General features: G+C 71.2%; 43 protein-coding genes and 1 pseudogene. 19 read left to right on the top strand and 25 right to left on the bottom strand.

The genetic code is table 11. The features are described 5' to 3' along the window. Positions 1–167: 167 nt before the first annotated feature. Positions 168–1,832 (top strand): threonine/serine exporter family protein, encoded by a 1,665-nt coding sequence (locus ABT245_RS22160; RefSeq protein ID WP_351736094.1) that lies wholly within the window; start codon positions 168–170, stop codon positions 1,830–1,832. 49 nt (positions 1,833–1,881) lie between these two features. Here ABT245_RS22160 and ABT245_RS22155 read toward each other — a convergent pair whose 3' ends face one another. Both ABT245_RS22155 and ABT245_RS22150 read right to left on the bottom strand, forming a co-directional pair. After that, entirely contained in the window at positions 1,882–2,832 is a 951-nt protein-coding gene (locus ABT245_RS22155; RefSeq protein ID WP_351736092.1) for a VTT domain-containing protein, read from the bottom strand. A 172-nt stretch (positions 2,833–3,004) separates the two neighbouring features. Beyond that, positions 3,005–3,756 (bottom strand): annotated as a pseudogene (locus ABT245_RS22150) (MerR family transcriptional regulator); the annotation flags it as partial. Positions 3,757–3,866: 110 nt separating this feature from the next. Here ABT245_RS22150 and ABT245_RS22145 point away from each other — a divergent pair. Together ABT245_RS22145 and gad are read left to right on the top strand one after the other, a co-directional pair. After that, positions 3,867–5,150, top strand: coding sequence for an ion channel protein (locus ABT245_RS22145; protein WP_351736090.1), 1,284 nt, complete (start codon positions 3,867–3,869; stop codon positions 5,148–5,150). A gap of 38 nt (positions 5,151–5,188) precedes the next feature. Next, a complete protein-coding gene (gene gad, locus ABT245_RS22140; protein ID WP_351736088.1) occupies positions 5,189–6,601 on the top strand; it encodes a glutamate decarboxylase in 1,413 nt (470 codons plus the stop codon). Positions 6,602–6,804: 203 nt separating this feature from the next. Here the strand turns inward: gad and ABT245_RS22135 are convergent, their stop codons facing one another. From ABT245_RS22135 to ABT245_RS22115, 5 genes are all read right to left on the bottom strand, one after another. Continuing rightward, on the bottom strand, positions 6,805–7,557 hold the full coding sequence (locus tag ABT245_RS22135; protein WP_351736086.1) for an ABC transporter permease: 753 nt from the start codon (positions 7,555–7,557) through the stop codon (positions 6,805–6,807). Beyond that, positions 7,554–8,519, bottom strand: a complete 966-nt coding sequence (locus ABT245_RS22130; protein ID WP_351736084.1) for an ATP-binding cassette domain-containing protein — start codon at positions 8,517–8,519, stop codon at positions 7,554–7,556. Before ABT245_RS22130 ends, ABT245_RS22135 begins: the two co-directional genes overlap by 4 nt. 73 nt (positions 8,520–8,592) lie before the next feature. Then, entirely contained in the window at positions 8,593–9,234 is a 642-nt protein-coding gene (locus ABT245_RS22125; protein ID WP_351736082.1) for a PadR family transcriptional regulator, read from the bottom strand. 650 nt (positions 9,235–9,884) lie between these two features. Continuing rightward, a complete protein-coding gene (locus ABT245_RS22120; protein ID WP_351736080.1) occupies positions 9,885–11,345 on the bottom strand; it encodes an aldehyde dehydrogenase family protein in 1,461 nt (486 codons plus the stop codon). Positions 11,346–11,536: 191 nt separating this feature from the next. Then, a complete protein-coding gene (locus ABT245_RS22115; protein ID WP_502982164.1) occupies positions 11,537–12,373 on the bottom strand; it encodes a Sco1979 family transcriptional regulator in 837 nt (278 codons plus the stop codon). Between the two features lie 353 nt (positions 12,374–12,726). Between ABT245_RS22115 and ABT245_RS22110 the strand changes: the two genes are divergently transcribed. Further along, the gene (locus tag ABT245_RS22110) at positions 12,727–13,197 is read left to right on the top strand and encodes an ATP-binding protein (protein WP_351736078.1); all 471 of its coding nucleotides are present in this window, start codon (positions 12,727–12,729) and stop codon (positions 13,195–13,197) included. 108 nt (positions 13,198–13,305) lie between these two features. Here the strand turns inward: ABT245_RS22110 and ABT245_RS22105 are convergent, their stop codons facing one another. The 8 genes from ABT245_RS22105 to rpmG form a co-directional block, all read right to left on the bottom strand. After that, positions 13,306–13,524 (bottom strand): DUF397 domain-containing protein, encoded by a 219-nt coding sequence (locus tag ABT245_RS22105; RefSeq protein WP_388719932.1) that lies wholly within the window; start codon positions 13,522–13,524, stop codon positions 13,306–13,308. 197 nt (positions 13,525–13,721) lie between these two features. Beyond that, complete coding sequence (locus ABT245_RS22100; RefSeq protein WP_351736074.1) at positions 13,722–14,198, bottom strand: SRPBCC family protein; 477 nt, start codon at positions 14,196–14,198, stop codon at positions 13,722–13,724. Next, positions 14,195–14,548 (bottom strand): ArsR/SmtB family transcription factor, encoded by a 354-nt coding sequence (locus tag ABT245_RS22095; protein WP_351736072.1) that lies wholly within the window; start codon positions 14,546–14,548, stop codon positions 14,195–14,197. The genes ABT245_RS22100 and ABT245_RS22095 overlap by 4 nt, the downstream gene beginning before the upstream one ends. Further along, complete coding sequence (locus ABT245_RS22090) at positions 14,545–14,934, bottom strand: VOC family protein (protein ID WP_351736070.1); 390 nt, start codon at positions 14,932–14,934, stop codon at positions 14,545–14,547. Before ABT245_RS22090 ends, ABT245_RS22095 begins: the two co-directional genes overlap by 4 nt. Positions 14,935–15,028: 94 nt before the next feature. Further along, complete coding sequence (gene rpsR / locus ABT245_RS22085) at positions 15,029–15,262, bottom strand: 30S ribosomal protein S18 (protein WP_351736068.1); 234 nt, start codon at positions 15,260–15,262, stop codon at positions 15,029–15,031. A gap of 5 nt (positions 15,263–15,267) precedes the next feature. Then, positions 15,268–16,539, bottom strand: coding sequence for a CobW family GTP-binding protein (locus tag ABT245_RS22080; RefSeq protein ID WP_351736066.1), 1,272 nt, complete (start codon positions 16,537–16,539; stop codon positions 15,268–15,270). Next, complete coding sequence (locus ABT245_RS22075; RefSeq protein WP_351736064.1) at positions 16,536–16,790, bottom strand: type B 50S ribosomal protein L31; 255 nt, start codon at positions 16,788–16,790, stop codon at positions 16,536–16,538. The genes ABT245_RS22080 and ABT245_RS22075 overlap by 4 nt, the downstream gene beginning before the upstream one ends. A 9-nt stretch (positions 16,791–16,799) precedes the next feature. After that, the gene (gene rpmG, locus ABT245_RS22070) at positions 16,800–16,964 is read right to left on the bottom strand and encodes a 50S ribosomal protein L33 (RefSeq protein WP_351736062.1); all 165 of its coding nucleotides are present in this window, start codon (positions 16,962–16,964) and stop codon (positions 16,800–16,802) included. Positions 16,965–17,026: 62 nt separating this feature from the next. Between rpmG and rpmB the strand changes: the two genes are divergently transcribed. The 4 genes from rpmB to ABT245_RS22050 all read left to right on the top strand — a co-directional run bounded on the left by rpmB (position 17,027) and on the right by ABT245_RS22050 (position 19,306). Next, positions 17,027–17,263 carry a 50S ribosomal protein L28 gene (gene rpmB / locus ABT245_RS22065; RefSeq protein WP_351736060.1) on the top strand — a complete coding sequence of 79 codons (237 nt, stop codon included), beginning with the start codon at positions 17,027–17,029 and terminating at the stop codon, positions 17,261–17,263. Positions 17,264–17,281: 18 nt separating this feature from the next. Then, entirely contained in the window at positions 17,282–17,587 is a 306-nt protein-coding gene (rpsN, locus tag ABT245_RS22060; protein ID WP_351736058.1) for a 30S ribosomal protein S14, read from the top strand. Between the two features lie 56 nt (positions 17,588–17,643). Next, positions 17,644–18,144 carry a hypothetical protein gene (locus ABT245_RS22055; protein WP_351736056.1) on the top strand — a complete coding sequence of 167 codons (501 nt, stop codon included), beginning with the start codon at positions 17,644–17,646 and terminating at the stop codon, positions 18,142–18,144. 646 nt (positions 18,145–18,790) lie between these two features. Continuing rightward, on the top strand, positions 18,791–19,306 hold the full coding sequence (locus ABT245_RS22050) for a DUF4232 domain-containing protein (RefSeq protein WP_351736054.1): 516 nt from the start codon (positions 18,791–18,793) through the stop codon (positions 19,304–19,306). A 189-nt stretch (positions 19,307–19,495) separates the two neighbouring features. Here the strand turns inward: ABT245_RS22050 and ABT245_RS22045 are convergent, their stop codons facing one another. Then, positions 19,496–20,635 (bottom strand): DUF2786 domain-containing protein, encoded by a 1,140-nt coding sequence (locus ABT245_RS22045; RefSeq protein ID WP_351736052.1) that lies wholly within the window; start codon positions 20,633–20,635, stop codon positions 19,496–19,498. A gap of 371 nt (positions 20,636–21,006) precedes the next feature. On the opposite strand from ABT245_RS22045, the gene ABT245_RS22040 reads away from it, so the two are divergent. Both ABT245_RS22040 and ABT245_RS22035 read left to right on the top strand, forming a co-directional pair. Continuing rightward, on the top strand, positions 21,007–21,753 hold the full coding sequence (locus ABT245_RS22040) for a Clp protease N-terminal domain-containing protein (RefSeq protein ID WP_351736050.1): 747 nt from the start codon (positions 21,007–21,009) through the stop codon (positions 21,751–21,753). Positions 21,754–21,927: 174 nt separating this feature from the next. Continuing rightward, on the top strand, positions 21,928–23,610 hold the full coding sequence (locus tag ABT245_RS22035) for a bifunctional 3'-5' exonuclease/DNA polymerase (protein ID WP_351736048.1): 1,683 nt from the start codon (positions 21,928–21,930) through the stop codon (positions 23,608–23,610). A 468-nt stretch (positions 23,611–24,078) separates the two neighbouring features. Here the strand turns inward: ABT245_RS22035 and ABT245_RS22030 are convergent, their stop codons facing one another. Then, on the bottom strand, positions 24,079–24,972 hold the full coding sequence (locus tag ABT245_RS22030) for a glycosyltransferase family 2 protein (protein WP_351736046.1): 894 nt from the start codon (positions 24,970–24,972) through the stop codon (positions 24,079–24,081). A 175-nt stretch (positions 24,973–25,147) separates the two neighbouring features. Continuing rightward, complete coding sequence (locus ABT245_RS22025) at positions 25,148–26,776, bottom strand: serine/threonine protein kinase (RefSeq protein ID WP_351736044.1); 1,629 nt, start codon at positions 26,774–26,776, stop codon at positions 25,148–25,150. A 171-nt stretch (positions 26,777–26,947) separates the two neighbouring features. Here ABT245_RS22025 and ABT245_RS22020 point away from each other — a divergent pair, with 171 nt between their 5' ends. Continuing rightward, positions 26,948–27,742, top strand: coding sequence for an FHA domain-containing protein (locus ABT245_RS22020; protein WP_351736042.1), 795 nt, complete (start codon positions 26,948–26,950; stop codon positions 27,740–27,742). Positions 27,743–27,796: 54 nt separating this feature from the next. Here ABT245_RS22020 and ABT245_RS22015 read toward each other — a convergent pair whose 3' ends face one another. From ABT245_RS22015 to ABT245_RS22005, 3 genes are all read right to left on the bottom strand, one after another. Continuing rightward, on the bottom strand, positions 27,797–28,030 hold the full coding sequence (locus ABT245_RS22015) for a hypothetical protein (protein WP_351736040.1): 234 nt from the start codon (positions 28,028–28,030) through the stop codon (positions 27,797–27,799). Positions 28,031–28,071: 41 nt separating this feature from the next. Beyond that, positions 28,072–30,489: a hypothetical protein gene (locus ABT245_RS22010; RefSeq protein ID WP_351736038.1), complete on the bottom strand. Its 2,418-nt coding sequence runs from the start codon at positions 30,487–30,489 to the stop codon at positions 28,072–28,074. 79 nt (positions 30,490–30,568) lie between these two features. Further along, complete coding sequence (locus tag ABT245_RS22005) at positions 30,569–31,303, bottom strand: Crp/Fnr family transcriptional regulator (protein WP_351736036.1); 735 nt, start codon at positions 31,301–31,303, stop codon at positions 30,569–30,571. Between the two features lie 171 nt (positions 31,304–31,474). Here ABT245_RS22005 and ABT245_RS22000 point away from each other — a divergent pair, with 171 nt between their 5' ends. The 6 genes from ABT245_RS22000 to ABT245_RS21975 all read left to right on the top strand — a co-directional run bounded on the left by ABT245_RS22000 (position 31,475) and on the right by ABT245_RS21975 (position 36,509). Continuing rightward, complete coding sequence (locus tag ABT245_RS22000) at positions 31,475–32,248, top strand: hypothetical protein (protein WP_351736034.1); 774 nt, start codon at positions 31,475–31,477, stop codon at positions 32,246–32,248. 9 nt (positions 32,249–32,257) lie between these two features. Next, the gene (locus tag ABT245_RS21995; protein WP_351736032.1) at positions 32,258–32,674 is read left to right on the top strand and encodes a hypothetical protein; all 417 of its coding nucleotides are present in this window, start codon (positions 32,258–32,260) and stop codon (positions 32,672–32,674) included. After that, the gene (locus ABT245_RS21990; RefSeq protein WP_351736030.1) at positions 32,671–33,873 is read left to right on the top strand and encodes a protein phosphatase 2C domain-containing protein; all 1,203 of its coding nucleotides are present in this window, start codon (positions 32,671–32,673) and stop codon (positions 33,871–33,873) included. Before ABT245_RS21995 ends, ABT245_RS21990 begins: the two co-directional genes overlap by 4 nt. Next, entirely contained in the window at positions 33,870–35,078 is a 1,209-nt protein-coding gene (locus tag ABT245_RS21985) for a hypothetical protein (RefSeq protein WP_351736028.1), read from the top strand. Before ABT245_RS21990 ends, ABT245_RS21985 begins: the two co-directional genes overlap by 4 nt. A 14-nt stretch (positions 35,079–35,092) precedes the next feature. Further along, positions 35,093–35,743, top strand: a complete 651-nt coding sequence (locus ABT245_RS21980) for a vWA domain-containing protein (RefSeq protein WP_351736026.1) — start codon at positions 35,093–35,095, stop codon at positions 35,741–35,743. 511 nt (positions 35,744–36,254) lie between these two features. Continuing rightward, positions 36,255–36,509, top strand: a complete 255-nt coding sequence (locus ABT245_RS21975) for a hypothetical protein (RefSeq protein WP_351736024.1) — start codon at positions 36,255–36,257, stop codon at positions 36,507–36,509. Between the two features lie 316 nt (positions 36,510–36,825). On the opposite strand, the gene ABT245_RS21970 is transcribed toward ABT245_RS21975, so the two are convergent. The 4 genes from ABT245_RS21970 to ABT245_RS21955 all read right to left on the bottom strand — a co-directional run bounded on the left by ABT245_RS21970 (position 36,826) and on the right by ABT245_RS21955 (position 40,609). After that, the gene (locus tag ABT245_RS21970) at positions 36,826–37,017 is read right to left on the bottom strand and encodes a hypothetical protein (protein ID WP_351736022.1); all 192 of its coding nucleotides are present in this window, start codon (positions 37,015–37,017) and stop codon (positions 36,826–36,828) included. Between the two features lie 1,009 nt (positions 37,018–38,026). Further along, positions 38,027–38,683, bottom strand: coding sequence for a nucleotidyl transferase AbiEii/AbiGii toxin family protein (locus ABT245_RS21965; protein WP_351736020.1), 657 nt, complete (start codon positions 38,681–38,683; stop codon positions 38,027–38,029). Positions 38,684–38,694: 11 nt separating this feature from the next. Beyond that, positions 38,695–39,018 carry a hypothetical protein gene (locus ABT245_RS21960; RefSeq protein ID WP_351736018.1) on the bottom strand — a complete coding sequence of 108 codons (324 nt, stop codon included), beginning with the start codon at positions 39,016–39,018 and terminating at the stop codon, positions 38,695–38,697. Between the two features lie 256 nt (positions 39,019–39,274). Beyond that, complete coding sequence (locus tag ABT245_RS21955) at positions 39,275–40,609, bottom strand: hypothetical protein (RefSeq protein ID WP_351736016.1); 1,335 nt, start codon at positions 40,607–40,609, stop codon at positions 39,275–39,277. 239 nt (positions 40,610–40,848) lie between these two features. On the opposite strand from ABT245_RS21955, the gene ABT245_RS21950 reads away from it, so the two are divergent. Next, complete coding sequence (locus ABT245_RS21950) at positions 40,849–42,591, top strand: DEAD/DEAH box helicase (protein WP_351736014.1); 1,743 nt, start codon at positions 40,849–40,851, stop codon at positions 42,589–42,591. Then, positions 42,588–44,702 (top strand): hypothetical protein, encoded by a 2,115-nt coding sequence (locus tag ABT245_RS21945; RefSeq protein WP_351736012.1) that lies wholly within the window; start codon positions 42,588–42,590, stop codon positions 44,700–44,702. The genes ABT245_RS21950 and ABT245_RS21945 overlap by 4 nt, the downstream gene beginning before the upstream one ends. The last annotated feature ends 584 nt before the right edge of the window (positions 44,703–45,286 follow it).

The raw sequence follows: 45,286 nt of genomic DNA, 5'->3' as shown, positions 1-45,286 counted from the left end.
CGCCGGGGCGGGCGCTTACCCGGGCGACCCCCCCCCGCCCATGGTCCGGGGCCGCACCCCGCCCCCGCCCCCCCCGCCCCGGCCCCCCCCCCCCGCCGCCCCCCCCGTCCGTGTGTCCATGCGCATACTGAGGCTGAGGGAAGGTGTCGTTCAGGGAGCGCTGAGGAGTGACGGAGGCCGAGGACCGCAAGCCTCGCTCGGACGAGGCGAGGACCACGTACGACCCCGAGATCACGTCCGAGTTCGCCGTTCCCCAGGGCCTCGTGGTCCCCAGGACCGGTGCCGAGTCGGAGACGACGTCCGAGTTCGCCGTACCCGAGGGCCTGGACTCGCCACAGCCTGCGGATGCCGAGCCGGAGGGGTCGGCGTTCAGCCTGCCCAGCACGTACAGCGCCCAGCACGCCCCGGCGCTGTTCACGCCGCCGACCGGGGTCCCGGCGGTCAGCATGACCAAGGACGCGCCCTGGCAGGACCGGATGCGCGCGATGCTGCGGATGCCGGTGGCCGAGCGGCCGGCGCCGGAGCCGGTGCCGAAGGCGGAGGAGGACGGCCCGGCCGTCCCGCGCGTCCTCGATCTGACCCTGCGCATCGGCGAGCTGCTGCTGGCGGGCGGGGAGAACGCCGAGGACGTGGAGGCCGCGATGTTCGCGGTCTGCCGTTCCTACGGGCTCGACCGGTGCGAGCCCAACGTCACCTTCACCCTGCTGTCGATCTCCCACCAGCCGTCGCTGGTGGACGACCCGGTGACGGCCTCACGGACGGTACGCAGGCGGGGCACCGACTACACGCGGCTGTCGGCGGTCTTCCAGCTCGTGGACGATCTCTCCGACCCGGAGACGCATGTCTCCCTGGAGGAGGCCTATCGGCGGCTCGCGGAGATCCGCCGCAACCGGCACCCCTACCCGGGCTGGGCGCTGACCGCGGCGAGCGGGCTGCTGGCCGGTGCCGCCTCGGTCCTGGTCGGCGGCGATCTGATCGTGTTCTTCGCCGCCGCCGTCGGCGCGATGCTCGGCGACCGGCTCGCCTGGCTGTGCGCGGGGCGCGGACTGCCGGAGTTCTACCAGTTCACGGCGGCCGCGATGCCGCCGGCCGCGATCGGGGTGGCGCTCACCCTGGCCCATGTCGACGTACGGGCGGCGGCCGTGATCACCGGTGGGCTGTTCGCGCTGCTGCCCGGGCGGGCGCTGGTGGCGGGCGTCCAGGACGGTCTGACGGGCTTCTACATCACCGCGGCCGCGCGACTGCTGGAGGTCATGTACTTCTACGTCGGCATCGTCATCGGCGTGCTGGTCGTCCTGTACTTCGGGGTCAAGGTGGGCGGCGGCCAGCTCAACCCGGAGGCCGCGGTGAACATCGAGAAGCGGCCGCTGCTGCAGATCGCGGCGGCGATGCTGCTGTCGCTGACCTTCGCCGTGCTGCTCCAGCAGGAGCGCTCCACGGTGCTGGCCGTCACCCTCAACGGGGGCGTCGCATGGTCGGTGTACGGCGCGATGTACAGTGCCGGCAACCTCTCGCCGGTCGCCTCCACGGCGGTGGCGGCGGGTCTGGTGGGCCTGTTCGGGCAGTTGCTGTCGCGCTACCGGTTCGCGTCCGCGCTGCCGTACACGACGGCGGCGATCGGTCCGCTGCTGCCGGGTTCGGCCACCTACTTCGGTCTGCTGTCCATCGCGCAGAACGAGGTCGACAAGGGGCTGGTGTCGCTGGCGAAGGCCGCGTCCCTGGCCATGGCCATCGCGATCGGGGTCAACCTCGGCGCGGAGATCTCGCGGCTGTTCCTTCGGGTGGGCTCCGCCGGGAAGCGGCGGGCGGCCAAGCGGACCAGGGGCTTTTGAGCGGCCGTTCGTACGGTCGGCGGCTCGGGGCCACTGGTCGTCGCGTCGGTCAGGGACGGGAGTTGCCCTGGCGGGAGTCGTACGGGTACTGCTGCCGGCCGTAGCCACCACCGTCGCCGTAGTTCTGATCGCCGTAACCCTGGTTCCCGTAGCCCCGGTTGTCGTAGCCCCGGTTGTCGTAGCCCCGGCCGTCCTGGCCCTGGTTCCAGTTGCCGTACGGGTCCTGGGGCTGCTGGGGCTGCTGGGGCTGCTGCGCCTGCTGCTGGGGCTGCGGCTCGTAGGCGGGCTCGATGCGGCGCAGCTGGGTCGTGGCGTCGTCCGTGGCCGGGGGCTGCTGCTGGAAGGGCTGCTGCGGGGTGGACTCGGCGGGCGGGTTGGCCTTGTTCTTGGAGCGGGCCCGCAGAAACTCGATGATGATCGGCACGACCGAGATCAGAACGATCAGGATGAGGATCATCTCGATGTGCTGATTCACGAAGTCGATGTTGCCCAGCCAGGAACCGAGCAGCGTGACGCCCGCGCCCCACAGGACACCGCCGATGACGTTGAAGACGAGGAACGAGCGGTACTTCATGCCGCTGACGCCGGCGATGATCGGCGTGAACGTACGCACGATGGGCACGAAGCGGGCCAGGACCAGGGACTTCGGGCCGTACTTCTCGAAGAACTCGTGTGCCTTGGTGACGTTCTCCTGCTTGAAGAGGCGGGAGTCCGGGCGGTTGAAGAGGCTCGGGCCGACCTTCTTGCCGAACATGTAGCCCGCCTGGTCGCCGAGGATCGCGGCGACGCAGATCAGGGCGATGGCCCCCCACAGCGGGAAGTCCAGCTGACCGGAGGTGATCAGCAGTCCGGCCGTGAACAGCAGCGAGTCACCCGGCAGGAAGAAGCCGATGAGCAGACCGGACTCGGCGAAGACGATGAGGAGCAGGCCCCAGATGCTGTAGGTGTCCAGCAGGTAATTGGGGTCCAGCCAGCTCGGTCCGAGGGCAATCGTCGTCACGGTTCCGGGCTCCTGAGGGGTGAGGGCGGCGGGGGCGTCCTGATGCGGCCGCACAAAGCTATCAACGCCAGGCGACCGCCCCGGGTTCCACCGGCGGCTCCAAGCCTCGCCGCCGGTACGAACGGACGAACAGGGGTGCCTCGCCGCCCCCGGCGCCCTGTGCGGTCCAGGCCGTGTGACGGGCGGCGTTGGCCAGGATCGCTTCCTTCAGGTGCTCGGCCAGGCCAGGCCGCGTCGCGTCGTAGAAGGCCTTGAAGCGCTCGTCGGCGACGTACATCTCGCCGAGGCAGCGGTGCATGTCGTGCGGGCAGGCGTAGAACCACCGGGAGATGTGCCGCCGGTGCTCCTCGGCCATGTCCATGGCCGGCTCGCCCGCCGGGGGCGCGCCCGCGTCCACCAGCGCCCCGTACCGCTCGCTCCAGTCGTCGGCCTCGGCCTGCAGCCGCTCCCAGTCCTCCTTGCTGTGGCGGGCGGCGCGGCGCTGCGACTCGGCGTACGCGTGCGTGCCGCCCCAGCGCGCCTCCGCCTCCTCGGCGTACTGCTCGGGATCCTTGTCCCCGAAGACCTCGAACCGCTCCTGCGGAGTGAGGTTGATGCCCATTCTGCGTGCCTCCATGGCGTGCTCCACGGCCTCGGCCATCCGCCGCAACGTCTCGATCCGGGCGGTCAGCAGTTCATGCCGGCGGCGCAGGTGCGCGGGTCCGCGTCCGGGTCGTCGAGCAGGACCGCGACCTCGTCGAGCGGAAAGCCGAGTTCCCGGTAGAACAGGATCCGCTGCAGCCGGTCGAGATCGGCGTCGCTGTACCGCCGGTGGCCCGCCCGGCTGCGCCCGCCCGGCACGAGCAGCCCGATCTCGTCGTAGTGATGCAGGGTGCGCACCGTGACCCCGGCGAACCCGGCGACCTGTCCCACGGAGTAGCTCACTTCCGCTCCTTCACTCGGTACGCGCTCCACGGTCGCCCCTCACGTGACGTGAGGTGCAAGCCCATTCCTCTCGGGATGTTCACCCACTTATGTCCGTTTATCGTGAGCCCGTGGCCCAGGACACGGCGCGGCAGGCGCCCACCGCTCCGGCGACCCCGGCGCGCGCCCTGCTGCCCTTGGTCCTGCCCGCCGTCGTGGTGGGTGTGCTGGCCAGTCTGCTCTTCGTCGGGGTGAGCGTGGCGGCCGAGAAGCTCCAGGGCGTGCTCTGGGCGGACCTGCCCGACACGCTGGGGATCGGCCGTCACTCCGTGGCGTGGATCTTCATCATGCTCACCGCGACCGGGATCGCCGTCGGCCTCGTGGTGTGGAAGGTGCCGGGGCACGCCGGGCCCGATCCGGCCACCCTGGGCCTGGACGCGCCCACGCTGCCGCCCGTGGTGCTGCCGGGCCTGCTGCTGGCGACCGCGCTGATGCTCGCGGGCGGTCCGAGCCTCGGCCCGGAGAACCCGATCATCGCCGCGAACGTGGGGCTGGCGCTGTGGCTGGGCACCCGGCTGGCGCCGGGGCTGCCGGGCGGCCTGTGGCCGGTGCTCGCGGAGTCGGCGACGATCGGCGCGCTGTTCGGTACGCCGGTGGCGGCGGCCCTGGTGATCTCGGAGGCGCTGGCCGGGCGGCCGATCAGGGGGCGGCTGTGGGACAACGTCTTCGCACCGCTCACGGCGGGCGCGGCGGGCGCCCTGACGACCACCCTGGTCGCCCACCCGACCTTCGATCTGCGGCTGCCGCCGATCGGCCGCCCGGCCTGGGCCGACGTGCTCGCGGCGCTCGTCGTCGCGGCGGCGGGCGCGCTGCTCGGCCTGTGCGCCGTCTGCGGCTTCCCGCATGTCCACGGGGCCTTCCGACGGCTGCGGCACCCGATGCTGATGCTGCCGGCGGGCGGGGTCGTCCTGGGGGCGCTGGGCGCGCTGGGCGGCCAGCTGACGCTGTTCAAGGGGCTGGACGAGGTCGGTGAGCTGGCGCGCCATCCCGAGGGCTGGACGGCCGGGCAGTTCGCCGGGATGGCGGTGGTGAAGCTGGCCGCGCTGCTGGTCGCCGCGTCCTGCGGGTTCCGGGGCGGCCGGATCTTCCCGGCCGTCTTCGTGGGCGCCGCCCTCGGCCTGTGCGCCCACGCCCTGGTGCCCGCCGTCGAGCCGGCGGTGGGCGTGGCCGCGGGTGTGCTGGGCATGCTCCTGGCGATCACCCGGCAGGCTTGGGTGAGTCTGTTCACCGCCGCGGTACTCGTGGCGTCGCCCGCGGCCCTCGCGCTGCTCTGCATCGCCTCACTGCCGGCCTGGCTGCTGGTGACCGGGCGACCGCAGATGCAGTTGCGCGCGGACGGTACGGCGATGCGCTGACCGGCCGGCCACCCTCGATCCTCCAGGAAGGCACCTTGATGGCACTGCACGAAGGCCCGCAGAAACACGAACACCGGCGGCTGTCCGTCAATCCGTTCTTCGGGGAGGCCAATCCGGTCGGCGGCATGGCCGAGGCTCCGCCCACCCACCGGCTGCCGAGCGCACCGCTCGCACCGTCGACCGCGTACCAACTGGTGCACGACGAGCTGATGCTGGACGGCAACTCCCGGCTCAACCTGGCCACCTTCGTCACCACCTGGATGGAGCCGCAGGCCGGTGTCCTGATGGCCGAGTGCCAGGACAAGAACATGATCGACAAGGACGAGTACCCGCGCACGGCCGAACTGGAGCGGCGCTGTGTGGCGATGCTCGCGGACCTGTGGAACGCGCCGGACCCGTCGGCCGCGGTGGGCTGCTCGACGACCGGCTCCAGCGAGGCGTGCATGCTGGCCGGGATGGCGCTCAAGCGGCGGTGGATGCACCGCAACCCCGACCGCTACCCGTCCAGCGGGGTCCGTCCCAACCTCGTCATGGGCGTGAACGTCCAGGTCTGCTGGGAGAAGTTCTGCAACTTCTGGGAGGTCGAGGCCCGCCAGGTGCCGATGGAGGGCGACCGCTACCACCTGGACCCGCAGGCGGCGGCCGGGCTGTGCGACGAGAACACCATCGGGGTCGTCGGCATCCTCGGCTCCACCTTCGACGGTTCCTACGAGCCGATCGCCGACCTGTGCGCGGCCCTGGACGACCTCCAGGACCGCACCGGCCTGGATGTGCCGGTGCACGTGGACGGCGCGTCCGGCGGCATGGTCGCGCCGTTCCTCGACGAGGACCTGGCGTGGGACTTCCGCCTGCCGCGGGTGGCGTCGATCAACGCCTCCGGGCACAAGTACGGCCTGGTCTACCCCGGCGTCGGCTGGGCACTGTGGCGGGACAAGGAGGCGCTGCCCGAGGAACTGGTCTTCCGGGTCAACTACCTGGGCGGCGACATGCCGACCTTCGCGCTGAACTTCTCCCGGCCCGGCGCACAGGTGGTCGCGCAGTACTACACCTTCCTGCGGCTGGGCCGCGAGGGCTACCGGGCCGTGCAGCAGTCCACCCGGGACGTGGCGCGCGCCCTCGCCGAACGGATCGAGACGCTCGGCGACTTCCGGCTGCTGACCCGGGGCGACCAGCTGCCGGTGTTCGCCTTCACCACCGCACCGGACGTGACCTCGTTCGACGTCTTCGATGTCTCCCGGCGGCTGCGCGAGAGCGGCTGGCTGGTCCCCGCGTACACCTTCCCGCCGCACCGCGAGGACCTGTCCGTACTGCGGATCGTGTGCCGCAACGGCTTCTCCGCCGACCTCGCCGACCTGTTCGTCGAAGACCTGACCCGCCTCCTGCCAGAGCTGCGCCGCCAGCCGCACCCCCAGACCCGGGACAAACAGTCGGCCACCGGCTTCCACCACTAGCGCGAGCCCCGAAGGAGCCCGGGGCGGAGTCACCATCCGGCTCCACCGCTCGGGCGCGCCCAGGGCCGTGCCCCAAAGGAGCGCGGGGAACGGCGCGACCAGCCACAACGCAACGCACCCGTAGCCAACCGACAACCGACCACACACCAAGCCCCGAACCCCAACGGCGCCGCACACGAAACCCGGCCGAACCAGCGGAGCAACTAGCGGCGGAACTTGCGGACCGCCAGCGGGAAGAACACCGCGAGCAGTGCGACCGGCCAGATCACCGCGGCCCAGACCTGCCCGCCCGCGGCGCCCTGTCCGCCGAGCAACTCCCGTACGGCGGTGGCGGTGTGGGACAGCGGGTTCCACTGGACGGCGGTGCCCAGCCAGCCGGGCATGGCGTCGGGCGTGGCGAAGGCGTTGGACAGGAAGCCGACCGGCCAGACGAGGATCTGCACGGCCTGGACCAGCTCCGGCCGGCCGGCGACCAGGGCGAGGTAAATGCCGATCCACAGCATGGCGAAGCGGAAGAGCAGCAGCAGGCCGAAGGCCGCGAGAAAGGCCCCGGCCGCGCCGTGCGGCCGCCAGCCCACCGCGCCGGCCACCGCGGCCATCAGCACCAGCCCGGCCGCCGACTGGAGCATGTCGGCGGCCGAACGGCCCACCAGCACCGACCCGTTGGCCATGGGCATGGCGCGGAAGCGGTCGATGACGCCCTTGTTGAGGTCCTGGGTGACGGCGAGCATCGTGCCCTCAAGGCCGAAGGCCATGGTGAGCGCGAGCATGCCGGGCACCAGGTAGTCGACGTAGTCGCCGCGCACGCCCCGGCCGCCGCCGACCAGGTAGCCGAACATCAGCAGCAGCATCACGGGGAAGAGCAGCGCGACGAGCAACGACCCGGGCTGCCGCGCCCAGTGGGCGAGTTCGCGGCGGGTCATGGTCCAGGAGTCGGTCAGGGCGTGGCTGCTCACACGGTCTCCTTGGTCCGGTCGGTACGGTCCTCGCGCCCCGTCAGGTGCAGGAACACCTCGTCCAGGGTCGGCCGGCGCAGGGCGATGTCCGCCGCCTCGACACCGGAGCCCTCCAGGGCCCGTACGACCGCGGAGAGCGCCGCCATCCGGTCGGTGACCGGGGCGCTGAGCAGCCGGCGGTCGGTGTCGACGGTGACGTCCGCGGGGCGCAGCGGCAACAGGGCGAGCGCGGCGCCCAGTTGGCCGGCGTCGCGCAGCACGATGTCGATGCGGTCGCCGCCGGTGAGCGCCTTCAGTTCGTCGGCGGTGCCGTCGGCGACGACCCGGCCGTGGTCGACGACCGAGATGCGGTCGGCGAGTTGGTCGGCCTCCTCCAGGTACTGGGTGGTGAGCAGGACCGTCGTACCGCCGCCGACCAGGGAGCGGACCGAGGTCCACACCTCGGTGCGGCCCCGCGGGTCGAGCCCGGTGGTCGGCTCGTCCAGGAACAGCACGTCCGGCTCCGTGATCAGGGAGGCGGCCAGGTCGAGACGGCGGCGCATGCCACCGCTGTAGGCGCGGACCGGCCGGCGGCCGGTGTCGGCGAGGCCGAAGCGCTCCAGGAGTTCGCCGGCCCGCACGCGCGCGTGGCGGGCGCCCAGGTGATGGAGACGGCCGAACATCTCCAGGTTCTGCCGGCCGCTCAGCTCCTCGTCCAGGGCCGTGTGCTGGCCCAGCAGCCCGATCCGGCGGCGCACCGCGGGGGCCCGGGTCAGCACGTCGTGCCCGGCCACCTCGATCCGGCCGCTGTCCGGCCTGAGCAGGGTGGACAGGATCCGGACCAGGGTCGTCTTGCCCGCGCCGTTGGGTCCGAGCACCCCGTGCACCGTGCCGCGGGCGACCGTGAGGTCGAGCCCGTCCAGCGCGGGTCTGCCGCCGTATGTCTTGCGTGCCGCGTCGACGCTGATCGCCGCTTCGGTCACTGCCACTCCCTCGTTAGTCAAACTTGACTACTAGGGCGAAGCTAACTGCTCCCACTCGATTGGTCAAACTTGATTAGCGGTCGTCCTCGGGATGCGGCTCACCCGTCGCGTACGGGTTCCGCTCGCCGTCCGCGAGCACCCCGACGAACTGGGCGCCCTCCCCCGCGAACGTGTACGCACCCGCCTCGATGCGCTCGATCAGTCCCCGCGTCCACTCGGCCTCACCGTCGGCCGTGTGGAGCCAGAGGTTCATGATCTCGCCGATGTGCCCGTACTGCCCCGGACCTTCCTCGGGCACATAGTTCTCGGTGACGGCGGAGCGCCACTCCTCGATCCGCCGGATCCGCTCCTTCAGCAGCGCCACCGCCTCGGTCCGCGGCAGGTCGACGATGAAGCCGATGGCGGCCGACTTGACGTCCATCCGCTGGTCGTACGAGGTCAGCGCCTCGCGCACCAGCCGGAAGTACTCCTCGGTGCCCGCCTCGGTGATCTCGTACTCCGTGCGCGGCGGGCCTCCGGCGGTGGACGGCGCGATCTCGTGCGCGCGCAGCAGGCCCTGCTTGGCCATCTGCTTCAGGGCGTGGTAGATCGAGCCGGGCTTGGCGTTGGACCACTCGTGCGCGCCCCAGTACTCCAGGTCGTTGCGCACCTGATACCCGTGGGCCCGCCCGTGCTGACGGACGGCGCCCAGCACGAGAAGACGGATCGCTGACATGCGACCCAGGTTATGACCCCCAGATCACCCACCCCACCCAAGACCCCACCACCGACCGCCGAGAGCCCCACCCGCCGACGCCGCGATGCATGGGACCGCCCCGGGGAAGCCATGCCCCGCCCCCCGCCGGGCACAAGAAAGCGAATACCTCCAGCGAAATCGCCCTCTCCGCAAGGACCAGAACCAGCCAGACCACCCACCTGCGGGGCCCCGCGGCACGAGCCCGTCAAGCCCCCATGAGCCTGCCCGCGACATCGCCCGGCCACGGATACCGACCCGTGGGGCCGCCCGAAGGCGGAAGCCACAGCGCCGGAGTCACGAGCCATCTGAGCGCGGGCCTGCAACTGTTCCACCCGCCCCACGCACCGAAACCGCTCCCGCCTGCGGGCATCGTCCACCCACCGATGCCGCCCGCCCCTAAGAGGCACCCGCTCGCACACACCGGCAGCCGCCGAAGTCCTCCGCCGCCCGCAGAAGCCGCCGACCGAGCCAAGCGAAGCCGTCGCCCGCGGCTGCCGCCAGACCGTACGAGCCGTCCGCCCGCGGCTGCCGGCGAACCGTGCGGGCCGTTCACCCGGAGGAGCCGACGTCCGTGGCCACCGTCGCGGCCGCCACCCGCCGGTGCCCTCGGCCACCGAAGTCCGGGGCCGTCAGAACGGGAACGAGGTCCGGCCGTGTTGTACCGAGATCCACTTCAGGGTCGTGAACGCGGTCAGCGTCGTCTCGCCGTTCAGGCGGCCGATTCCGGAGTGCTTCTCGCCGCCGAAGGGCACCAGCGGCTCGTCGTGGACCGTGCCGTCGTTGACGTGGAACATCCCCGTCTCGACCCGCTTGGCGAACGCCACGCCCCGCTCGATGTCGGCCGTGTGCACCGCGCCGCTCAGCCCGTACGGGGTGTCGTTGACGATGCGGACCGCCTCCTCCTCGCCGTCGAACGGCACGAGCAGGGCGACGGGGCCGAAAATCTCCTTGCGCAGCAGCGGGGAGCGGATCGGTACGTCCGTCAGGACGGAGGGCTCGACCAGGTTGTCGGTCGTGCTGCCGCGCACCAGGACGGTGGCGCCCTCGGCCTCGGCCTGTTCGATGGCGGCCGAGATGGCGTTCGCCTGGAGGGAGTTGATGACCGGCCCGATGACCGTCTGCGGGTCGCTCGGGTCGCCCGTCTTCAGCGTCCTGACCTTGGCCACGAACTTCTCGGTGAACTCGTCCGCGACCGCACGGTCCACCAGGACCCGGTTGGCGGCCATGCAGACCTGGCCCTGGTCGACGTACCGGCTGAAGACGGCCGCGTCGACCGCGTAGTCGAGGTCGGCGTCGTCGAGGACCACCAGGGCGCTGTTGCCGGCGAGTTCCAGCACCGTCCGCTTGAGCTGGCCGGCGCAGACGGTGGCGATGTGCCGGCCCACCTTGTCGGAGCCGGTGAAGGAGATCACCTTGGGGACCGGATGCTCGATGAAGGCGTCACCGATCTCGGCGATGTCGGTGAGCACCACGTTCAGCAGCCCGGCCGGCAGTCCCGCGTCCTCGAAGAGCCGGGCGAGCAGCGTGCCGCCGCACACCGGGGTGTCCTGGTGGGGTTTGAGGACGACGGCGTTGCCCAGGGCGAGGGCCGAGGCGACCGGCTTGATCGACAGCAGGAAGGGGAAGTTGAAGGGGCTGATGACGCCGATCACGCCGACCGGGACACGGTAGACCCGGTTCTCCTTGCCGTCGCTCGGGGACGGCAGGAGCCTGCCCTCGCAGCGCAGCGCCAGCTGGGCCGCCTCGCGCAGGAACTCCTTGGCGAGGTGGATCTCGAACCGGGCCTTCAGGAGCGTGCCGCCGAGTTCGGCGACGATCATGTCGGTGATCTGCTGTTCCCGCTCCTCGACCAGGCGCAGGACCCGTTCGAACAGGAGGCGGCGGGTGTAGGGGTTGGTCTCGGCCCACGCGCACTGGGCACGGGCCGCGGCCCGGTAGGCCAGATCGACCTCGTCGACGGTGGCTATGGTGATCGAGGCCAGCTTCTCGCCGTCGTACGGGTTGAAGTCGATGATGTCCCAGGAACCGGTGCCCGAACGCCACTCACCGTCGATGTACTGCTGGGCCAGGTCGGTGAAGCAGGACGACATGTTGTGATCCCTCGATCCCCTTGCTGCCGAAGCAGCCAGCCAGACACCCGATCAACTTCACGGCTGATCACGCTCACGGTCTCATCACGCTGATCAGGCGTCATCGTACTTGTGTTGACGGTGAGTTGGGGTGTCACCTGGGGATACGAATGTCCGTGGGATCGGATCCGCCCCGCCGGGCAGGGGCGCGATCAGGACAGCTGGAGCAGCCCGCGCAGCAGATCACGGCTCTCGTCCGGCCCCGGGCTGTCCTGCTGCAACTCCTTGAGCGCGTGCTCGTACTGGGCGACGTCCTCGCGTTTGTCCAGATACAGCGCGCTGGTGAGCTGCTCCAGATAGACCACATCGGACAGATCGGACTCGGGGAAGCTGAGGATGGTGAAGGCGCCGCTCTCTCCGGAGTGCCCGCCGAAGCCGAACGGCATGATCTGCAGCCGTACGTTGGGCTGCTGGGAGATCTCGATCAGGTGCTGGAGCTGGCCGCGCATCACCTCCCGGTCGCCGTAGGGACGGCGCAGGGCGGCCTCGTCCAGGACGATATGGAACTCGGGCGCGTTCTCGGCGACGAGGTACTTCTGCCGTTCCAGGCGCAGCGTGACGCGCCGTTCCACGTCGGCGACGCTCGCGCCCTTCATGCCGCGCCGCACGACCGCACGGGCGTACTCCTCGGTCTGCAGCAGACCGTGCACGAACTGCACCTCGTACACCCTGATGAGGGAGGCGGCGCCCTCCAGGCCCACATAGGTGGGGAACCAACTCGGCAGTACATCGGAGTAGCTGTGCCACCAGCCGGCCACGTTCGCCTCCCGGGCGAGCGAGAGCAGCGACTCGCGCTCCACCTCGTCCGTGATGCCGTACAGCGTCAGCAGGTCTTCCACGTCCCGTGTCTTGAAGCTCACCCGGCCCAGCTCCATCCGGCTGATCTTCGACTCCGAGGCACGGATCGAGTACCCCGCGGCCTCGCGCGTGATGCCGCGAGACTCACGCAGTCGCCTGAGTTGCGAGCCGAGCAGCATGCGTCGCACCACCGATCCGGGCTCTCCCGCGCTCACGTTCGCCAGCCTCCCCAACCGTCTTCAAGGGCCGAAGTCTGCCACTAAAACACTTCGAGCAGTACTCGTCCGGTTACGGAAACGGAAAGACGCCAGAGTTCTCCCGCAGGAAGGAGCCGGGACGGAGCAGTGAACCGGCGAGCCTCGTGCGCAAGGTTGGCGGAAAAAATGACCAAGAAGTGGTACGGGAGGGAGCAATTCGGCCTCGTGCACGTGCATCTGCCCTTGCATCTGCTGTGCGCATCCGAAACCATGGTCCCGCGCCACCGCTGCATCGCAACGACCGCGAATTCCCGGGAGTGCCTCGCATGGGGACGAATGGATCGACCATGCTCAAGCCGTTACGGCAGGGCCTTCCGCCACTGGACCCGGCGGCCGCCTCCAGCGCCGCCTCCTGCGCCCTGCCCGCCCGGTACGAGGCGGTGCGCGAGGCCCGTCGGTTCACCCGCGGCACCCTGGACCAGTGGGACGTCGGCGACCGCTTCGACGACATATGCCTGGTCGTCTCGGAACTCGTCACCAACGCCCTGCGGCACGCGCTGCCGGGCGACGGCGGCGTCGATCCGTCCGCGGCGGTGCGGCTGCATCTGATGCGCTGGACCGAGCGGCTGGTGTGCGCGGTGCGCGATCCCAGCCACGACACCCCGGTCGCCCATGCCGTCGAGGACCATGTGGCGGAGTCGGGACGCGGGCTGTTCCTCGTCGAGTCCTTCAGCGAGGGCTGGGGCTGGCACCCGCTCGCGGGCACCATCAGCGGCAAGGTCGTCTGGGCCCTGTTCCGGCTCCCGCCGGGGGTCTGACGCGGCACCGCACCGTCCGACGCCGCCGTTCTACGCGCGTCTCCCCGGTCTCGTACGACGGGGTGCCGACGGCTGCCCGGACGCCGGCGTCAGCTCGGGGCGCCGGCGTCAGCTCGTTATCAGGTGGTCGAACTCGCCGTCCTTGATCCCGAGCAGCATCGCCTCGATCTCCGCGCGGGTGTAGACGAGGGCGGGTCCGTCGGGGTAGCGGGAGTTGCGTACGGCCACGTCTCCGCCGGGCAGCCGGGCGAACTCCACGCAGGAGCCCTGCGAGTTGCTGTACCGGCTCTTCTGCCAGGCCACGCCGGCCAACTGCGTGGCAGCCATGCCGTTGTACACGTCGTACCCCCCGTACCCGCCGTCAACGTCGAGGTTCACAGGTTGCTCCCCGCTGGTGCACTGGCTGGTGTGGCCATTGATGCAGTGGTCAACTGATCGTGATCATAACCTTGTTCATGTGCAGATGCATGGGCGAATGCACGTGCACGCGGGGTGGTCCTTTGGTTACAGCTTTGACGACCCTTTTACCGAAGCCCTTCAAGCGTCTGCCCCAGGCTTCGCATGACATGCTTACGCCAACCCCCGTCCATGATCTTCCGCGCCATCATCTGTGCCGGGTCGTCCGGGTCGAATCCCTCGTGCACCAGGAACAGACGCGTGCCGCGCCCTTCCTGTTCCAGCGTCCAGGTGATGGTCCAGTCCGCGGGATTGGCCGGATCGGCGTCAGTCCACCGGACGGACAGCATCCGCTCGACGTCGTAGGCGAGAACCAGCACGTCGACGACGCCGGAGAAGCGGGAGTGGGGACGCGGAACCGAGGTCATCCGGTACCGGTGGCCGACCTCGAGCCGGAACTGCTCAGCGCCGGGCATCTGCCACTGCGCGAGCAGTTCGGGCTCGGTGAGGGCACGCCAGACCTTGGCGGGCGGGTGCGGGAGGAACTGGTCGACGCGGATGGTGGTGAGGTCGCCTGCGTCGCCTTCCGGGGGGCGGTCGCTCATGAGCGATCACTGTCGGGCATGCGGTCGAGCAGTTCGCCGAGCCCCTTCAGACGGTCGCGCCAGAACCGCTCGTACGGATGGAGCCAGTCCTGCAACTCGGCGAGCGGCGCCGCCTCCAGACGGTAGATGCGCTGCCGGCCGGAGCGCTGCTCGGAGACGAGGCCGGCCGCCCGGAGCACCTTGAGGTGCTCCGAGAGGCTGGGGCGGCGCATCGCGAAGTGATCGGCCAGGGCCTGGACGGGCTGCGGCCCGCCGTCGCGCAGGAGCCGCAGCACCTCGCGCCGGGTGGCGTTGGCGAGCGCGGCGAAGACGCGGTCCTCGGCGTCCTCGCGGGCCCCGGTCGTCGTCATGCGTTCCTTCCCGCCCAGCGCCGAGCCTCCGTGAGCAGCATCAGACCGTTGCCGTCCGGGTCCCGGAAGGAGGCCATCCGGCCCCACGGGAACTCGTCCGGGCCCCGCACGGCGGTGCCCGCCTCGGCGAGCCGCGCGCAGTCGGCGTCGACATCGGTCGTCACCAACATGATCCCCCGGCTCGAACCGGGTCGGAAATCGCCCATCCCCTGCCCGGAGAGCGTGAAGACGGTCTGTGCGCCCTCGGGAGCGACCTGGAGCCATCGGCCCTGGGGCATGTCGAGGTCGGCGGTGACCCGAAAGCCGAGGACCTCGGTGTAGAAGCGCAGGGCACGGTCCTGGTCGGCGACGGGGAGCGTGACGAACGAGGCATGCGTGATGGTCATGCGTCCGACCATAAGTAGGAGATTCCCTACGCGTCAAACATAGGGAATCTCCTACCTGTTTCTGTGGGGCGTCTCACAGCGCCCGGGGGTGCTCTCAGCGGCTGGAGTAGGGCAGCAGGGCCATCTCACGGGCGTTCTTGATCGCACGGGCCAGGAGCCGCTGCTGCTGTGCGGTGACATGCGTGACCCGCCGGCTGCGGATCTTGCCGCGGTCCGAGATGAATCTGCGCAGCAGATCGGTGTCCTTGTAGTCGATGTACTCGATCCCGGCCTGCTCCAGCGGGTTGGGCCGGTTCTTGACGGGCTTGCGCTCACTCTTGCGGGGCATGGCGGTCAGACCTCCAGGAGGGAGTCGAAGGCGGGCGGCAGCCGCTTCCAGGCGTCGCGCCCGGCGGCGTACTCGGCGTCGGTCAGCAGGCAGGACTCCAGCAGCCGCGCCAGTCCGTCGCGGTCGAGTCCGGGTGAGGTGAAGACGAGGTGCTGGCAGCGGTCGCCGTGCTCCGGGTGCCAGTCCAGCGCGGCGGCGGCACGGCGCACCGGCGGGATCATGTCCCAGGCGGCGTCGGGCAGCGAGGCCAGCCACGGGCCCGCGCTCTCCACGCACAGGGCACCGCCCGCCGCGTCCCAGTGCAGCAGCGTGTCGGGACGGTCGGCGAGCCAGAACCGCCCCCGGCTGCGGGCGGCGGCGCAGGTCACGTCCTCCAGCGCCGCGTACAGCCGCTCCGGGTGGAAGGGCCGGTGCCGACGCCAGACGAAGGTGGCGACACCGTGCGCGTCGGCCTCCGCGGGCAGCAGGGCGCAGGCCGGGTGCTGGGCCGCCGCGGCGGCCTCCACGTCGAATCCGGCGAGGGCGGCGCGCGCGAGCGCCGGAAGCGGACGGCCGCCCGCCGGGCCCACCGCGTTCGCCGTGTCCGCGTCCCCCGCCTCCGGCCGGTCCTGGCCCCGCGGCGCGCCGACTTCGCCGGCGTGGACCTGCTCGACCGGGAGCCCCGTGGCGCCGCCGAACGACCGGCTGTCCGCGATCGGGACCTGCCGGGCCGTCGGGTGGAGCTGCGACAGCAGTTCGCGGTCCTCGTCGTCGGCCTCGGGCGAATCGGCCACGGCGAGCACGGGGGCGTACTCCAGTTGCCGGGCGAAGGTGTCGGCGACCGTGCGCTGGTCGGTGGCCGCCGCCGCGAGCCCGCGCTCGGCGAGGTCGTCGCCGTTGCCGAGGTACGGCAGCACCAGGGCCGGGTCGACGGCGGTGATCACGCCGGTGACGGTGAGCCCGCCCGCGGTGACCACCTCGGCCATCGCCTTGGGCTCGACCGAGTCCCACAGCTCCACCACCGCGAGCCGGGTCCGCCCGTCCCGTGCGAGCCGGCGCAGCTCGGGCACCAGGTCCTCGCGCAGCGCGCAGCACGCACAGTCGTTGACGAGGGGCGCCTCGCCGACGGCCAGCAGCCCGCCGGCGTCGCGGACCGTGCGCACCACCGTGCCGGCCGGGGCCGTCTCCAGGTCGTGATGGAGCACGACGCTGCCGGGCACGTCCGCGAGGAGCCGCGCCACGGCCGTCCTGCGGGCGTCGGCGTGCAGCCCGCCGACGATCACGACCGACAGACTCACGCTCCGCCCCGTTTCCCGTACCGACGCTCGAAGCGCTCGACGCGCCCCGCCGTGTCCAGGACGCGGGCGGTGCCGGTGTAGAAGGGGTGGCTGACGTTCGAGATCTCGACGTCCACCACCGGGTAGGTGTTGCCGTCCTCCCACTCGATGGTCTTCTCGCTGGTCATGGTCGACCGGGTGAGGAAGGCGTGGTTCGCGGCCCGGTCCCGGAAGACCACGGGACCGTAGGCCGGGTGGATTGCCTTGCGCATGGCGGGGGTTCAGCGCTCCTCTCGGAAGTCGACATGCCGGCCGAGGACCGGGTCGTACTTGCGCAGAGTCATGCGGTCCGGGTCGTTGCGGCGGTTCTTGCGGGTCACGTAGGTGTAGCCGGTCCCGGCCGTGGACCGGAGCTTGATGACCGGACGGAGTTCGTTGCGAGCCATGCTGCTATGTTACTGAAAATGAATTCCATTAACAGCAGTAGACGAGGAGAGGTACGTCACCCATGTCCGCCCACTGCATGCTGACCGGCGCACAGCCCGGCTTCGGCAACCGCATCTCCCACTCCCACCGGCGCACGTCCCGCCGCTTCGACCCCAACATCCAGACCAAGCGCTACTGGCTGCCCGGCGAGGGCCGGTACGTACGGCTGCGGCTGAGCACGAAGGCGATCAAGACGGTCGACGCGATCGGCGTCGAGGCGGCCGTGGCGCGCATCCGCGCGCGCGGAGTGAAGGTCTGAGGAAGACGGGAGAACGCCATGGCGAAGAAGAGCAAGATCGCGAAGAACGAGGAACGGCGGCGGACCGTCGCCCGGCACGCCGCCCGCCGCGCCGAGCTGAAGGAGATCATCCGGCGGCCGTCCTCCGCCGAGGAGCAGCGGCTCGCCGCGCAGCGGGAACTGCACGGGCAGCCGCGCGACGCCAGCGCCACGCGCGTGCGCAACCGTGACCAGGTGGACGGCCGTCCGCGCGGCTACCTCGGCGCCTTCGGACTGTCCCGGATCAACCTGCGCGAGCTGGCGCACCGCGGACACCTGCCCGGCGTACGGAAGTCCTCCCGGTAAGTCCTGGTAGCTTGCTGCGGTCGTTCGACAGGCCGGCTACAGCTTGGGAGCTTCCAGTGACTTCGGCGACTAGGACGGTTCGGATCGCGGCCACGGCCGCGGGGCTGACGGGCGCGCTCACGCTGACCGCGTGCGGTGGCGGCGGCTCCGACGCCTCACCGCGTCCGAGCACGTCCGCGGCCGGCTCGGCCCCCTCCTCCACCGCGTCCGCCTCGGAGACCGGCGGTGCCACGGCCTCGTCCGGCACCCTTCAGGGCAGCTGGCTCACCACGTCCGGCGGCAAGGCCGTGGCCCTGGTGATCACCGGCGAGCGGGCCGGGCTCTTCGCGACCGGCGGTGCCGTGTGCAGCGGGACCGCCGGACAGGAGTCGGGCATGCAGATGATCCATCTGACCTGTACGGACGGCAGCGACGACCGGAAGTCCGGGATGGTCGACTCCGTGGACGGGGACACCCTGAAGGTGACCTGGTCCGGCAAGCTGGGCCAGGAGACCTACGCCAAGGCCGAGGGCGGCAAGCTGCCGACGGGACTGCCCACGACGAACCTCGGTTCCTGACGGGGAGGAGCCGTTCCTGACCCGGGTGCCGTTCGTGACCCGGGTGCCGTTCCTGACCGGGGGGGTCGGCTCCTGACCGGGAGGGGGCCGTTCGTGACCCGGAGGGTCGGTTCCTGACGCGGAGGGTCGGTTCGAGAGCCTGAGGGGGCCGTTCGCGACCCGGGAGGGGGCCGTTCGCGATGCGGAAGGGGCGGTTCCTGACGGGGAGGGTCGTTCCCGACCCGGGAGGGGGCGACTCCTGACTCGGGGGTCGGCTCCTGACCAGGGAGGGTGGGTTCCTGACGCGGAGGGTCGGTTCGAGAGCCTGAGGGGGCCGTTCGCCACCCGGGAGGGTCAGCTCCTGACGGGGAGGGTCGTTCCCGACCCGGGAGGGGGCGGCTCCTGACCTGGGAGGGTCAGCTCCTGACCCGGAGAGGGGACCGTTTCGTGACCCGGAGGGTCGGCTCCTGATGCGGATGGCCGGTTCCTGACGCAGGAGGGGGCCGTTCCTGACCCGGGAGAGGACCGTTCGTGACCCGGAGGGTCGGCTCCTGACCCGGGAGGGGTCGGTTGGTGAGCCGGAGAGGGTGGGGGCGCGCGATCGGGTGCGGGCGCCAGGCATGATGATGCTGGGTACACCGTCACGACCTCGACAGGGACCCCACACATGCGCGCCATTCCGCTCACCGTCACCGTCCTCGCCACCGCCCTCGCTCTCACCGCCTGCGACGACGGCGGTGGGGGCACGAACGACAAGGGCGGCTCGGCCTGCGCCGTTGGCGGGGTCTCCCTGCAGATCGGGTCGGCGAGTGTGGCCCCGGCCGCCGGTGACACGGGTGAGGTGCCCGTCAGCATCACCAACCAGAGCGCGCCGTGCACCCTGGACGGCTTCGCCGGCGTCGCACTGGACGCCGGCGGGACCCCGGTCACCGTGCCCGCCCTGAAGGACGCGAAGGCGCAGAAGCTGAAGCTCGCCAAGGGCGACTCGGCGTCCTTCACGATCAGCTATGTGCGCGGTGCGGCGGGCGACGGGACCGGTGTGGCGGCGAAGACGGTGGAGATCAGCCTGCCGGGCTCCAAGGACGTCAAGAGCTTCCCGTGGACGTACGGCCCCGTCGCGGGCAAGACCGGCGAGGACACCCCGGACGCCTCCGTGGGCGCCTTCCAGCAGTCCGGCGACTGAGCCCGGCCCACACCGCACCCCGGACCCACGCTCACTCCACCCCACGGCGGGACACGACCCGCGCCCGATCCGCCGCACGGGCACCCTCCACCCGACCCGCCGCGTCACCGGCCCCACCCCCACGGAACGAGACGCCCCCAGCAATCCAGCGACCGAACCCAGAACACACCCACACCCCCGAGCCCACGCTCACTCCACCCCACGATGAGACACAACCCGCGCCCGATCCGCCGCACGGGCACCCTCCACCCAACCCGCCGCGTCACCGACCCCACGCAGACGGGTCGAGGTCGTGTGCGGGAACATGCGCTCCATGTGTTCGCTCACCGCGACCTCCCGGGTGGCCAGGACCGGGAGCAGCTCGGGGCCGGCCTGGATCTCGGCGGCGGCCGTGAGGCGGTCGCCGACTCGCTGGGCGTAGGCCGCGAGGAACGACTGCCGGAAGGTCTTGGTCCGCTTGCGCCCACCCGCCCGCTGCGCCGCCTCCGCCGTGGCCATGGCGTGCGTGGCCTGCACCAGCAGCGAGGTGTACAGCAGCTCGACCGCCTCCAGGTCCGCCGCGAAACCGACGACCGTGGAGAAGCCGAACGGCTCGTGCCACACCGCGCGGCAGTGGTTCGCGGTGGCGACCGCGTCCAGAAGCACCGCCTTGGCCTGCTCGTACGGCGGCTCGACCCCGATCCGCCAGGCGCCGGGCGCGTCCGCAGCGGGCGCCTCGGCGGCCAGCAGCGCCTCATCGATGCTGTGCCGGGCCATCAGCTCCTGCGCCTTGGCGCTCAGCGCCTCCGCCTCCTCCGGATACCCGGTCGCCTCCGCCTTGGCGAGCAGCGCACGGATCCGGCCGAGCATGCGGTCGGCCGGACGCCCCCGGTCCGGCGCCTGCCCGTCCGGGGCCGGTCGAGCGCTCGGGGGGTCCGCCGGCGTTTCCAGGGTGGGCAGCCGCAGCAGCAGCCGGTACAGCTCCAGGACGGCGGTCGCGTGCGAGAAGCGGTCCGTCCCGCGCGCGGGAGCGGCCGGGAGGTCGGCGAGCTGCGCCGCCCAGCGCGGGCCGCGGGGCCGGTCGGCCGCCGACTGCGCGCGGATCAGCGCCGCCGCCAGCCCGATGTGCACGTCCTCCAGTTCGCGTCGCACCATCCGGACGACATCGGCGGGCTGCCAGCCGCGCCGCCAGGACGCCGCCACGAACTCCTCGCCCCGCAGGGCGAGTTCGGCGTCCGCGGCGGGGTCGGCCGCGAGGAGGGACGCGCCCGTGTCGAGGCCGGAATCGGTGCCGTCGTAGAGGGCGACCCGGAAGGCCCGCTCCACGGTGCTGGTCGTACTGCTGCTCACCCGTCGATCGTGCCACGCCCCACCGACAGCGGCCCACGCCGTCCACACCCTGTGGATAACTCCCCGCCCGAGACACCGATCCGGGCAAGGAGCCTGGCACCGATCCGGGGCGCAGACCTTGGGCACCGATCCGGGCGGGGACTCTGGGGGCCGATCCGGGCGCGGAGCCGACACGCCGACGCGGACCACCCCGGTCCGCGATTTCCGCTCGCCTCCGCCGGATCGCGCGGCCATGCCCCGGGCGCGTCCGCGACTTCAGCGGGACCGGGTTCGCGACGGCGGCGGCGCGGCTCACGGCGACTCACAAGCAGGCCCCCTCAAGGTGTCAACTTCGGGTTGACACCCCTCAGCTGTCAACCTAGGGTTGTCACATGACGACCCATCACGGAGTCGGCGGGACCATCCGTCTCGACGACCTCATCGACGCCATCAAGAAAGTCCACACCGAACCCCTCGACCAGCTCCAGGAGGCGGTGATCGCCACCGACCACCTGGGCGACGTGGCCGACCATCTGATCGGGCACTTCGTCGACCAGGCGCGGCGCTCGGGCGCGTCCTGGACCGATATCGGCAAGAGCATGGGGGTCACCCGGCAGGCGGCCCAGAAGCGCTTCGTACCGAAGGAGTCGATCGACCTGGACCCCAACCAGGGGTTCAGCCGCTACACCCCGCGCGCCCGGAACGTGGTGATCACCGCTCACGCCAAGGCCAAGGAGGCCGGCAACGCCGAAGGCGTGCCCGAGCACCTCGTCCTCGGGCTGCTCTCCGAGCCGCAGGCCATGGCCGCGAAGGCGATCACCGCGCAGGGCGTGTCGCTTGAGGCAGCCCGCGAGGCGGCCACCGCGGCACTGCCGCCCGCCACCGAGGACGCGCCGGACCTGGTCCCGTACGGCTCGGACGCCAAGAAGGTCCTGGAACTCACCTTCCGCGAGGCCCTGCGGCTCGGCCACAACTACATCGGCACCGAGCACATCCTGCTGGCCCTGCTGGAGCACGAGAACGGCCAGGGCGTGCTCAGCGGCCTCGGCATCGACAAGCCGGCGACGGAGCAGTACGTCGCCGAGCTGCTGGAGGTAATCGTCCAGCGTCACAAGGAGCAGGACCAACAGAGCGACTGAGACCCAAGGCACGCGTCCGAGGGACTGCCGGGACTGACGGACTCGGGGACTGACGGCCTGGCGGACTGAAGCACGAGGATCACGCCTCGGGGACTGAGTCGCAACAAGCACACCGAAGGGACTGAAACCGCAGGTCAGAGCAGGTTGTCAGACCCGCCTGCCACACTCGTGGACATGACCGACCGGTGGGCGCTCGCTCCGGCCGAGGACGGTGGCGTGGACATCGCCCCCCTCGGTCCGGACGGGCTGCCCGCCGGCCCGGTGCGGCGGGAGCCCGATCTCGCCGGGGCGGTGCGGGACCGGCCCGGGGTGACGCGCTGGGTGTGGCGGTCGACCCCCGAGGTCTACCCACGTCTGCTTGCCACGGGGGTCCGAGTGGACAGGTGCTACGACATCGAGGACGCCGAAACACTCCTGCTGCGCCACGAGGGGCGGTACGGCGAGCCACGCTCGGCCGCCGCCGCCCTGGCCCGGCTGCGCGGCGGCCCCGTACCGCCCGATCCGCCGCTGCGCCCGGCCGAACCCGGCGCGCAGCCACCGCTGTTCGAGCCGCAGGGCGCCCGCCTGCCGCTCGACGACCTGATCGCGGTCTACGCCGACCAGCAGCGGCGGCACGCCAGGGCGGACCGTCCCGACCGGATGCGGCTGCTGACGGCGGCCGAGTCGGCGGGGATGCTGGTGGCCGCCGAAATGAACCGCGCGGGCCTGCCCTGGCGCGCGGACGTGCACCGCGAGGTCCTGGACGGCCTGCTCGGCGAGCGGTACGCGGGCGGGGGTGAACCACGCCGGCTGGCCCAGCTGGCGGACGAGGTGTCGGCAGCGTTCGGCCGACGGGTGCGGCCCGATCTGTCGGCGGACGTCATCAAGGCCTTCGCGCAGGCCGGGATCAAGGTGAGGTCCACCCGTCGCTGGGAGATCGAGTCCGTCGACCACCCGGCGGTCGGACCGCTGCTGGAGTACAAGAAGCTGTACCGCGTCTGGGTGGCCCATGGCTGGACATGGTTGCAGGACTGGGTGCGGGAGGGCCGGTTCCGGCCCGAGTTCCTCGCCGGCGGGACGGTCACCGGGCGCTGGGTGACCAACGGCGGGGGCGCGCTGCAGATACCCAAGGTGATCCGGCGGGCGGTGGTCGCCGAACCCGGCTGGCGGCTCGTCGTGGCCGACGCCGACCAGATGGAACCGCGCGTGCTCGCGGCGATCTCCCGCGACCCCGGTCTGATGGAGGTGGCCGGACGCGCGACCGACCTGTACCAGTCGGTCTCCGACCATGCCTTCTCCGGCGACCGCGCCCAGGCCAAGCTCGCCGTGCTCGGCGCGGTCTACGGCCAGACCTCCGGCGACGGCCTGAAGAACCTCGCCGCGCTCAGACGCCGCTTCCCGCAGGCGGTGGCGTACGTGGACGAGGCGGCGCGGGCCGGCGAGGAGGGCCGGCTGGTGCGGACCTGGCTGGGACGGACCTGCCCGCCGGCGGCCGGCGCCGGTGCCGCCGAGGAGGCCGGTCTTCCCCAGGAGGAGCCGGTCGAGCCGCCCGCCGAGGGCTGGCAGCCCGGTTACGCCTCGACCAACGCCCGCGCCCGAGGCCGGTTCACCCGTAACTTCGTCGTCCAGGGCAGTGCGGCCGACTGGGCCCTGCTGCTGCTCGCGGCGCTGCGCAGGGCCTGCGCGGACATGGCGGCCGAACTGGTGTTCTTCCAGCACGACGAGGTGATCGTGCACTGCCCGAAGGAGGAGGCCGACACCGTCGTCGCGGCGATCGCACAGGCGGCGGACCTGGCGGGCCGGCTGACGTTCGGCGACACACCGGTCCGGTTCCCCTTCACGACGGCCGTGGTGGAGTGCTATGCGGACGCCAAGTGACCACCGCCCCGCACCGCCCCGCACCGCCCTTCACCGGCCCCCACCGGGCCGCCTGGCCGAACCACCGGTCCCCACCGGGCGGCCACCGGAACCCGCAGGAACAAGCCGGGCGGCCACCCCGGCTCGACCGGAGCCACCCGGCCGACGGCGGCTCATGCCATGTCCGGTCACGGGCGTTGAGGCCATGTCAGACGAGCTGACGGGCGGGCGACCGAGCCGTATCAGAGGACGGGCGGGCGACCGAGGCCGAGTCGGACGACGAGCGCGGCGGCCGAAGCCACGTCAGGTGGCGGGCTGACGGCCGCGGCCGTAGCCGGACGACGGACCCGCGACTGAAGCAGCGGCACACGACGGGCGAACGGACGGCCGAAGCCGCGCCGGGCAACAGGCTGACGGCCGCGGCCGGATCAGACAACGGACAGGCGGCTAAAGCCATGGCACACGACGGGCGGACAGAGCTGAACCGGGTCAGATGACGGGCGGGCGGCCGAGGCGGGTCAGTTGCCATACCGTCCGCCACCGCATGGGACGACGCTCGCCGGCCGGCTGCCGCAGCCCCTCCACGAAGCCGCCGCACCAGGCCCGCAGTCCGCCCGTCGACCGGGTGCGGGCAAGCGTGAGGAGCGTCCACACCCCGAGGTGGACCGGGATCAAGGCAGGGGGCAGCCGGCGCCGGACCAGCCAGACCCGGTTGCGAGCGGTCACCCGGTGGTAGATGGCGTGCCGGGCCGGTGAGGTCCTGGGGTGCCGCAGCAGCAGTTCGGGCGCGTAGAGGATCTTCCAGCCGGCGTCGGCCGCCCGCCAGGCGAGGTCCGTCTCCTCGTGCGCGAAGAAGAACTCGGCGGGCCAGTCCCCGGTCTCGGCCAGCATGGCCATGCTCAGCGCGTGCCCGCCGCCGAGGAAGCTGGTGACGTAACCGCCGCGCATCGGATCGGAGTTGCCGACCCGGGGCACATGCCGCTGCTGGGTCTGTCCCGTCTCATCGGCGATACGGAAGCCGACGATGCCCAGCCGGGGGTCGGCGGCGTACAGATCGCATACGCGGCGCAGCACGTCGGCGTCGACGAGCAGCCCGTCGTCGTCCAGTTCGACGACCACGTCGACGTCGCCGAACTCCCGCAGCCGGGCGAGGGCGACATTGCGGCCGCCGGGGCAGCCGAGGTTCTCCTCGACATCGATGGTGGTGACCTCGCCGGGCAGCGACAGCCGCCGGGCGAACTCGGGCAGCCGGCAGCCGTTTCCGACGATCACGATCCGGGCGGGGGCAAGGTCCTGCTTGGCCACGGACTCCAACAGGGCGTCGACCTGGTCGGGCCGGTTGCCCATGGTCACCACGGCGACGGCGATCCTCGGCTGCACCACGTCCCTCACCCCATCCGACCGTCGGCGGCAGCCGCGCCCGGCCGCACAGCGCCCACCGTTCACCAAGATGTTCCCTCAGATCCGCCGATACCCCGCACCCCACTTCACTTTCCCGCCCTTTTGCCCCGGTAGGCGCAGCCGGGCGGCAGGGGCAAGGGGGCGGTCCCCGTCCGTTTCACTGCTTGACGGGGGTGTGGCCGTTCATGGTGAAGCGGGCGGAGCACTGCTCGTCGGATCGGTCGCTCGCGTTCCAGACGCAGATCCACATCATGTGGCCGACGGCTGGGACGAAACTTGTCTTCGCGGCGCCCCAGGAGGCATGGAACGTGTACGCGATGCCGTCGCTGCGGTAGATCCCGGCGTTGCAGGTTTGGTTCAGAGAGGTGTTGAGCACGCCTGCGAGTTCGCCGGAGCCGTTGTCGTCCAGCCAGGCGGAGCAGGCGGCGTCGTTGCCGACCCAGGAGGTGTCCGCCTCGGAGCCCTTGACCTGTGCCGGGTCGTCGCTGCCGTTGATACCACTGATCGATGACGAGGTGACGCGGATGGCGGCTGCTGAGGACGCGGCGGTCGTGACGGGGTCAGAGGGCGGACGCGCGCTGGATGCGCTCGGTGGGACGGTCGTGTCCGTGCCGGCCGAAGCGGCAGGGTCCGGGCGCCCGGACTCCGCGGTGGGCGAGGCCGAACGGCTTGGGCTCGCGGAGGACGTCCGTGTCGCCCCGGCCACGGGCTCGGCGCTGACCGACGCGCTGTCGGACGGATGCGCGGCGCCGTTGTGCCGGAAAGCGGACGGGACGAGTACGAACACTGCGACGGCGCCGAGGACGATCGCTGCGGCGGTCAGGGGCAGGAGCAGGCGTTTGCGTGGATGGCGAGGTAACGCGGCGGACGGGGGCACGGTCTCAGCCGTCGGATCCGCGTCCAGGTTCGGCGGCGGGACGGTCTCCAGCTTGCCGACCGGCGTCGCGGCGAAGGCACGTCGCGAGGCGATGCGTGACCTGACCTCCAAAGGCCAGGAGGGAGGAGGAACAGGCAGATGTGCGCGGGCCGCCTCCACCACCTCGCCGGCGGTGGGGCGGGCTCCGGGGCCGGTCGCGAGACAGGACTCGACGACGGCGGCGAGGTCGGCGTCCGCGGCGCGCAGCGGCTCGACGTCAGGGACGACGCCGGGCGTGCGGCCCGAGGCCGCGTAGAGCACGAGCGCCCCGAGTGAGTAGACGTCCGCGGGCGCGTCCACGTCCTCGTCCCCGGCCTGCTGTTCCGGTGCCGAGAATCCCTGCGTTCCGTAGCTGCCACCGCTCTTGGTGAGCCTCGCCTGGTCTGCGGCGCGTGCGATGCCGAAGTCGATCAGTTTCACGCCGTCACGCACCAGCATGACGTTGCCGGGCTTGACGTCGCGGTGCACGATCTTGAACGCGTGCACGGCCGACAGGTGTGTGGCCGCCTCGGCCAGCAGCAGCCACAGCGTCTCGGCGGGCAGCGGGCCGCGCAGCCGGACCGCCTCGTCCACGGTGAGCCCGGGTACGTACTCGGTGGCGAACCAGGGACGTTCCGCGGTGCCGTCGCTCGCCAGCACCCGCGGCCCGATCCCGGCCGGCACACGGTAGAGGATGCCGACCTCGCGTTCGAAACGCTCGCTGGAGACCAATCGTGGCCGGACGCGCTTGACGGCGGCGTAGCCCTTGTCGGACGCCCCGAGGTAGACCTCGCCCATGCCGCCGACGCCGAGCAGACCGATGATGTGGAAGCTGCCGATCTCCTGCGGATCGTCCGCGCCGAGCGGTTCGGCGATCGTGCTATCCATCATCAGCAGTTCCCCGGCCGCTCGCGCTCACGGCGGGCAGGCTACCGAGCGAGTGGGGGCAAGGCAACACGAGTTGGCGGCGAACGCGCCCCTGCCCAGCGTACGCATCTGTGGGAGAACCGGTCCTCGCGGTGCGCTCATACACTGACTCGAGCCGAGCCGGAGGTATGTGATATGGCGTACGGAAACTTCCCACCCCAGATACTGCCGCCGGGCAGTCCCTCCGGCAGGGTGCCCTCGGCGCCACCGGGGACGATCTTCGTATTGGGTCCGGAGGGCGGGTACGCCGTGCCGCCGCGCCGGTACACGCTGCTGTTCGGGCGCGACCGCGAGGACGTGCATGTGCCGATCGGTGTCGACGACCCGACCGTCAGCCGTCGGCACGGCGTGTTCACCTGCACGGCCACGGACGGCGACTGGTGGCTGGTCAACACCGGCAATCTGCCGATCGAACTGCCCGACGGCGTGCTGATGCTCACCGGCCACAAGCGGCTCGTCGAGTCCGGATACACCCCGCTGGTGATCAACTCGTCCAAGCGGCGTTCCCACCTGGTGGAGGTCCGCGTCACGGCCGAGGACGACCAGCACCCCCGTTCCACGAGCGGTGCGGAGACGGTGGATCCCGAGACGGTCTACGAACTCTCCCCGCAGGAGCGGCTGGTGCTCACCGCGCTCGCCCGGCGCTACCTGGAGGGCCACGACGCCTTCCCGCTCCCGCTGGCCTGGGAGGACACCGCCCGCCTGGTCAATGCCTCCCCCTACGTGACCAAGTCCTGGACCCACAAGTCGGTCGCGAACACGGTCGAGGACGTGCGCGAACGGCTGCACCGCCGGGGCGTGCGCGGGCTGCTGCGCGACGAGGTCGGCGAGCCGGTCGGCTCGACACTCAGTGTCAACCTGATCAGGGAACTGCTGAAGACGGCGACGCTGAGCGCTCAGGACCTGGAGCTGCTGGCCGACAAGGACTGAGGCGGAGCGCGGTGTACGTGCCCCGGCCCATCGTCGGCCGGGGCGCGGCGTTTCTCAGCCTTCCGCCTCACGCTCGGCTCCGGTGTTGTACGTGACGTTCATGGTGCCGTCCTCGACCGCGAAGACGGCTGCCCGGCCCTCCACCGAGTTCTCCTGCCGCGACTGCGGCTGCGGCTGCGGCTGCTCGGGGTGGTGCGTCGTGGTCGTCACACGGTTGTTGTCTCCTACGACGAAGGTGCCGGAGACGTCTCCGGTATGGATGTCCCCGTGGGGGGATTGCGCGGTCATGGCCGGCCTTTCTCTTGGTTGGTCCCAGGGGAGGGGGGAGGTCAGGCGGCGCCGCAGTCGGTCTGCAGGCTGTCCGAGGCCGAGTTCATCGCCAGGGCCTGACTCGACGCGTCGACCTCGGAACCTCTCGGATCGTTCTTGTACGACTGGTACAGGCTCTGGATCTGCTGAGTGGCGGTCAGCATGTCGTTGAGGTCTGATACGACGGAGCTGTCCTGGGCTTGCGAGATGGCCCCCTGCAACGTGGACTCGACGGACCCCAGGTCGCTGATGACGGTGCCGGTGTGGGACAGCACCGTGCTGTCGTCGGGAGCAATTGACGTGGCGCCCGAGTTGTAGGAGGCCATGTCGCTGTTGTACGAGCCGACCGCGGCGGACGCGATGGCGGCGTCGGTGTTGAACCGCTCGATCTTCGAGGACAGTTCGGAGATCACGGTCGCGCACACGGGATCGACGGTGGGCGCGGTGTCGTCGCTGAGCGCGGTGTCGTCGGTGAGCGCGGTGTCGTCGGTGGCCGAGGCGTCGTCGATCGGATTCGGCGTGCTGTCGGAGCTCGACGTGGCGACCGGAGTCGAGTTGGGCCGGTGGTTCGCGTAGACCGCGGCACCCACGCCCAGCACGGCTACCAGGCCGAGCGCGCAGGCGAGGGCGAGTGCCGATATTCCGCCCTTGGCAGCCGCGGCACCGGCGGCGGTGAGCGCCGTGTGGCCTGTGCCCGTCGCGGTCGTGGTGCCCGCGGTGTGCGGCGACCGGGCGACGGAAGAGTGCGCCGACGACAGGTCGATCCGCTTCGGTATCGGTGCGGCCGAGTGTGCGCCGGTCGCGTGGGGGGCAGTCGCGTGTGCGCCGGTCGCGTGGGGGGCGGCATGCGGCGGCGCGGAGGCTTGGGACAGGTCGACCACCGGCCTCGCCGGGTGGGCGGGCAAGGCGGTGTGCGCGGGAGCCGAAGTGGCGGGCGTGGAGACGGCCGAGTGCGAGAGGGCCTGCGTGCTGCCCGCGCCGTGCGTCGGGGTGAAAGCGTGGACCGGCGGTGTGGCGGCCGGCGCCGTGTTGGCGACCTGGTGGGCCGCCGAATGCGCATGCAGGGCGGTGAGTTCCCGCCACAGCACCTCCGCCTCGAGCACCAGGGCCGTCGTCTGCGCGGCCCGCCCGAGCGCCCTCCGGCGGGTGCGGGCCTCACGCAGGAAGAACTCCTCACCGTCCTTGTCCCCCGCGGTCTTCGCCGCTTTCCAACCGACTCCGAGCAGGCTGCCCCACGCGTCGAACTGCCGGGACAGCGCCAGCTTCGGCGAGGCGGCACGGGCCAGTGCCGCGCCGAGCTGGGCGTGTCCGCTCCGCTCCGCCCGCAGCACTGCGACGTCCAGGGCCTGGAAGTGTGCCGCGACGTCGTCCGCAGTGGTGTCCCTCGCCTCGGCCCACGCGGTGAACGCCCGGCAGAGCCGATCGGCGGGAAACTCCGTCTTCCGGATGTTCAGCACGCACTCGGCGACGTCCGGCGGACAGCTGTAGCCGGTCTCCGAGGCGAGCAGCAGGCCGTGTCGCACCAGACCGTCGGCGAGCGCGTCGGAGTCCGGCAGGCCCAGCAGATCATCGAGATGCCGGGCGGCCAACTCGGCGCCGGACAGCGAGCCGAGCAGGTACAGCAGATCGCGCTCCGGCGGCCGGAGCCTGTTCAGCAGCGCGGGAAGCAGTTCCGGGAGATCGGCGATGCCCGGCAGGCCCTTGCCGGTCGCCGCCGACAGGGCGATGCGCCGCAGCTGGAGCGGGTTGCCGTCCACCGCGTCGCACAGCGCGTCCACGATCGGCGCCTCGTCGGGCCGCAGCTTGCGGGAGAGCAGTGCCCCCACCAGTTCCGCCGCCGCCGGGGCCTTCAGCCCTTCGAGCTGGATCGTGTGCACACCGTCGAGCGCGGACCGCTGCTGCGAGGTGAAGACGAACGTGGACTTCTCGGCCATGTCGAAGAGCCGACGCAGGTCCTTCTCGTCGAGTCCCGCGTCGTCCAGGTAGATCCGCAGCCGCAGGGTCTTCAGATGCTCCTTCAGCACCTCCGGCGACGGCTTGTAGTTCGGCGCGTGGAAGCTGATGTCGAAGATCGCCTGCGCGATGTCATCAGCCGTACGTCCGCCGGCTTCGACATAGGCCACATCTTCGGGCCCGCTCGGCGTCCTGCACGCGAGGTGGCGCAGCAGCGCGCTCTTGCCGACCCCGGAAGCGCCCCAGACCTGCACCAACTGACCTGCCTTGATGACCTCTTGCAGTATGTGCACGTCCCGCTCTCGTCCGATCAGCGGCTCGACGGCGGACCGCGGCAGCTGGGAGATCGGCTGGCGCCTGACCGGATCCGGCAGCGGGCCCGAGTGCACGGTGACGTTGTTCTGATTGCCTACGACCACCGTTCCGGACACATCGCCGACCCGGATCCACTCGGAATCCTCGGGAGCACCGTTGTTCTCTGGCATCTGCTTCGCCCGTCCTCTCCAACGCCGGTCCCGGCACTGGGTCAGGCTGGCGCCCACCCGTCGTGCGAACCCGGCGCTATTACGTGTTTGACGAGATCGCCAGCGATCCGGCGGGCCCGGCCGCGACGGCGATCCGGGCGAGGTGATCCAGGTCGAGGATCGTGATCCTGCGGTAGCCGGTCACGACCGCGCCCGACTCCCGCAACGCCCGCAGGGCCTTGTGGATCGACGACTCGGCCGCGCCGACCAGAGTGGCCATCTCCGGCTGCGACAGCGGTAGTTGGGCTTCGTTCCGGCCGGGACGCCCATAGGTGACGGCCAGGTGGTGCAGGATCCTGGCCAGCCGTCCCAGCACGTCGCAACCGGTGAAATCGACGATCCGGCCGGTCGCCGTGCGCAGCTTGGCCACCACGCTCGCGCTGAGCGCGAGTCCTATGGCGGGGTGCTGTTTCGTGCACTCCACCAGTTCGGAACGGAGTATGTAGCGGGCCAGCACCCGGCCACAGGCGGTCACGGTGCCGACCCGCGGCTGACCGTCGATCCCGGCGAACTCCCCGACCAGGTCCCCGGCCATCCGCACGGCCAGCAGCGCCTCGCGGCCGTCCTGCGCACGCGCGGTGACCTTGACCATGCCGCCGAGCAGGAGCAGCGCGAAGTCCGAGGTGTCGGCCTCGCGGATGGTGATCTGACCAGCCGGGTACGCCACACCGTGACCGAGTCCCATGAGGATTGCGCGATCGGCCTCGTCGACCCGGCCGAGCAGCCCGGCCGGCGGCCAGTAGGCCGCGGCCCCGCGAACCCGTGCGTTGCTCATCGGCTACCTCTCTTCCTCGTGCGGCCGAAACCGCACAAGCCGTATTAGTAGCCGTTCTACCCGGGGACCCCTCCTCTACGGTCTCGTCAAGCATCTTGCCGACACCGGACAACCGGGACGACGGCAGATCGATCTTCGAATTGCCTGCCCCGTCGTGATCGCGGAGGAACCGTGAATCCTAGGTACGAATACCGAGCCCTGCTGGCGTGCGACATCGCGGGCTCCGCGGGCCGCGGCGAGCAACGGCTGCAGGAGATCCGCGGAGTTCTGCGTTCCGCGCTGTGCGACGCCCTGGACACGGCGGACCTGGACGCGCGGGACTTCGGGTACGTCGACACCGGCGACGGCTGCCAACTCGTCGCCCCGGCCGCACTGCCCAAGGCCCGACTGCTGGTCCCGCTGCTCCCGCGGCTGGGCTCACACATCCGCGAGCACAACCGGCACGCCGGCGCGGACACCCTGCTGCGGGTGCGGGTCGCGGCGCACGCGGGGGAGATCCGGCTCGATCCGGACGGCACCGTCTCCGGCGCCCCCTTCGAGGCGCTGGCCCGGCTGCTCGACTCGGCCCCGCTGCGGCACGCGACCCTGGCCGGTACCGGCGGCACCCCGCTGGCCGTGATCCTTTCGCACCACTTCTACGAGGAAACGGTCGGGCACGGCCACGAGGGGCTCGAAGCGGACGCCTTCACCGCGGCCGACGTCCGGGTCAAGGAGTACGCCGCGCGGGCCTGGCTCTGGTATCCGGGCAGCCCCGTCGGGCCGCAGGTCGGGCCCGGCCGGGACGTCGGCTCCGGTGAGCGGCCCGGCCGGGACGTCGGCTCCGGTGAGCGGCCCGTGCGACCCGGACCGCGGGCCGTGGAGCAGTTCGTCCGGGCCACGGGAAGCGGCACGGTCTTCGCCGTACACCGGGGCGATCAGTACATCCGCCACAACGACCGGGGTTGAGACGCGCTGATGAACGAGGAACTCGTCGAGCTGGCCGCCGGCGGCGCCACCGCCCTGGTCTCCGCCATGGGCACCGATCTCTGGCAGGAGGCGAAGAGGCTGATGAGCGGCGTCCTGGCACGGGCTCGCGGCAGCCGCCGCGATGAGCTGTCCGCCGCGCTGAACCGGCAGTCGACCGCCACGAGGGGAGCGGTCGACGCCGGGGCAGTGCACTACTGGACCGAGGCCCTGTCCCAACTGCTCGACCGGAACCCGGATCTCGCCCAGGACGTGAGGGCCCTGGCCTCGCTGCGCACCGCAGAAAGGCCGGACATCGTGATCCAGGTCAATTCCGCCACCCATTCGGGCGAGGTGTTCGCGGTGCAGAACGGCACCCAGCACTTTGCCTCCGGGCCGAATTCCCGCGATTGCGAGGAACGGCCGTGAGCCGGGACGACAGCCCACAGGGCGGCCTCATGGACGGACGGGTACGGGCGGTGCTGCTCATGGCCGTCGTCATCGGGGCATTCCTCGAGATCGGCACGGAGCATCGGCGGTACGGCCTGGTGGTGGACGGGTTCGCCCTCGCGGCAGTGGCTGTCGTCGGCGCGGCGGCCGCGCTGGGGTCCGAGTCCGCCGCGACGCTCGCCCGGGAGCGGGACCGGCTCGACCAGGCACCCCGGCCGAGCACGACGGTTCCGGTCTGCCGCTACGTCACCGGACCGGCGGCGCCGCGGTCCCAGCCCCCGGGGCCCCGGCCGTTCCTGCGGGAGCGGCCGACCGACCTGAGCGTTCCCCGCTTCGGCGACGGCGCCCGTGCCCAGGGCTACCCCTGGCTGCTGCCGGAGCGCACGGTCCAGAACGGGATCGCCGCCGACGAGGCCACGGTCGGTGCCTTCACCCTCCGCGCGGCCTCCGTCATCGGGCCCGGCCACCGCTGCGGCCGGCCGGCCGAGCCGCGGCAGGACTCCTACCGGATCGGGCGCAGCCGGGACAGCCGGTACGCGATCGTGGCCGTGGCCGACGGCCTGTCCAGCGCGGCCTGGTCCGACGCCGGGGCCACCACGGCCTCCAGTCAGGCCGTCACCCTGCTGCGCGAGCAGATCGAGGCGGTGGGCTTCGGCGGGCTCGACGTCAAGGAACTGTACGGGCGGATCGCGGAATCGGTCGCCGCGCAGGCGTCAGGACGCGGCGTCGACACCTCGCACCTGGCCACCGTGCTGATCACCGCGGTACTCGCCGAGCCGGACGCGAACGGCGTTGCGCAGGCCTGGGTCGGCTGGCTCGGCGACAGTTCGGCCTGGACGCTCGACCCGCGCGGCCCGCTGTGGCGGTTCTCCGCCGGCGAGGCCAAGGACCGCGCCGCCGCGGTGGTCTCGAACGAGGTCGCCGGGCGACTGCCGGACACCCCGCAACTGGCCAGGGACCACTACGTCACGCTGGCTCCCGGCGCCGCCCTCGCCCTGGTCACGGACGGGATCGGCGACGCGTGGGCGGACCCGGCGGGCAACGTCAACGAGTACTTCGCGAACGCCTGGCGCTCACCGGTCCCGGCCACGCGGTTCACCGCCGACGTCGGCTTCGACGCACCGCAGTGCCTTGACGACCGCACCGCTGTCGTGGTCTGGAACGGTGACCGGGCATGACAGAACCCCACCTGATCGACGGCGCCGACGACGGTGGCGGCGTCGGCGACAGTGGCGGCGTCGGCGACAGTGGCGGCGCCACTGTTGCCGGCCCGGTGACCGATCCGCGGGGCTGGGCATTGCCACGGACCGTGAGCGTCAGCGATCTCGGCCCCTTGGCCGAGCCGATCTCCGAACACAACGGCCAGGCCATCGCCGTAAGGCCACTGACGAACCATCCGGGCTGGCTGGCCAAGCTCTACCGGCCGGACCAGCACCCGGAGGACTCCCACCGGCTCGACCTGCTGATCTCGGCTCCGGGCACGCTGTCCGAGGGGGATCGTGCGGTCCTGTACGCCGGGACGTGCTGGCCCGCGGCCCGGATCCACGAACCCGGCAACCCGGCCGTCGGCTGTGTGATCCCGATGGCGCCGGAGCAGTACCGTTCCGAGCTGCGGCGCGGCGGGTTCGGCGAGCGCCGCTTCGTGGAGATCGACTGGCTGGCGAAGTCCGACGAGTCGATCCGGGGCGTCGGACTGCCGGCCCCCGGCTTCGCCGGCAGGCTGGCCGCCTGCATCCAGCTGACGGACCTCGCCGCGGTCCTGGAGCGCCTGGGCCTGGTCTACTCGGACTGGTCGTTCTCCAACGCCTTCTGGAGCCCGGATCAGCGTTCGGTCTACCTCATCGACGTCGACGGCTGTCAGCCCAAGAAGATGCCCGACCTCCACCAGCCGAACTGGGCCGACCCGCTCACGCCGCCGGGCACCGACGCGGACGAGTACACCGACCGCTACCGGCTCGGACTGCTGGTCGCCAAATGCCTGACGGGCCGGCGTGACGCGAGCGCCTTCCACACCGTCGCCGCGTCCCACTGGCAGAACCAGCCCGCCGTCTGCGAAGTCCTGCTCGACATGCTGCTCGCGACCGACCGCGAGCGACGGCCCTCGGCCACGCAGCTGAACCAGGCCCTCAACAGCGGGCCCTACCTCAGGACCGCGCCCCGTCCGACACGCACCGAGCTGCCCCCGCTGCCTGCGCAGCTCCCGATTCCGCAGCTCCCGATTCCGCGGCTCCCGATTCCGCAGCCCCCCGCCGGCGCCCACAAGCCCGAGAAGGAACCCGAGTCGGCGCCCCCCGAAACTCCTGAGCCCACCCCGCAGGTCGGCTGGATTCTCGTACTCGTCCTAGCCGTGATCCTGCTCTTCGTCATCGCCGCCAACCACTAGCTCAGAGGTGCACCATGTCACTCTGCCTGCCCACCTATGTGGTGATCGACGCGTCCTCGTCGATGAAGCCGCACGAGGCGGTGCTCAACGCGACCCTCTCGCGTCTGCACTACAACCTCGCGACGAATCCACGCGTCTCGGAGTTCGCCCGAGTCAGCGTGATCGCCTTCTCCACCGACGTGCATGTGGTGATCCCGATGTCGGACATGGAGCAGGTGCCGGCCATGCCCGAGGTGATCTGCGGCGGGCGCACGGAGTACGGCAAGACCTTCGACCGGGTGCGGGAGTGCATCGAACACGATGTCGGCCACCTGAGGATGCAGCACCTCGACGTGCTGCGGCCGACGATCTTCTTCCTGACCGACGGCGGTCCTACCGACCCGCGGTGGCAGAACTCCTTCCGCGCGCTGGTGGACAGGGACTGGCCGCGCCACCCGCACGTGATCGCCTACGGCTTCGGCGGCGCGAAGCGCGACGTTCTCGAACAGGTGGCGACCAAGGCGCTGTTCATCGCCGACGGTTCGGACACCGAGTCGGCGCTGAGCGCTGCGATCACTGGTCTGCTCAACTCCCTGATCGCCTCGTCGCAGACCGGTCAGATGCAGATCGCCACTGACGTCAAGGGCTTTGAGTACATCCAGGTCGCCCAGGAATACGTGGACTGACCATGGACGTCGACCCGCGTTCCACGGCATCCCGCGCACTACGCGCATCCGTCGGGCTGACCGCGCTGGCCGCGGCGCTGCTCGTCTGCGGCGCCGCGGTCGAGGTGACGGGCAATCTCCTCGGCTCCTCGGCGAAGGGGAGCGGAAGCGGCTCTCACCCGGCAACGACTGTGCAGCCGACCCACACCCGCTCCCGCGTCTCCGAGGCACCGTCGCCAGACCGCTTACCCCCGCCCCCACCCGCCTACCCACCCCGGCCCACGACCCCGACCACGGCCACCGCCACCGCCACCGCCACCGCCACCGCCACGGCTACCGGTAATTCGTTGAACGGGCGGTAGAGGCCGGGTCCTTGGTCCATCCAGGCTCACCACGGTGTACACCTGCGAACTGATCATTTCCGGCCTGTCGGCCGGAGCCCTAGCGCGCGGCACGAATCATCAATCACACGGGCTCGTACGGCCATGGGGAAGCCGAACGGGCCCACGGCAGCCCAGAGCGGGAGGCGCACGTGGGAATACTGCACGCGATCCGGATGCAGAAGCTCGTCGCGGATGCCAGGCGCGCACACGCGCAAGGCGACAACACCTTCGAAGCGTCCATCGACATCGACCCCCGGGGCATGGCCCGGGTCAGAAACCCCATGAAGAAGATCCGCAAGGAGATCGACCTGGTCGTGCGATCCGTCGAAGCCGTCGGCTGGGAGTGCGTGGGCGTCGGCCAGTTCATGTACTCGATCAATATGGAGTTCGTCCGAGCAGGCTGAAAGAACTCCCCGAAACCGGGTGTGGGACCGGGGGTTCCGTATGGGTGTGCTGTTCAGTGTGCTTGCGGCCCTGCCGGGGTCGAGGGCAGGGCCTCCCAGTAGCACAGAGGGTGTCTACGCCACTGCTTACCGGGAGGCCCTGTTGCCGCAGCTGTATCGGGCTGCCGAGGAACAGCCCATTTCGGACATGCGGGAGTGTGACCGCTTCATCCACGCGTACGACAACGCCGCGGACAACCCGAGCGGCGGGCACTGGCATCCCACCGACATGACGGACGCGGAGTGGGTCGCGGTCCGCGAAAGCGACAGGTCGTCCTCACCGAACGGCGCACGCTCGGACGGCGTTGACCACCAGCAGCCGGTCGCCGACCGTCAGGGCCACGTCCCGCACTTCCCACCCCGTGTCAGCGTGCCACTCCCCGGCCGGATCGAGCCCGACCTCGGCGAGGCGCCCTTCAGGTCCCTCCGCGGGCAGGCCGAGGAACCGACGTGTCGCGCTGTCGATCACGGTGATGCGACCCTGCGCGTCGCAGCCGACCACCCCCAAAGACCGTGCAGCACGGCCTCCTGGTTCCGCACCATGCCTGCGATCTCGTCCAGTTCGGGCCGAAGGTGCCGCGCTCAAGCCTGCGGGCGAGCAGGAAGCCGGCGTCGGCTCCGATGCCGGTAGGTGCCGAACGCGGTCACCTCCTGCCCCAACCAGACGGCGGCCCAGGTCTCGGCGATGCCCGCGGAAACCTCGCCGCCCAGTCGGTGCCCCGGTCAGGGCGCATAGATCGGCGCCCGCCACGTACTCGGCGCCCCGGCCACCGTCCATGATCCCGGGCCGGGTGGCGGAATTGCTCGCACGCTCACACCCGCCTCCGACCTACGCATCATGCGTGGCCTCCCCGCCCGCACGCCTCACGCCGACGAGCACAGCGGCACACACAGCAGCAACAACAGCACGTCCAGCATCGCCTGGGCACGCGGTTGCGCATCCCTTGCACCGTCGCTGCGCTGATGCGCTCCCCTCGCGCACCCCTGCCACCCGAGGCACTGCCCCGTGACTCACCGACACCCGAAGCAGGGTCAAGGAGAAGCAAAAAGCCCAGGTCAGAGGTATCTGACCTGGGCCCTTTTGGAGCCGCTTTCGGGATTCGAACCCGAGACCTACGCATTACGAGACCATGAGCGATCGTGTTGCGTGGTGCTTCGTCGTGCTGTCCGGTGACATTTTACCTGATCAGAGCACGTGGGACAGGTTGACCCGTGTCACCCCGTGATGCACTGTCCCAAGGCGTCTGTCCGCCGGCTGTCCACCGAAGGGGGTGCCGCTGGCCCACCAGCGAGACTGGAGCTGGGCTTGCGACGACACTGTCAACCGGGCAGAGAGACGAACGGAGGTCACTGTAGGACCTCCACAAGCGCCCCTTCGCTGGGTTCCAGCACCGTGTGCCCCTGCTCGGGTGCCGGACGCCGGAGCCGGCGAAGGAGCCCGCGCCTGTGGGCGCTCGGGGTCAACACAGCTGGGTGGGTCATCTCTCGTCGAGCCGTTCATCGAGGATCTCGGCAGCCCAGGCGCGCAACCGTCGGCGCATGTCCTCCACCTGGCCGCCATCGACGCCGTATGCCTCGTACTCCCGGTCCGGCCAACGGTCGACCGCTCGCAGCGCTTGGGCGAAGTAGCGCGGATCGAACCCGGCGTCGTGCTCGGACGCCAACTGCAGCAGCCGCCCACCCGAGTACCGCCCAGAGGCGAGGGCGGCATTCACGTCGAGGTAATCCCGTGGCGCGGCCCGTCCGAACAGCGTGGTCACCTTGTTGGCCACCGCGTCATCGGGGTGCAGTACCGGACCGATCTCCAACACGGCAGGCGGGCGGGCCCGCCAGTCGCACCCGAGCTCCACCTTCGCCGTGCGCCCCTGTTCATCAGCAACCGCGAACCGGGCGAACACCCCACCGGACTTCTCCACCTCAACGGTCAGGTCCGCCGCCCGGTAGGCCGCAGCCACCGCATCGACGGCCTCGGAGAAAGCAGCCGGGTCAGCAATGTCCGTGAAGAGGTCGACGTCATCCGACAACCGTTCCAGGAACCCGTGCGCCTGAACCGCGTACCCGCCGGCCAGGACGAAGCCGTATCCCGCGGCGGCTCCAAGACCGATACGGGCGAGCCGGGCGTGAAAGGGATCCATGCAGGTGGATACTACGCAGCCCTGCGGGCCAGTTGCGGGAATCGCCCTTCCCACATCAACCGCGCTCGCGGCGGAAGCCACAGCCTCTGCCACACGGCCGAGAGCCGCACCGGGTCCAGGAACATCCGCAGTTCCTCCACATGCATGGCCTCCCGGATGACCGTCTCATAGAGCATCCGCAGGTCCACGTCGTCCGACAGGTCGTAGACACGCTTCGGCGTCCAGTCCAGCACAGTCGGCAGAACCACCACCCCGGCTGCCGGACCGGCCAGCTCCTCCAGCGTCTCCGGAACCGTGTAGGGCCGGATCTCCGCATACCGCACCCGAGACTCCATGCGCCCAGTATGCCCCTGCGCGAGCGCTGTCCGCCGGTCGCTGTGGTGTCCGTCAGCGACGTCAGGGACGCCTCGATCCGCAACCAGACACCGGAGCTGCGGGGCGCCACCCGCCCGCGGGGGCAGCGAAGGCCGCCCCCTGAGCCGGCCACAGGACCACCCTCGTCCCGATCATCGTGACCGCCCTGGACCCGCTCCAGCGGCACATGCCTGTGGACTCGGAGTCCGTTCAGCGGGAGAACTGCCCTGCCGCCTCCTATACCCGAGCCGGCAGCGCTGCCCCGATCTCGGCCGCGAACCTCAGCAGCTCCTGATGCCCGGGAAGCTCGCTCAGGGCCTCGCCCACCAGGGCACGTGCCCGATCCGCCTCGCCGTCCCGCCAGGCCAGCCTGGCCTGGAACAGCAGCGACTCGGCGCCGGCGAAGGCAGGGTGCGCAGCCAGCCGGGCGAGGCGGTCCGCCGCGTCGTAGTCCGCGAGCCGCTCCAGCAGCATCCCGTGCCACTCGGCCAGATCACCGGCGCGGCGCTTACGTTCCGAGGCCGAGGAGTCATAGCCGTAGACCCGCTTCGCACGGGCCGGCTCTGTCTCAACCAGCCGGTCGAGCGCCTCCAGGTACCCGTCGGCGCAGGCCACCCAGGCATCCGGGTCGCGCACTAGGCGCCCGATGACCGAGGCGAGCGAGGTCTCACGCTCACTCACCGCGCCGAACCCGGTCCGCGTCCAGCCGAAACGGGACTCCCAGCGGGCCAGCTGCGGCATCGCGCGCTCGGCCAGCACCACCGGCCCGTACCGAGTCAGCATCCTGGCCCAGAGTGCGGCGACGGCGTCGGAGACGACGAACCGCGCCGCCTCCATCGGGTCCTCGGAGCGGAAGCAGTCGTAGCCCTTCACGTAACAGGCCAGGTCGACCAGCGCCTCCACCGCGTCCTCGGCCGGGCGCGAGTCCGGTGCCGCCAGCGCTGCCTGCGCCTCGTCGGCCAGGCGACGGAAGGTGAACCGCCAGCGAGTGCGCTCCTTCGGCGAGACCCTGCGGTCCCCCGCGAGATACGAGCCGGCCCGCGCCAACGCGACGAACTCGCGCACCTCCTCGCGCACCCGCACCGGATCGGGGACCTCGTCCCGAGGCCGGGCCCGCGGGCCCGGCGGAGCCGGGGCGATCTCCGCCTCGATCCGTTCCCGCACCGGCGCGGCACCCCGCCAGTACAGGTTCCACAGCGCCTTCCTCAGACGCTCCTCATCCAGCCCGGCCAGCTTCGCGAAGAACTCCTCGCGGTTCATCCGATTCGTCGGCACGACAAGCGAGCGTAGACCAGGCCGCCGGGACGCGGGGAACGGGCAGCCGTCTCGCAGCCCGGCCGACGCTCCTCGGCACACCCGGTCCGACGCAGCCTTGGCCGACTCGTACCACCCGGTGAGGTAGCCGACCAGGCCCGCATCCTCCCGCGCGGCATCGGTTGCGCGCACCAGGCCGCGTTCGGCCCGGTCCAGTGCCTCGGTGGAGCGGTCGGCACTGTCCAGTTCCCGGGCGACGGCCGGGTGGGCGGTGCTGACGGCACGTACGTCGGCATCAGCGCACAAGGGCGATGGCATGACGGGGTGGTTCCCCGCGTCCGGTCCTGCACAGCGCACAGGACCACAGAGCAAGTCAAAGACGCCTGAGCTCGCGCCCCAGTCGGAAGGATCGCTCCAGGGTGAAACGGGCCAGCGCCCATAAGGTCAAAATGCCGAGATCATGCGGGCTCGTGTCCTGCGTGTTCGGTAGGCTGACCCACGCGGGTGACGGAGAGTGCCCGCCTGCATTCGTTCTGCCGCTTCCTGAGTGAGGGCACTTGAGTACCGCCGACATGCTCACCATCGCTGACGGCTCGGCTCAGCGGCCCGAAGGACTGCCCGACGCGTTCACGGTGCTCTTGGGACGACTGGGCGCGTCTGCGGTGGATCCGGTCACCTCGGCGCTGGTGGACGCGGCGGTGGAGGTGTGGCGCAGGCCGGGTTTCGACTCCTTCCTGTCGCTGCCGCAGCTGTCCTTCACACCGTTCGGGTACCAGGTGCAGACCGCTCAGACGGTGTTGCGGCGGATGCGCGGCCGGGCGATCCTCGCGGACGAGGTGGGACTGGGCAAGACGATCGAGGCGGGTCTGGTCCTGTCTGAGCTGCGGATGCGGGGGCTGGCGGATCGGACGCTCGTTGTCACCCCGGCTGGGTTGGTGGAGCAGTGGCGCGAGGAACTGGAGCGCAAGTTCGGCCTGCCGACGGTGATCGCCCGGGGCCAGGGCTGGGAGGAGACGGACGCGGAGCGGCCGGTGGTGCTCGCCTCGATCGCCGCCGCGCGCCGGGAGCCGCTGAAGTCCCTGCTGACCGAGGGGCAGTGGGATGTGGTGGTGGCGGACGAGGCGCACCGGTTGCGTAATCCGCGCAGCGCCTCGGGCAAACTCGCCCGAGCTCTGCGTGCCCGCTATCTGCTGCTGCTCACCGCGACTCCGGTGGAGAACCGGTTGCAGGACCTGTACGAGCTGGTGAGCCTGGTCGCGCCCGGGTTGCTGGGTACCCCTGCGCAGTTCCGCCAGCGGCACGCCGGAGCCGGAACCGATCCTTCGGCGCCACGCAACCTGGACGAGCTGCGGGCCCGTACCCGTGAGGTGATGGTTCGCCACCGGCGCAGCGAGGTCGAGGTGCTGCTGCCGCAGCGGCTGGCCGAGACGGTACTGGTGGCGCCCTCGCAGGAGGAGGCGGAGCTGTATGCGGGGGTCGCCGCCCGGATCCGGACGGAGGCCAAGAACGCGTCCTCGGCGCGGCTGCTGACCCTGCGCGGGCTGACCCGGCTGGCCGGGTCGAGCCCGCAGGCCGCCGCGCCGGCCCTGGCCAAGGCGGGCTGGCCGGACCTGGCGGCCCTCGCCCGGGGAATCGAGGGATCCACGAAAGCGGAGCTACTTCTGGAGCGGCTGCGCCGGCACAACGGACAAGGGGAGAAGGTGCTGGTGTTCACCGCCTTCCGGAAAACCCTGGACACGCTCGCCGCCCGGCTGGAGCGCGAGGGCGTCCCGGCGGCCGTCTACCACGGCAGTCTCTCGCGCCGGGACAAAGAAGCGGCGGTCGCGGCCTTCCGCGATCAGGCACCGGTGCTGCTGTCCACCGAGTCCGCCGGAGAGGGCCGCAATCTGCAGTTCTGCCATGTGATGGCCAATGTGGACCTGCCCTGGAACCCCATGCAGATCGAGCAGCGCCTGGGCCGACTGCACCGGGTGGGGCAGGAGCACGACGTGGTGCTGACCAATCTGGTCGCCCAGGGCACCATCGAACAACGGATCCTGCACGTCCTCGAATCCAAAATCAATCTGTTCGAGCTGGTCGTCGGCGAGCTCGACATGATCCTGGGCCGGGTGGACGAGGACTTCGACTTCGAGGCCTCCGTCTTCGACGCCTTCGCCACCGCAGGGGACGACGCGGAGTTCGAAGAACGCATGGAGCGGCTGGGCGAGCGGCTGGTCAGCGCCCGCACGGACTACCTGGACAGCCGCGGCGCGGTCGACGCACTGGTCGGCGGCGATGACGAGCAGGAGGCGGGCCGGTGATCCGCAAGGAGCCGGGGCTGGCCTTCTGGCTGGACTGGGTCGCCCACCGCGGCGGACTGTGGGAGGACGCCGGCGACACTGCACTGGCACTCCTGCCCGCCGCTCTGGCGAGCGAGCTGGAACTGCCCGAGGAGACCGCGGTCACCGCCGACCCCGATGCCTCCCGCGAGGACGACGCCCTGCTCCTGGTGACCGGACACCCGCTGGTCGCCAAGGCCGCCGAAAGCGTCCTGGCTGCAGGCGACACCGGCACCCTCACCCTGACCGCCCCGCGCTCCGTGCCGCCCGACGCCGCCACGTTGCTGTCCAAGGCCCGAGAGCACCTCCCCGTCGACCATGGCCGCCTGGATCTGCGCTCCGACGCCCCGCTCGAGCGGGCCCTGCGGCCGGTGCTGCGCGTGGGCGCCCTGGTGAACTACGAGCTCTCCGTGGAGGACCACTTCCAGGAACAGGTCGAGGAGTACGTCGACGTCCCCAGCCGCCTGCAGGTGCCTGCCCGGGTCAGCGAACGCCTTGCCCGCACCGACCGCGACCCCCGCGCCGAGACCGCACTGCCGGACGGGCTCGGCGCTGCCGTGCAGCACGCCTCCACCAGCCGGCCGGACCTGGCCGCCGCCCTCGCCGAGGCCCACCAGATGCTGGAGGCCGCTGCCGTGCGGCGCCGCGACCGGCTGGCAGCGCAAGTCGGCGACGCGTATTCCATGGAACGCGCCCGCGCCGAGGAGTACTACGCCGCCGCCGTGGACTCCCTCCAGCGCCGTGCCGCCACCGCGCCCGAGGACCGCGCGGCACTGCTGCGCGCCCGTGTGGAGAGCACCCGCGAGGAGCGCGCCCGCCGCCTGGCCGAGATCACCGAAAAATACCGCGCCCGCCATAGCCTCACCCCCTACCGGCTGCACCTGTTGAGAGTCCCGGTGCTGCGCCTGGCACTGGACGTACGGCGCGGAGAGCGGCGCTACCCCCTGGATGTGGACTGGCTGCTGCCCGCCGGGGAGCTCGCTCCGCTGCGCTGCCCGGCCTGCGCCCAGAGCGGTGCCCCGCTGGTCGCGGCCAAGACCCACCTGGGCTGCGCCCGGTGCCTGGCCCCCAAGCATCCGGCCACGCCTCCGGCCAGGGGGATCGTGCCGCCGCCTCGCGGTGGCGCCGCCGAAGAGACCGCCGCATCCACTGGAGGTACGGCGGCACCGGTGCCTGCGGGCACCGCTGTTACCGGGGAGCTGCCGCCCGCACGGAACGCTGGCGCCGCAGGCGGCCCCACAGGGAAGCGGAACACGGGCGGAGCGAAGGCCGGGCGAACCGCCGAAGCACCCGCAGCGCGCTCTCTCTCCCCTCGACCCGGCTCCCGGCCCGCCGCACCCGGCCGTACCCCGTCCCCGCCGCAGCGCCGGTCTTCCGATCCCAAGACCCTGCACAAGCGCGCCTTCGCCTTCTGGGAGCACGCCGCAGGCGGCGACCGCCGAAAGCTGGAGCGGCTATGCGCTCCCGACTCGCCCGCCGCCACCCTGCTGCGGTTGTACGGCGCGACCGGGCCGCTCTACGGGATCGGCGTCGCCCCCCAGGAGCGGGTGAAGTCCTGCAGCGCCACGGTCTTCCCCGCCGAGGGGCGACGCCTCTGGGACAGTGCCGGAGGCGAGGTCCACACCGACCGGGGAAGTCACGACTACCTGCTGCGCTGGTCCCCCGGGCCCGACCGACTGATCGTCGAGGTCCTGCCACACCGGACTCCCTACGCGATGAACGCCAGCACCATGATGGTCCGCTACCGCACAGGCCGTACCAATCCGGTCACCCGCCTCCCGCGCACCGGTGCCACACTGGACCCGGTCGCCCGCCTGCTGTGGCAGCGCACCCCGGCCCGGCACGGGACACACCTGGCCGCCCGCGCCCTGGCCTCCTGGTGGCGGCTGGCCGACCCGCAGATGCTGCTGGAGCGCTACCCGGCTGCGGTCCTCGCTGCCGCCACCGAGCGGTCCGCCTGCTACTGGAGCGGCACTGGCGGGGGCGGCTACGGCGACGCGGCAGGGCTGTGGCAGGTCCCCGAGGCCGAGCTGCGCAAGGCCGGCGCGCTCCTGCAGCGCCTGCTGAAACTGACCGAACACCAGCCCTGGTAGCTGCGCGCCGCACAGGCGGGCAAGTCGCCCCACCCTCCTCCACCACGGCACGACCGGAACCGCGATCCGTGAGCGCGTGGGCCGCGCCAGCACTCTCGCAGCGCCGGGCCTGCTGGACTACGAGATCACCTCAGCCACCTTCGGACCAACCCACGACCGGCGAGGGGACAAGCCGAAGATCACGGGGCGGCGTGCTGCTGCTTTTCACGCCGCGAGCGCAGGTCCAGGTGGTCTTGCCGCAGCCGCCGCAGCACCTCCCGACCGGAGCCGGAGGTGCCCACACATGCTGTGCTGGTCCTGCCCGGCATGTACCGAACGCACACACGCCCAGAACAATCGGCAGCAGCGCAGCCCACCAGCCGGTCCTTCGACCCCCGTGCCCCGATCGGCTACTGAGTGCGCTCACAACCGTGAGCAACACCAGGGCCCAAGCCGGACAGGGGACCTGTCAGGACCGGACAGTCCCCCCGCCGCCGATCGCCCCATCGACCTCATGAATTCAGCTACGGCAGCGATCTGATGCCCTGGCAGAAGAAGGGTGCCTCTCACCTGCGATGATCTGGATTGTCTAGATCAAAACCGTC

The sequence above is a fragment of the Streptomyces sp. NPDC001508 genome (assembly GCF_040298665.1).
In the GTDB taxonomy this organism is placed as follows: Bacteria; Actinomycetota; Actinomycetes; order Streptomycetales; family Streptomycetaceae; genus Streptomyces.
The sequence above is the reverse complement of the archived record's forward strand: the minus strand, read 5'-3'. Positions and strand labels throughout refer to the sequence as shown.

What these genes read in the sequence shown, in the direction of transcription:
- gad (WP_351736088.1), top strand. Translation starts at nt 5,189, where the DNA reads ATGGCACTGCACGAAGGCCCGCAGAAACACGAACACCGGCGGCTGTCC.
- ABT245_RS22125 (WP_351736082.1), bottom strand. Translation starts at nt 9,234, where the DNA reads ATGTCAGCGATCCGTCTTCTCGTGCTGGGCGCCGTCCGTCAGCACGGG.
- ABT245_RS22120 (WP_351736080.1), bottom strand. Translation starts at nt 11,345, where the DNA reads ATGTCGTCCTGCTTCACCGACCTGGCCCAGCAGTACATCGACGGTGAG.
- ABT245_RS22110 (WP_351736078.1), top strand. Translation starts at nt 12,727, where the DNA reads ATGCTCAAGCCGTTACGGCAGGGCCTTCCGCCACTGGACCCGGCGGCC.
- ABT245_RS22105 (WP_388719932.1), bottom strand. Translation starts at nt 13,524, where the DNA reads ATGGCTGCCACGCAGTTGGCCGGCGTGGCCTGGCAGAAGAGCCGGTAC.
- ABT245_RS22100 (WP_351736074.1), bottom strand. Translation starts at nt 14,198, where the DNA reads ATGAGCGACCGCCCCCCGGAAGGCGACGCAGGCGACCTCACCACCATC.
- ABT245_RS22095 (WP_351736072.1), bottom strand. Translation starts at nt 14,548, where the DNA reads ATGACGACGACCGGGGCCCGCGAGGACGCCGAGGACCGCGTCTTCGCC.
- ABT245_RS22090 (WP_351736070.1), bottom strand. Translation starts at nt 14,934, where the DNA reads ATGACCATCACGCATGCCTCGTTCGTCACGCTCCCCGTCGCCGACCAG.
- rpsR (WP_351736068.1), bottom strand. Translation starts at nt 15,262, where the DNA reads ATGCCCCGCAAGAGTGAGCGCAAGCCCGTCAAGAACCGGCCCAACCCG.
- ABT245_RS22075 (WP_351736064.1), bottom strand. Translation starts at nt 16,790, where the DNA reads ATGCGCAAGGCAATCCACCCGGCCTACGGTCCCGTGGTCTTCCGGGAC.
- rpmG (WP_351736062.1), bottom strand. Translation starts at nt 16,964, where the DNA reads ATGGCTCGCAACGAACTCCGTCCGGTCATCAAGCTCCGGTCCACGGCC.
- rpmB (WP_351736060.1), top strand. Translation starts at nt 17,027, where the DNA reads ATGTCCGCCCACTGCATGCTGACCGGCGCACAGCCCGGCTTCGGCAAC.
- rpsN (WP_351736058.1), top strand. Translation starts at nt 17,282, where the DNA reads ATGGCGAAGAAGAGCAAGATCGCGAAGAACGAGGAACGGCGGCGGACC.
- ABT245_RS22050 (WP_351736054.1), top strand. Translation starts at nt 18,791, where the DNA reads ATGCGCGCCATTCCGCTCACCGTCACCGTCCTCGCCACCGCCCTCGCT.
- ABT245_RS22040 (WP_351736050.1), top strand. Translation starts at nt 21,007, where the DNA reads ATGACGACCCATCACGGAGTCGGCGGGACCATCCGTCTCGACGACCTC.
- ABT245_RS22035 (WP_351736048.1), top strand. Translation starts at nt 21,928, where the DNA reads ATGACCGACCGGTGGGCGCTCGCTCCGGCCGAGGACGGTGGCGTGGAC.
- ABT245_RS22025 (WP_351736044.1), bottom strand. Translation starts at nt 26,776, where the DNA reads ATGATGGATAGCACGATCGCCGAACCGCTCGGCGCGGACGATCCGCAG.
- ABT245_RS22020 (WP_351736042.1), top strand. Translation starts at nt 26,948, where the DNA reads ATGGCGTACGGAAACTTCCCACCCCAGATACTGCCGCCGGGCAGTCCC.
- ABT245_RS22015 (WP_351736040.1), bottom strand. Translation starts at nt 28,030, where the DNA reads ATGACCGCGCAATCCCCCCACGGGGACATCCATACCGGAGACGTCTCC.
- ABT245_RS22010 (WP_351736038.1), bottom strand. Translation starts at nt 30,489, where the DNA reads ATGCCAGAGAACAACGGTGCTCCCGAGGATTCCGAGTGGATCCGGGTC.
- ABT245_RS22005 (WP_351736036.1), bottom strand. Translation starts at nt 31,303, where the DNA reads ATGAGCAACGCACGGGTTCGCGGGGCCGCGGCCTACTGGCCGCCGGCC.
- ABT245_RS21995 (WP_351736032.1), top strand. Translation starts at nt 32,258, where the DNA reads ATGAACGAGGAACTCGTCGAGCTGGCCGCCGGCGGCGCCACCGCCCTG.
- ABT245_RS21985 (WP_351736028.1), top strand. Translation starts at nt 33,870, where the DNA reads ATGACAGAACCCCACCTGATCGACGGCGCCGACGACGGTGGCGGCGTC.
- ABT245_RS21980 (WP_351736026.1), top strand. Translation starts at nt 35,093, where the DNA reads ATGTCACTCTGCCTGCCCACCTATGTGGTGATCGACGCGTCCTCGTCG.
- ABT245_RS21965 (WP_351736020.1), bottom strand. Translation starts at nt 38,683, where the DNA reads ATGGATCCCTTTCACGCCCGGCTCGCCCGTATCGGTCTTGGAGCCGCC.
- ABT245_RS21960 (WP_351736018.1), bottom strand. Translation starts at nt 39,018, where the DNA reads ATGGAGTCTCGGGTGCGGTATGCGGAGATCCGGCCCTACACGGTTCCG.
- ABT245_RS21955 (WP_351736016.1), bottom strand. Translation starts at nt 40,609, where the DNA reads ATGCCATCGCCCTTGTGCGCTGATGCCGACGTACGTGCCGTCAGCACC.